The 57,398-nt window shown below is 69.1% G+C and carries 49 protein-coding genes and 2 pseudogenes (2 of these 51 cut by a window edge); 30 read left to right on the top strand and 21 right to left on the bottom strand.

The genetic code is table 11. The features are described from left to right. From M3Q35_RS45700 to M3Q35_RS45710, 3 genes are all read right to left on the bottom strand, one after another. On the bottom strand, nucleotides 1-633 hold the 5' portion of the coding sequence (locus M3Q35_RS45700; protein ID WP_273938858.1) for a DUF3152 domain-containing protein. 180 nt of this gene lie to the left of the window's left edge; the window shows 633 of its 813 coding nt (coding positions 1-633); its start codon is at nucleotides 631-633; its stop codon lies off the left edge, out of view. 165 nt (nucleotides 634-798) lie between these two features. After that, nucleotides 799-2,097, bottom strand: a complete 1,299-nt coding sequence (locus M3Q35_RS45705) for an MFS transporter (RefSeq protein ID WP_273938859.1) — start codon at nucleotides 2,095-2,097, stop codon at nucleotides 799-801. Between the two features lie 72 nt (nucleotides 2,098-2,169). Next, nucleotides 2,170-2,712, bottom strand: a complete 543-nt coding sequence (locus M3Q35_RS45710) for an NADPH-dependent FMN reductase (protein ID WP_273938860.1) — start codon at nucleotides 2,710-2,712, stop codon at nucleotides 2,170-2,172. Between the two features lie 99 nt (nucleotides 2,713-2,811). On the opposite strand from M3Q35_RS45710, the gene M3Q35_RS45715 reads away from it, so the two are divergent. Both M3Q35_RS45715 and M3Q35_RS45720 read left to right on the top strand, forming a co-directional pair. Continuing rightward, nucleotides 2,812-3,168 (top strand): helix-turn-helix domain-containing protein, encoded by a 357-nt coding sequence (locus tag M3Q35_RS45715; protein WP_273944720.1) that lies wholly within the window; start codon nucleotides 2,812-2,814, stop codon nucleotides 3,166-3,168. Between the two features lie 64 nt (nucleotides 3,169-3,232). Then, nucleotides 3,233-3,640 carry a VOC family protein gene (locus M3Q35_RS45720; protein WP_273938861.1) on the top strand — a complete coding sequence of 136 codons (408 nt, stop codon included), beginning with the start codon at nucleotides 3,233-3,235 and terminating at the stop codon, nucleotides 3,638-3,640. Between the two features lie 68 nt (nucleotides 3,641-3,708). Here M3Q35_RS45720 and M3Q35_RS45725 read toward each other — a convergent pair whose 3' ends face one another. Beyond that, a complete protein-coding gene (locus M3Q35_RS45725) occupies nucleotides 3,709-4,974 on the bottom strand; it encodes an alginate lyase family protein (protein ID WP_273938862.1) in 1,266 nt (421 codons plus the stop codon). A gap of 259 nt (nucleotides 4,975-5,233) precedes the next feature. On the opposite strand from M3Q35_RS45725, the gene M3Q35_RS45730 reads away from it, so the two are divergent. The 3 genes from M3Q35_RS45730 to M3Q35_RS45740 all read left to right on the top strand — a co-directional run bounded on the left by M3Q35_RS45730 (nucleotide 5,234) and on the right by M3Q35_RS45740 (nucleotide 9,922). Beyond that, nucleotides 5,234-7,906, top strand: coding sequence for a lectin (locus M3Q35_RS45730; protein ID WP_273938863.1), 2,673 nt, complete (start codon nucleotides 5,234-5,236; stop codon nucleotides 7,904-7,906). A 106-nt stretch (nucleotides 7,907-8,012) separates the two neighbouring features. Beyond that, entirely contained in the window at nucleotides 8,013-8,987 is a 975-nt protein-coding gene (locus M3Q35_RS45735; RefSeq protein ID WP_273938864.1) for a hypothetical protein, read from the top strand. Then, on the top strand, nucleotides 8,984-9,922 hold the full coding sequence (locus tag M3Q35_RS45740; RefSeq protein ID WP_420704737.1) for a serine/threonine-protein kinase: 939 nt from the start codon (nucleotides 8,984-8,986) through the stop codon (nucleotides 9,920-9,922). The genes M3Q35_RS45735 and M3Q35_RS45740 overlap by 4 nt, the downstream gene beginning before the upstream one ends. Nucleotides 9,923-10,457: 535 nt before the next feature. Here the strand turns inward: M3Q35_RS45740 and M3Q35_RS45745 are convergent. The 3 genes from M3Q35_RS45745 to M3Q35_RS45755 form a co-directional block, all read right to left on the bottom strand. Further along, nucleotides 10,458-11,558 carry an HNH endonuclease signature motif containing protein gene (locus M3Q35_RS45745; protein ID WP_273938866.1) on the bottom strand — a complete coding sequence of 367 codons (1,101 nt, stop codon included), beginning with the start codon at nucleotides 11,556-11,558 and terminating at the stop codon, nucleotides 10,458-10,460. Between the two features lie 442 nt (nucleotides 11,559-12,000). Next, nucleotides 12,001-13,800, bottom strand: a complete 1,800-nt coding sequence (locus tag M3Q35_RS45750) for an anthranilate synthase family protein (RefSeq protein ID WP_273938868.1) — start codon at nucleotides 13,798-13,800, stop codon at nucleotides 12,001-12,003. Nucleotides 13,801-13,954: 154 nt separating this feature from the next. Beyond that, nucleotides 13,955-14,926 (bottom strand): magnesium transporter CorA family protein, encoded by a 972-nt coding sequence (locus tag M3Q35_RS45755; protein WP_273938869.1) that lies wholly within the window; start codon nucleotides 14,924-14,926, stop codon nucleotides 13,955-13,957. Nucleotides 14,927-14,994: 68 nt separating this feature from the next. Between M3Q35_RS45755 and M3Q35_RS45760 the strand changes: the two genes are divergently transcribed. Continuing rightward, nucleotides 14,995-16,362, top strand: a complete 1,368-nt coding sequence (locus M3Q35_RS45760) for a serine hydrolase domain-containing protein (protein WP_273944722.1) — start codon at nucleotides 14,995-14,997, stop codon at nucleotides 16,360-16,362. A gap of 25 nt (nucleotides 16,363-16,387) precedes the next feature. Then, the gene (locus M3Q35_RS45765; protein ID WP_273938870.1) at nucleotides 16,388-16,690 is read left to right on the top strand and encodes a zinc-ribbon domain-containing protein; all 303 of its coding nucleotides are present in this window, start codon (nucleotides 16,388-16,390) and stop codon (nucleotides 16,688-16,690) included. Between the two features lie 78 nt (nucleotides 16,691-16,768). Here M3Q35_RS45765 and M3Q35_RS45770 read toward each other — a convergent pair whose 3' ends face one another. The 3 genes from M3Q35_RS45770 to M3Q35_RS45780 are packed head-to-tail and all read right to left on the bottom strand — an operon-like array spanning nucleotide 16,769 to nucleotide 20,414. After that, on the bottom strand, nucleotides 16,769-18,346 hold the full coding sequence (locus M3Q35_RS45770; RefSeq protein ID WP_273938871.1) for a DUF3558 domain-containing protein: 1,578 nt from the start codon (nucleotides 18,344-18,346) through the stop codon (nucleotides 16,769-16,771). A gap of 32 nt (nucleotides 18,347-18,378) precedes the next feature. Further along, nucleotides 18,379-19,914: a PH domain-containing protein gene (locus M3Q35_RS45775; protein WP_273938872.1), complete on the bottom strand. Its 1,536-nt coding sequence runs from the start codon at nucleotides 19,912-19,914 to the stop codon at nucleotides 18,379-18,381. Then, nucleotides 19,911-20,414 carry a PH domain-containing protein gene (locus tag M3Q35_RS45780; protein ID WP_273938873.1) on the bottom strand — a complete coding sequence of 168 codons (504 nt, stop codon included), beginning with the start codon at nucleotides 20,412-20,414 and terminating at the stop codon, nucleotides 19,911-19,913. The genes M3Q35_RS45775 and M3Q35_RS45780 overlap by 4 nt, the downstream gene beginning before the upstream one ends. Before the next feature lie 139 nt (nucleotides 20,415-20,553). On the opposite strand from M3Q35_RS45780, the gene M3Q35_RS45785 reads away from it, so the two are divergent. Then, complete coding sequence (locus M3Q35_RS45785; protein ID WP_273938874.1) at nucleotides 20,554-21,978, top strand: amino acid permease; 1,425 nt, start codon at nucleotides 20,554-20,556, stop codon at nucleotides 21,976-21,978. Between the two features lie 55 nt (nucleotides 21,979-22,033). Here the strand turns inward: M3Q35_RS45785 and nagA are convergent, their stop codons facing one another. The 3 genes from nagA to M3Q35_RS45800 form a co-directional block, all read right to left on the bottom strand. After that, nucleotides 22,034-23,209 (bottom strand): N-acetylglucosamine-6-phosphate deacetylase, encoded by a 1,176-nt coding sequence (gene nagA / locus M3Q35_RS45790; RefSeq protein ID WP_273938875.1) that lies wholly within the window; start codon nucleotides 23,207-23,209, stop codon nucleotides 22,034-22,036. A gap of 116 nt (nucleotides 23,210-23,325) precedes the next feature. Next, nucleotides 23,326-24,177, bottom strand: a complete 852-nt coding sequence (locus tag M3Q35_RS45795; RefSeq protein WP_273938876.1) for a hypothetical protein — start codon at nucleotides 24,175-24,177, stop codon at nucleotides 23,326-23,328. Between the two features lie 154 nt (nucleotides 24,178-24,331). Continuing rightward, nucleotides 24,332-25,066, bottom strand: coding sequence for a GAF and ANTAR domain-containing protein (locus M3Q35_RS45800; protein WP_273938877.1), 735 nt, complete (start codon nucleotides 25,064-25,066; stop codon nucleotides 24,332-24,334). A 261-nt stretch (nucleotides 25,067-25,327) separates the two neighbouring features. On the opposite strand from M3Q35_RS45800, the gene M3Q35_RS45805 reads away from it, so the two are divergent. The 3 genes from M3Q35_RS45805 (at nucleotide 25,328) to M3Q35_RS45815 (ending at nucleotide 28,268) form a co-directional block, all read left to right on the top strand. Continuing rightward, entirely contained in the window at nucleotides 25,328-25,696 is a 369-nt protein-coding gene (locus M3Q35_RS45805; protein WP_052394553.1) for a PadR family transcriptional regulator, read from the top strand. 370 nt (nucleotides 25,697-26,066) lie between these two features. Then, entirely contained in the window at nucleotides 26,067-26,864 is a 798-nt protein-coding gene (locus M3Q35_RS45810) for a hypothetical protein (protein ID WP_273938878.1), read from the top strand. A 48-nt stretch (nucleotides 26,865-26,912) separates the two neighbouring features. After that, nucleotides 26,913-28,268, top strand: coding sequence for an FAD-dependent monooxygenase (locus tag M3Q35_RS45815; protein WP_273938879.1), 1,356 nt, complete (start codon nucleotides 26,913-26,915; stop codon nucleotides 28,266-28,268). Between the two features lie 261 nt (nucleotides 28,269-28,529). Here the strand turns inward: M3Q35_RS45815 and M3Q35_RS45820 are convergent, their stop codons facing one another. Beyond that, the gene (locus M3Q35_RS45820) at nucleotides 28,530-31,202 is read right to left on the bottom strand and encodes an ATP-binding protein (RefSeq protein ID WP_273938880.1); all 2,673 of its coding nucleotides are present in this window, start codon (nucleotides 31,200-31,202) and stop codon (nucleotides 28,530-28,532) included. A gap of 70 nt (nucleotides 31,203-31,272) precedes the next feature. Beyond that, on the bottom strand, nucleotides 31,273-31,887 hold the full coding sequence (locus M3Q35_RS45825) for a TetR/AcrR family transcriptional regulator C-terminal domain-containing protein (protein ID WP_273938881.1): 615 nt from the start codon (nucleotides 31,885-31,887) through the stop codon (nucleotides 31,273-31,275). A 93-nt stretch (nucleotides 31,888-31,980) separates the two neighbouring features. Here M3Q35_RS45825 and M3Q35_RS45830 point away from each other — a divergent pair, with 93 nt between their 5' ends. Together M3Q35_RS45830 and M3Q35_RS45835 are read left to right on the top strand one after the other, a co-directional pair. Further along, on the top strand, nucleotides 31,981-33,108 hold the full coding sequence (locus tag M3Q35_RS45830; RefSeq protein WP_273938882.1) for a nucleotide disphospho-sugar-binding domain-containing protein: 1,128 nt from the start codon (nucleotides 31,981-31,983) through the stop codon (nucleotides 33,106-33,108). A gap of 35 nt (nucleotides 33,109-33,143) precedes the next feature. Continuing rightward, entirely contained in the window at nucleotides 33,144-33,716 is a 573-nt protein-coding gene (locus tag M3Q35_RS45835) for a MarR family winged helix-turn-helix transcriptional regulator (protein ID WP_273938884.1), read from the top strand. 1 nt (nucleotide 33,717) lies between these two features. On the opposite strand, the gene M3Q35_RS45840 is transcribed toward M3Q35_RS45835, so the two are convergent. Then, complete coding sequence (locus M3Q35_RS45840) at nucleotides 33,718-34,563, bottom strand: fumarylacetoacetate hydrolase family protein (RefSeq protein WP_273938885.1); 846 nt, start codon at nucleotides 34,561-34,563, stop codon at nucleotides 33,718-33,720. Further along, nucleotides 34,560-36,860: an aldehyde dehydrogenase family protein gene (locus tag M3Q35_RS45845; protein ID WP_273938886.1), complete on the bottom strand. Its 2,301-nt coding sequence runs from the start codon at nucleotides 36,858-36,860 to the stop codon at nucleotides 34,560-34,562. The genes M3Q35_RS45840 and M3Q35_RS45845 overlap by 4 nt, the downstream gene beginning before the upstream one ends. Before the next feature lie 75 nt (nucleotides 36,861-36,935). Between M3Q35_RS45845 and M3Q35_RS45850 the strand changes: the two genes are divergently transcribed. After that, nucleotides 36,936-38,324, top strand: coding sequence for an aldehyde dehydrogenase family protein (locus M3Q35_RS45850; protein ID WP_273938887.1), 1,389 nt, complete (start codon nucleotides 36,936-36,938; stop codon nucleotides 38,322-38,324). Between the two features lie 4 nt (nucleotides 38,325-38,328). Here M3Q35_RS45850 and M3Q35_RS45855 read toward each other — a convergent pair whose 3' ends face one another. Beyond that, nucleotides 38,329-39,105 (bottom strand): acetoacetate decarboxylase family protein, encoded by a 777-nt coding sequence (locus M3Q35_RS45855; protein ID WP_273938888.1) that lies wholly within the window; start codon nucleotides 39,103-39,105, stop codon nucleotides 38,329-38,331. 102 nt (nucleotides 39,106-39,207) lie between these two features. On the opposite strand from M3Q35_RS45855, the gene M3Q35_RS45860 reads away from it, so the two are divergent. From M3Q35_RS45860 to M3Q35_RS45870, 3 genes and pseudogenes are all read left to right on the top strand, one after another. Next, on the top strand, nucleotides 39,208-40,524 hold the full coding sequence (locus tag M3Q35_RS45860; RefSeq protein WP_273938889.1) for a glutamine synthetase family protein: 1,317 nt from the start codon (nucleotides 39,208-39,210) through the stop codon (nucleotides 40,522-40,524). Continuing rightward, complete coding sequence (locus M3Q35_RS45865) at nucleotides 40,508-41,869, top strand: pyridoxal phosphate-dependent decarboxylase family protein (protein ID WP_273938890.1); 1,362 nt, start codon at nucleotides 40,508-40,510, stop codon at nucleotides 41,867-41,869. The genes M3Q35_RS45860 and M3Q35_RS45865 overlap by 17 nt, the downstream gene beginning before the upstream one ends. A gap of 12 nt (nucleotides 41,870-41,881) precedes the next feature. Next, a pseudogene (locus M3Q35_RS45870) lies at nucleotides 41,882-43,386 on the top strand (phytoene desaturase family protein). Nucleotides 43,387-43,437: 51 nt separating this feature from the next. Here M3Q35_RS45870 and M3Q35_RS45875 read toward each other — a convergent pair. Together M3Q35_RS45875 and M3Q35_RS45880 are read right to left on the bottom strand one after the other, a co-directional pair. Continuing rightward, nucleotides 43,438-44,022 (bottom strand): lytic polysaccharide monooxygenase auxiliary activity family 9 protein, encoded by a 585-nt coding sequence (locus tag M3Q35_RS45875; protein ID WP_273938891.1) that lies wholly within the window; start codon nucleotides 44,020-44,022, stop codon nucleotides 43,438-43,440. Nucleotides 44,023-44,136: 114 nt separating this feature from the next. After that, a complete protein-coding gene (locus tag M3Q35_RS45880) occupies nucleotides 44,137-44,721 on the bottom strand; it encodes a TetR/AcrR family transcriptional regulator (RefSeq protein ID WP_273938892.1) in 585 nt (194 codons plus the stop codon). A 74-nt stretch (nucleotides 44,722-44,795) separates the two neighbouring features. On the opposite strand from M3Q35_RS45880, the gene M3Q35_RS45885 reads away from it, so the two are divergent. Then, on the top strand, nucleotides 44,796-45,962 hold the full coding sequence (locus tag M3Q35_RS45885) for a thiolase family protein (RefSeq protein ID WP_273938893.1): 1,167 nt from the start codon (nucleotides 44,796-44,798) through the stop codon (nucleotides 45,960-45,962). A 1-nt stretch (nucleotide 45,963) separates the two neighbouring features. Further along, nucleotides 45,964-46,803 (top strand): 3-hydroxyacyl-CoA dehydrogenase family protein, encoded by an 840-nt coding sequence (locus tag M3Q35_RS45890; RefSeq protein WP_273938894.1) that lies wholly within the window; start codon nucleotides 45,964-45,966, stop codon nucleotides 46,801-46,803. On the opposite strand, the gene M3Q35_RS45895 is transcribed toward M3Q35_RS45890, so the two are convergent. Beyond that, a complete protein-coding gene (locus M3Q35_RS45895) occupies nucleotides 46,804-47,595 on the bottom strand; it encodes an enoyl-CoA hydratase/isomerase family protein (protein ID WP_273938895.1) in 792 nt (263 codons plus the stop codon). Nucleotides 47,596-47,656: 61 nt separating this feature from the next. On the opposite strand from M3Q35_RS45895, the gene paaZ reads away from it, so the two are divergent. From paaZ to M3Q35_RS45950, 11 genes and pseudogenes are all read left to right on the top strand, one after another. Then, nucleotides 47,657-49,687, top strand: coding sequence for a phenylacetic acid degradation bifunctional protein PaaZ (gene paaZ, locus M3Q35_RS45900; protein ID WP_273938896.1), 2,031 nt, complete (start codon nucleotides 47,657-47,659; stop codon nucleotides 49,685-49,687). Beyond that, complete coding sequence (gene paaA / locus M3Q35_RS45905; protein WP_273938897.1) at nucleotides 49,680-50,615, top strand: 1,2-phenylacetyl-CoA epoxidase subunit PaaA; 936 nt, start codon at nucleotides 49,680-49,682, stop codon at nucleotides 50,613-50,615. Before paaZ ends, paaA begins: the two co-directional genes overlap by 8 nt. Continuing rightward, complete coding sequence (gene paaB / locus M3Q35_RS45910) at nucleotides 50,612-50,899, top strand: 1,2-phenylacetyl-CoA epoxidase subunit PaaB (RefSeq protein WP_211762439.1); 288 nt, start codon at nucleotides 50,612-50,614, stop codon at nucleotides 50,897-50,899. Before paaA ends, paaB begins: the two co-directional genes overlap by 4 nt. A 10-nt stretch (nucleotides 50,900-50,909) precedes the next feature. Then, complete coding sequence (gene paaC, locus M3Q35_RS45915; protein ID WP_273938898.1) at nucleotides 50,910-51,755, top strand: 1,2-phenylacetyl-CoA epoxidase subunit PaaC; 846 nt, start codon at nucleotides 50,910-50,912, stop codon at nucleotides 51,753-51,755. Beyond that, on the top strand, nucleotides 51,749-52,240 hold the full coding sequence (gene paaD, locus M3Q35_RS45920; RefSeq protein ID WP_273938899.1) for a 1,2-phenylacetyl-CoA epoxidase subunit PaaD: 492 nt from the start codon (nucleotides 51,749-51,751) through the stop codon (nucleotides 52,238-52,240). Before paaC ends, paaD begins: the two co-directional genes overlap by 7 nt. Continuing rightward, on the top strand, nucleotides 52,241-53,293 hold the full coding sequence (gene paaE / locus M3Q35_RS45925) for a 1,2-phenylacetyl-CoA epoxidase subunit PaaE (RefSeq protein ID WP_273938900.1): 1,053 nt from the start codon (nucleotides 52,241-52,243) through the stop codon (nucleotides 53,291-53,293). A 109-nt stretch (nucleotides 53,294-53,402) separates the two neighbouring features. Then, nucleotides 53,403-53,975, top strand: a complete 573-nt coding sequence (locus M3Q35_RS45930) for a hypothetical protein (protein WP_273938902.1) — start codon at nucleotides 53,403-53,405, stop codon at nucleotides 53,973-53,975. 18 nt (nucleotides 53,976-53,993) lie between these two features. Then, on the top strand, nucleotides 53,994-55,013 hold the full coding sequence (locus M3Q35_RS45935; protein WP_273938903.1) for a hypothetical protein: 1,020 nt from the start codon (nucleotides 53,994-53,996) through the stop codon (nucleotides 55,011-55,013). Nucleotides 55,014-55,050: 37 nt separating this feature from the next. Further along, a complete protein-coding gene (locus tag M3Q35_RS45940) occupies nucleotides 55,051-55,662 on the top strand; it encodes an ESX secretion-associated protein EspG (RefSeq protein ID WP_273944723.1) in 612 nt (203 codons plus the stop codon). Between the two features lie 9 nt (nucleotides 55,663-55,671). Next, nucleotides 55,672-56,442, top strand: coding sequence for a siderophore-interacting protein (locus M3Q35_RS45945; protein WP_273938905.1), 771 nt, complete (start codon nucleotides 55,672-55,674; stop codon nucleotides 56,440-56,442). Between the two features lie 74 nt (nucleotides 56,443-56,516). Continuing rightward, a pseudogene (locus M3Q35_RS45950) lies at nucleotides 56,517-57,398 on the top strand (ABC transporter ATP-binding protein) (it continues 16 nt past the right edge of the window).

Here is a 57,398-nt window from a genome sequence, read left to right on the forward strand (position 1 = left end):
GTGGTTGCCGCCGAAGAAGTGCCCGACCTCGTGGTTCACCGCGTACTGCTGGTACAGCAGGATGTTGCCCTGGAACGCCACCGCGCCGCGTTCCCAGCGGGCGTCGTTGAGATAGACGTTGTCGCCCAGCCGGCACGACGTGTCGTACGGGATGTCGAAGCCGCAGACCTTGCCGTCACGGGTGGTCTGCTGCGAGGCGAGCCGGATGTGCAGGTCGGCCTGCCCGGAATCGACGCGCTTGAGGGAGATCTGGCCGCCGCCGATCCAGCTCTTGGGGTTGGACAACGTGTTCTGCACGGTCTCGGCGAACAACGCGTCGCCGCCGACCGGCTGGAAACCGTCCTCGACCTCGACGGCGTACGTCGTCAGCCTGCCCTTGCCGACCTGGGCGGACGTCCCCGGCACGACGTGGAACGTCCCCTTGCCGACCGCCGGGATCGGGCCGCCGTCCGGCAGCTGGGCCGAGGCGAGCTGCTGGGCGAACCTGGCGCCGGGCGGGGCCTCGCCGATCGACACCGGCGACGAGGTGCCGGCCACGACCGGCGACGGCGTCGGCTCGGCCGGCGGCTCCTCCTTCACGATCCGGAAGGCGGTGATCGCGGTCAGGGCGATGACCAGCGGAAATGCGTACACCAGCCAACCCGCCCCGGGCTTGCGGCGAGCCGGGCGAGGCGGCTCGGCCGGCGCGGCGAGCGGCCGCACCGTCCGCCGCGCGTGTTGCCGGGCCTGCCGTAGTCGGCCGCCGGCCGAAAGTCGCGCCATACGGACTACTACGCGCGAGTAGGTAGTTCGGTTTGCTCAGATGTTGACCAATTCCAGATCCCGGCCGGTCGTGCGCGGCCCGAACAGACCCACGTCGAAGGCCACGATGATCATCGCGGCGGCGACCACCGCGAACAGCACCGCCGAGTTGGTCGAGTGCAGCAGCGGCACCAGCACGAACGGCATCGCCGCGCTGGACAGCCGGGACAGCGCGTAGGTCGAGCCGGCCGCCGTCGAGCGCAGGCCGGTCGGGAAGATCTCCGCCTGGTAGACGTGGAAGGCGTTGCTGAAGACGTTGCTGACGGCCGTGTAGAGGAAGCCGAAGGTCAGGATCAGGGCCGGCGACGAGGAGAAGCCGAAGGCCAGCCCGCACACCGCCATGCCGAGCCCGGACGCGATCACCAGGTGCTTGCGCTCGACCCGCTCGATGATCGGCAGCGACAGCGCCGCGCCGACCGGGTAGCCGATGAACGTGATCGCGCTGAACACCAGCGACTGCACGATCGGATAGCCCTTGGCCGCCAGCACCTGTGGCACCAGCGTGCCGAAGCCGTAGTAGCCGAACGTCTGGAGCAGGTGGAACACGGCCATCATCAGCGTGCGCCGGCGGTACGGCGGCCGCAGCAGCGCGCCGACCGAGGCCGTCGTGTTCGGCGTCTCCTCGGCCACCGGCTCGGGCAGGTCACTGCCGGCCTCGGCCTCGAACCGGGCCACGATCTTCTCGGCCTCGTCGCGCCGGCCGACCGACTCCAGCCAGCGCGGCGACTCCGGCAGCCCGGTGCGCAGCAGGAACACGATCACCGCGCCCAGCGCGCCGATCACGAACAGCCAGCGCCAGGCGTCCGGGCCCAGCGGCACCAGCCAGCCGGCCAGGAAGCCGACCGCCGGCACGCCGAAGAACGACAGCGTGTACGCGATGCCCGTGTACAGGCCGCGTTTCTTCGGCGGCAGCAGGTCGCCCAGGTACGTGTCGGAGACCGCCGGCTCCGCGCCGATGCCCACACCGGCCAGGAAGCGGCTGGCCATCAGCGTCCACGGGCCGATGCTGAACGCTCCCAGCAGCGAGAACACCGAGTACACGCCCAGGCTGAGCAGGAACGCCCGGCGCCGCCCGACCCGGTCGGCCAGCCGGCCCAGCACGATCGCGCCGACGAACATGCCGACGAACGTCGACGCCAGCACCGCCGGCAGGATGGCCTTGTCCAGGTGGAAGTTGGCCACCAGCACGTTGGCCAGCGTGCCGGCCAGGAAGATCTCGTAGATGTCGAAGAACAGGCCGAGGCCCACGGCCACCGTGGCCATCCGGTGCGTCCTGGTGATGGGCAGCCGGTTCATTCTCGCCGCTATTGACACACCGGCAAGGTAACCGCCGTGATCGTCCAGCGGTAATCGACCGTGTGCGTTCGGTCAGACCTTGGCGGTCACGGCGAGCAGTGCTCGCAGTGAAGTGGCGACGCCGGTGGATTCGAGCTCGGCCGCCAGCTCACCGGTGAGCAGCTCGTGGTCGCCGGTCAGCCGGGCTTCGTTCACGAACACGCCCGGGCCGGGCACGGTCGCGCCGAGCTCGACGAGCACGGGCCGCAGGTGCAGGTCGACGGCCAGGGCGTGCTTGTCGGCCGCGGCGACCATCAGCGGCAGGGCGACGATGCCCTTCAACGCGCCGCCGGGGGCCTGGTCGAGCACGGCCTTGAGCAGGCCGGTGTAGGTCGCCTTGTACGTGGGGGAGGCCACCACCAGCACATTCGTGGCCGTCAGCGCGGTCAGCGCGGCTTTCACGTCGGTCGCGCCCGGGGTGAAGACCTGCTGGGCCAGTTCGGCGGCGTCGACCACCGGGCCTGTCTCGATGCCGCCGACGACGCGCTGCACGGCGTCGCGTAGCGCCAGGGCGGCGTTGAGGGTGCGGGAAGCGGGACGGGGGTTGCCGACGAGCACGCCGCTGGTGATGGACATGCCCCGAGCATCCTCATCCCGCCGGGCCGCCCGCAAGCGTTCCCATCATGTGGTGTGATCAGGCCCGTGAGTCGGGGCGTGGAGGACACCAACCGCCGCATGCTGCGGGCCAGGGACACCATGGACCGGCACTACGCCGAGCCGCTGGACGTGGCCGCGCTGGCCCGTGTCGCACACGTGTCGCCGGCGCACTTCGCCCGCACCTTCCGGGCCACCTTCGGCGAGACCCCGCACCGCTACCTCCAGCGCCGCCGGGTCGAGCGGGCGATGTTCCTGCTGCGGTCCGGCGATCGCAGCGTGACCGACATCTGCGTTGAGGTCGGCTTCACCAGCCTCGGCACGTTCAGCCGCACCTTCCGCGACATCGTCGGCGAGACCCCGTCGGCCTACCGGGCCCGAGGACCGCTCGCTCCCGTGCCGACCTGTTTCGCCATGTCCTGGATGCGCCCGCACTGAGCAGTCCTGGATTGGGCAGTTTTGGATAAGCGAGGGCCCGTTGGTCGCCACTAACGTCTGCGACATGTTCAACGCGCTCACCATTTCCCAGATCTTCGTGCTCGACCAGGACCAGGCGCTCGACTTCTACGTCGGCAAGCTCGGTCTCGAGGTCCACACCGACGCCGACCTCGGCTTCATGCGCTGGCTCACGATCAACGTGCCCGGCCAGCCCGACCGCGAGATCCTGCTGGAGCGCCCGGGCGCGCCCCGGATGGACGACGCGACCGCCGACCAGGTGCGGGAGCTGCTCACCAAGGGCGCGATGGCCGGCACGCTGTTCTTCACCACCGACGACTGCCAGAAGACGTACGAGACCCTGCTGGCCAAGGGCGTCGAGTTCACCGACGAGCCGACCAAGCGCGACTACGGCATCGACTGCGGCCTGCGCGACCCCTTCGGCAACGCCATCCGCTTCTCCCAGCCGCTGTGACCCCATGCAGGGAAGGACGCCTTGCCTGCGTCCAATGCAGGTAAGGCGTCCTTCCCTGCATCACAGGGTCACTTCAGCGGCGGGTCGAGGGAGGTGACGCCGGGGCGGATCGGCCAGAGGTCGCCCAGCGCCGGCACCGGCGTCTTGGCGATGGCCGCGCCGGCCGCCTTGTCGCCGGCCTGCTCGCTCGCGGCGTGGAAGATGTCCACCGCGATCGACTGGTCGAACACGTTGATCTGCTGGTACGGCCAGGCAGTCTGACCCTGCTCGGCGGCCGGGATCAGGAAGTCGACCGCCTTGAGCAGGTTGCCGCCGTTGGGTCCGGTGTAGTGCCACAGGTCGATGCCGAGGTTCTTGCCGATCTCGGCCAGCCGGCCCAGCGCGACCAGGTTGAAGTTGCTGTAGTGCCAAGACATCGTGCGCGACAGCTCGAGCGGCTGGCTGCCGTCCGGCTTGATCTGCTTGTCGATCCGGTTGGTCTTGACCGACTGCACGATGCTCTTGGCCAGTGACGTGTTGCCGATGTAGACGGCCATGGCGGCGTTCTGCTGGTCGATGAAGCTGCCGTGGTTGTTGGTGGCGGCCAGTTCCAGCTTGGCCTGCGGGCTGGTCTGCATCCAGTTCAGGAACTTGCCGAACCACGACTTCAGTCCGCTGGAGTCCTTGCCGCTCCAGCCGGGCGCCCCCGACTCCAGCACGGTGATCGCGTCCAGCACCTGGGTCAGGCTCTGCGACGAGTCGATGATGCCGGTGCCGGAGATCTTGGTGCTGCACGGGATGATCTGCGCGAAGTTCAGGTTCGGGTTCATTGCCGTGGCCGGGTTGAGGAACCACGTGCGGATGTCCAGCTCGGCCCGCGCCGCGTAACGCGCGTCGCCGCTGTAGTACCAGGCCAGCGCCAGGTCGCGGATCGCGTCCCAGGCCACCATCCGGTAGGTGTGGTCGGTGATCGCGTCGGCCTCGGGGTTGCGCTGGCCGTCCTTGTTGACGTACGGGCAGCCCTGCGGGTTGTCCGGCGTCTTGGGACCGGCCCACCAGTACGGGGCCTGGCTCATGTAGTCGTGCTTGTCGCCGCTCGGCGGCGTCTGCGGCTTGTCCATCACCGACCACGGGCCGGCCTTCAGGTCCGCGTCGGCCGCCTTGAGCAGCAGCGTGTACGCGGAGCGGGTCGCCTGGGACGCGGTGCCGTGCATGAGCTGGGTCTTGGTGGCGGCCAGCGCATGGCCGTCGATCACCACGGTGTGCGGGGTTTTCACAGTGGCCGCGTCGGCGCCCAACGGGGCCACGAGCAGGCCCAGCGTTGTCGCCAGCGCCGCACCGAGCTTTCCGATCACCTATCCACGTCCTCACGAGGAGAGGGCCGCACTCGTGCCCGTGAGCAGGCGAGCGCGGCAATGCGGTGGCGAGCGGCAGTGCTTTTGTACGCGGGGAAACCGGTGTGGTCAACGGGTCCGCGGCGTTGTCCGGTTCGTCCATGGGCCGATCGGCCCACAAGATCGCGCACCCATGATCGGCCGGTCGGCGGTGCGGGATGCGTTTTCCGCCGCCGATTCTGCTTTTCGACAACGATGTCATCGCAGAAGGGCGAACTTGATGACGTCTACCCCGAGGCTGGCGTTGGCCGCGCTGGCGACCCTGCTCTTACCCCTGCTCCAGACACCCTACGCGGCAGCGGCGCCGCATGATCTGGTGGCCGACCCCGCATCCGCCGTGAACCCGTTCATCGGCACCACCAACGAGGCTGACGACTTCCCCGGCGCCGACGCGCCGTTCGGCATGGTCCAGTGGAGCCCGGACACGCCCAACCGCCCGGCCGGCGGCGGCTACGAGTACGGCGACAACGAGATCATCGGCTTCAGCCTCAACCACATCTCCGGCCCCGGCTGCGGCGCCATGGGCGACGTGCCCTTCCTGCCCACCACCGGCGCGGTCACCGGCACCACCAACGCCCGCTTCTCGCACGCCAACGAGCAGGCCGACGCCGGGTACTACAAGGTCAAGTTCGACACCGGCATCACCACCGAGCTGACCGCGACGACCCGCTCGGGCATGGGGCGCTTCACCTTTCCGGCGACCACCCAGGCCAACCTGATGCTCAAGCTGAACGGCAGCCAGAACGCCGTCAGCAACACCACGTTCTCCATCGTCAACAACACCGAGGTGGTCGGTTCGGTCACCACCGGCCACTTCTGCGGCGCCAGCCCGACGTACACGATGTACTTCGCGGCCAAGTTCGACCGGCCGTTCACCAGCACCGGCACCTTCCAGCAGAACCTGACGCCGGCGAAGACCAACTCCCGCCCGGGCTCGAAGATCCAGCCCAAGTCGCTCAGCGCGACGCCGAACGTGACCGGGCCGACCGGCGAGTACCTGACCTTCGACACCACGGCCAACCAGGTCGTGCAGGCCAAGGTCGGCATCTCCTACGTGTCGACGGCCAACGCCCAGGGCAATCGGGACACCGAGAACCCGCAGTGGGACTTCGACGGGGTTCACCAGGCCACGCACGCGGCGTGGAACTCGATGCTGGGCAAGATCGCCGTCGGCGGCGGCACCGCCGCCCAGCAGCAGACCTTCTACACCGCGCTCTACCATTCCCTGCTGCACCCGAACGTGTACTCGGATTCGAACGGCCAGTACGTCGGATTCGACAACCAGGTGCACACGATGCCGGCCGGGCACGCCCAGTACGCCAATATCTCCGGCTGGGACATCTATCGTTCGCAGGCCCAGTTATCGGCATTGGTGGCGCCCGACCGGGCCAGTGACATGGCGCAGTCCATGGTGTTCGACTATCAGCAGAGCGGCATGCTGCCGAAGTGGTCGTTGAACAACGGCGAGACGTACGTGATGGTCGGCGATCCCGGCACCGCCATTCTGGCCGACTACTACGCCTTCGGCGCCCGCAATTTCGACACCACCACGGCGTTGAACGCCATGGTCCACGAGGCGTCGACCCAGAACAACATCCGCCCTGGTCAGAACTACCTGACCACGCCGGGTTATCTGCCGGCCAACGGCCTGTGGAACTGCTGCAACCTGTATGGCGCGGTGTCGACGCACCTGGAGTACAACACCGCCGACTTCGCCCTGTCGGCCTTTGCCGGCGCGCTGGGTGACACGGCGAACCAGACGAAGTACGTCAACCGGGCCCAGCAGTGGATCAACCTGTTCAACCCGACGAACCATCTCGTCCAGCCCCGCCAGGTCGACGGCACCTGGACCGCCCCGTTCGATCCGGCCGGGCCGTTGAACATGGTCGAGGGCACCTCGTACCAGTACACCGGCATGGTCCCGTTCAACATTCACGGCCTGGCCTCGGCCTTTGGCGGAAATGCCAATTACGTCGGCTACCTGAACAACGTGCTGTCGACCTTCTCCGGGGCCGGCGGCAAGGCTGATCTCTACAACGAGCCCAGCCTCGCGCTGCCGTGGGAGTACGACTACGTGGGGCAGCCGTACCGGACGCAGCAGGTGGTTCGGCAGGTTCAGGCCGAGCACTTCACGGCGACGCCGGGCGGTCTCGGCCACGGCAACGACGACCTGGGCACCATGAGCGCCTGGTACGTGTGGTCGGCGCTGGGCATGTTCCCGGAGACGCCCGGCACCGCCGACCTGGCGTTGGGCAGCCCGGTGTTCCCGCAGGCCGTGATCACGCTCGGGTCGGGGAACACGCTGACGATCAACGCGCCGCAGGCCGCCGACAACGCGCCGTACGTGCAGTCGTTGTCCCTCAATGGATCCACGTGGAACAACGCATTCCTGCCGCCGTCAATCGTCAACACCGGTGGGACGCTTGACTATGTGCTGGGCACCGCCGCCAACACGTCGTGGGCCGCGTCCTCCCCGCCGCCGTCCTACTCCGGCACGGGCAACCCGTACGTGAAGATCGGGCCCATCAGCTCGGGTTTCGCCGGCAAGTGCGCCGACGACAACGCCAGCAACATCGCCAATTTCAACCCGATCCAGCTGTGGGACTGCAACGGCACCAACGCCCAGCGCTGGGCCGCGCCCGGCGACGGCTCGCTGCAGACCATGGGCAAGTGTCTTGACGTGAACAACTCCGGCCTCGTCAACGGCGTCAAGGTGCAGCTCTACGACTGCAACGGCACCGGCGCGCAGCAGTGGCGGGTGCAGGGGGCGTCGCTGGTCAATCCGGAGTCCGGGCGCTGCCTCGACGACCCCGGTTCCACCCTGACCAACGGCACCCAGCTGCAGATCTGGGAGTGCAACAACACCAACGCCCAGCACTGGGCCCTGCCCTAGCGCCACCCCGGCCGGCCGTTTGCGCAAACGGCCGGCCGGGGTGAGTCCGGGTCTCGGTTCTGCGCTGTTCGGGCTACCACCCGTGCCTCGGCGATACAGTGGCTCCGTGGACGGTGTCGGCGCGCTGGTGATCGGCCTGCTCTCTGGACTGCACAGCGCGTTCGGACTGCGGGTCTGCAATGGTGACTGGCTGCTGACGACCGCGCTGGCCGGTGGCCTGTTCGCGCTGGCCCCGATCGCCGCGGCGATGCTGGTGGCGCTGATTCGCAAGGTCAGCGGCAACAACTACCACCCCGGCATGGTGATCCTGTTCACGGCCATCGGCGTGGTCGGCAACCTCTTGCTGCCTTTCTCCGCCTTCGCCGGCGCCACCGCCGCCCTCCAGCACCCGGCACGGCTGTCCGGCGGCGAGAGCCTCAGGGACAGCTTCTGCTACGTCCTGTCGCAGCAGAACGACCTGCTCGGCGGCTCCCCCGAGGCCGCCAGGGCCATCACCGGCGCCGGCGAGCCCGTCCGCTGGCTGGCCATCGCGTCGTTGATCGTCGTGCCGGCCTTCGTGCTGTTCTGGATCACCCGCCAGGCCAAGAACGCCTTCCGCGGCGGCGCCCGTTGGCCCGCCCGGCTGTACTACGCCCCGTTCGTGATCCTCGTGTTCTCCACCCTGAGCCTGCCGGCCGGCGTCGTCGGTCTCCTGTGGCTCGGCTTCTTGCCGGTGAGCGCCGTCGGCGTACTGGCCGTGAAACTCCTCGGCACCCCCAGCGACGCCGTGCTGCACCCGTCGAAGGCTGACTCCTTGAGCGAGCAGCGCCCCGTGCCCCCTTCGCCGCCTCCGGCCAAGCCGCAGGTCCAGGGGGCTTCGGCGCAGGCCGCCATGCCCCGTCAGAACCCGGCCACGCAGACCGCCATGCCCCGTCAGAACCCCGCTGCTGCCGCCCCTCGGCCCAATCCGCCGACCCAGATGTACAGCCAGGCCCAGCCTTTGGCCCAGCAGCCACCCCTCGCCCTGTGCCGCCGCGGCCTTTGCCGCCCGCCACCCGCGTCCAGCCCGCCGGCCCTTCGCTCGCCGGCGGCCTCGCCATGACCCCCGGCCCTCTCCCTTGGGCCACCCCGCCGGCTCCTGACCCCGACAAGACCGTTTACAACCCGCTCGACGCCCCGACCAAGTTCGACAGCACCGGCGACTCTTTCGGCGGCCGTTTCCGTCGCATCCGCCAGCTCGGCGCCGGCGGCTTCGGCAAGGTGTGGCTGGCGATGGACAGCAACCTCAACCGCCAGGTCGCCATCAAGATCGCCCACACCTCGGACGCCGACACCCAGGAGCGCATGTACCGCGAGGCCCGTGCCCTCGCTGCCGTGCGCCATGAGAACTGTGTCCATGTCTACGACATCCTCGAAGAGGACGACGGCATGGCCATCATCATGGAGTACGTCGAGGGCATGTCTCTGGCCCAGACCATGCAGCGCAACGGTCTCTTGGACGACATCACCGCCGCCCGCCTCTGGTCCACCCTCGCCGGCGCTCTCAGCGCCGCCCATGAGAAGTCCGTGTTGCACCGGGACCTCAAGCCTTCCAACGTCATCATCGATCCCGAGGGCATTCCCCACCTCATCGACTTCGGCTTGGCCCGGCGTCGCGGCGACTCCACCCTCACCGCCACCGGCATGATGATGGGCACCCCCGACTACCTTGCCCCCGAGGTCGCCCGCGGCGAGACCGCCAGCCCCGCTTCCGACGCTTGGCAGCTGGCCGCCACCGTCAGCTACGCCCTCACCGGCCATCCCCCTCGCGGCACCCGCGAGAACCCCATGGCCGCCCTGCTCGCCGGCGCCAACGCCGAGCCCAACACCAAGCTCCCCGAGCGTTCCGTCCACCGCCGCCTCCTCATGGCCTCCCTGGACAAGGACCCCGCCCACCGCCCCACCTTGGGCCGTGTCCAGCAACAGCTGGACGGTTGGCTGGCCAACTCCGGCGTCGCCCAGCGAGGCCCCGTAACCACCGTGACCCGCCGCATCTAGTGGTGTAGTTCGAGGTCGGCACGAGCCCCCCAGACTCGCGCGGCCGCAAGTGCGTTCAAGGGCCGCAGCTGAGATGGGTGCGCGCGTTAGGTGGTGCGACTGTAGGTGTGTTGATGGGTTGCGCTTACTGATGGCTTCGGAGGGCCTGGTTGGCCTGAGGCCTTGGAGCACGGAGGTGCGGCCATAGGCCGCCAGTGAGGTGAGTGGGGCTGTGTGCGTAAGCGGTGGGCCCACGGTGGCGGATGTGGTGTGCCATCAACGGGTCGCTAGGGCGCGAGATGCCAAGGGAAAGCGGTGAGCAAAAACCACCACATGTCGGCCCAAAAACAACACCCCCTCGAAACGCACGCGCCCCAACGAACGCAACCATCGGACTGGACCACAACCTGAGGCGCCCACGGTGCCAAGGGGCAAGGCCGCGACGGCCCCGATGTCTGTCCACCCGTGGTCTAGCCGTCGTGGCCGCGGCAGCGGCGCCGCCAGGCCCGTGGCCTTCGCTGACCGACACCTGGTGCTCGAAAGCTTGGAGAGCTCCCTAGAACGGGGGTTCCTCAACAGGCTCCGGCTTAGTCGTGTAGGTCAGCCCCCACCGCGTCTCCAGCGTCGTCGTGCCATCGTCCGCGATGGTGACCTTCGCCTTGGTCGCGTGCTTGTACCGATGATGCTTTCGATCCAACGGCCCGAGATTCGTCCCGGTCGACTTGCCTTCCGGCCAAGCGACGGCGTGATCGATGTCGCAGGACCGCGAGGGATGCGAGCAGCACGGCATCACACACGTCCTGTGCCGGGTGCGGATGAACCGGTCCACATCGGCCTTCGGTCGGTAGATCTCCGGGCTGTACTCCAGCAGCTGCCCGGCCTTGTCGGTCAGCAGCCGGTGAAACACGGTGCCCGGGTGGGACATCAGCTCCCGAACGACCGGTGCCGGGATCAACTGACCGGCGTCCAACTGGCCCGGCCGCTCATCCACACCGAGCAGAGCGGTGATCGGCACAGTCACCTGAATCAACGGCTTCAAACCAGCAGTCTTCGGGTCCTCAAGGATCAACCCCGCCATCACATCCGCACGAACCTCATCGATCGTGCGCCCGTTTTTGGTTTCCTGTTGGGCGATCCGATCGATCTTGGTGTACATGGCCTGGGCGATCTCGGCGGGTTGTTGGCAGGCCAGGGTGGCCATGCTGTCTTCTTCGTCGTAGATGACGACCTTGCGGTTGCGGCGGGCTTCTTCCCGCTTGAGGAAATGCAGCGCCGGGTCGGCCCGTTGCAGCCGGCCCAGCGACGAGCGGCGGAGTTGTTGCGGCGTGCGGCCGGCGGCGGTCGCCAGGGTGGCGCTCACCACCCGTTGAGCGAGCTCTTCGGGATAGAACCGCGTCGGATCGACGATGGCGTGGGCAGAGCGTTCGCTGATGATGCCGGCGGCCATGGCGTCGATGACGTCGGGGAAGAAGGTCTCGACGCGGGTGGCCCAGTCGACGTAGTCCTCGGCGTTGGAGGGCGAGAGTTGTAAGGCCAGGGCGAGGTCGGTGGCGACGTATTCGTCGGTGGCGATCTCGGCGGTGAGGCGGAGTTGCTCGGCGGCGAGTGCTCGTTTGTGGTGCTCGATCTCGATGATACGAGCGACTTTCCTGTCCATACCAGCAATTCTACGCCCGCCCAAAGATCGACTCGATGTGTGAGTATCGCTCGATAGGGTGAGAAGCTGTTGGGGGGCAATGGCTTTGGGTGACGAAAGCTGTGAGTGTTGTCGGGGAGGGGAGGGGAGGGGAGGGGAGGGGAGGGGAGGGGAAGGGAAGGGAAGGGAAGGGAAGGGAAGGAGAGGCGGGGGAAGGGAAGGCGGGAGGGGAGAGGGAAGGAGAGGGAAGGAGAGGGAAGGAGAGGCGGGGAAGGGAAGGCGGGAGGGGAGAGGGAAGGAGAGGGAAGGAGAGGGAAGGAGAGGCGGGGGAAGGGAAGGCGGGAGGGGAGAGGGAAGGAGAGGTAGGGGAAGGAGGGAAGGGGCAACGGAAAGGAATGTGGGGCAAGGGAAGTGGGCGGGACGTGTCGGTGTGGGCACGTCCCGCCCACCCCCTTCCATTCGGCTACTCCGACGGGTGCAGAAGGTCCCGCAGGAGCTGCTCCAAGATGTCGATGCCGTGCTCGGTCAACACGGACTCGGGATGGAACTGGGTGGAGGCGAAGCCGGGCGCTCGGAGGGCGTGGACCTCCGAGGTCGAAGGGTCGGCGCAGATCTCTGTGCCCGGCACGGTGCCGGTGGCGACGAACGTGGAGTAGAAGCCGACTCGCTGGGGCTGGCCGAAGAAGGTGATCTCGCGCTGAACACCTTGGTACGGAAGGGCTTTGCGGATCAACGGGAAGCCGAGCAGCGACGAGAGGACCTGGTGGCCCAGGCAGATGGCGAGCAGGGGAGTGCCGGACTCCAGAACCTCGAGGATGTGGCGGCGGAGGGCGGCGATCTTGGGGGAAGAGTGTTCACGGGGATCGCCGGGGCCGGGGCCGGCGATGACCAGGTCGTGGCCGGACAACATGCCCACGGAGTCGTGCATGGCGATCGACACGGTGAAGCCCAAGGTCTGCAACAGGTGCGACAGCATGGCGGTGAAGGTGTCCTCGCCATCGATGACCAGCACGCTACGGCCGGCGAACGGGGCGTCAAAGGACGCGTGCTGGTCCAGCCAAAAGCGGGCGAGGCGGTCATTGCGGGCCGCCAAAGCGCTGAGCACCTGGACGTCCTGGGCGAAGGATGGGGTGTCAAGAGTGGCTACGGACTGGCCGTGCAACGCGGACAGGACGCCGGCAGCCTTGGCGTAGGTCTCGGCGATCTCGTTCTCGGGCAAGGAATTCCGCACGAGGGTAGCACCTACGGCTACCTGGAGGGAGCCGGACGGCGAGATCTCGGCGGTACGGATCATGATCGGGGCGTCCAAAGAGGACCCATTCGGACCGATCAAGGCGAGCACCCCGGCGTAGTAACCCCGACCTCGCTGCTCATATCGGGCTATCACGCGGCAGGCGTTCTCAAGGGGACTGCCGGTGACGGTAGGGGCGAACATGGTCTCGCGGAGCACATCCCGAACGTCCACAGTGGTCTGACCGGCCAGCAGGTACTCGGTGTGGGTGAGGCGGGACATCTCCTTGAGGTACGGCCCGAGCACCCGCCCACCCCGGGCGGCGACGCGGGCCATCATCTTCAACTCCTCGTCGACGACCATGTACAGCTCGTCGGTCTCCTTGCTGTCGGCCAGAAACTCCAACAGCTCCGAGCGGTCGGGCTGGCCGGAAGGATGACGGTAGGTGCCGCTGATGGGGTTCATCATGGCGATGCCGTCGCTCACGGACACGTGCCGCTCGGGGGTCGCGCCGACGAACGTGCGATCCCCGGTGTTCACGAGGAACGTCCAGTAGGCGCCGCGCTCGGAGATCAACAACCGCCGGAAGACGGCCAGCGCGGTCGCCGGGGTGTATGAGGGAATCGTTGCGGTATAAGTACGTTTGATGACGAAGTTCGCCCCGGCGCCCTGCCCGATCTCCTCGGCCAGCACCTTGCGCACGATCTCGCCGTAGCTGGCGTCATCGATGTCGAAGCCGGCGTCGACCAGCGAGAAAGGCACATCGGGCACGCGTTCCAACACCTCGTCCAAGCTGACGGTCTCGCGTTCACAAACCCGCAAGACGAGCAACTCGGCCCCGTCGTCCACGCACTCGAAGCCACGCTCGGCGATCTGCCGATAGGGCACGATCGCCAGGACCTCGTTGGAAGACAACGGAATATCAGCCAGTGAAGGCACGGACACCACGTCACCGACGAGCACGTCGACGGTGTCGGGGGAGCGGCGGAGCAGGGCGTAGGCGGAGAAGTCGAAGATCCGGTCGAGTAGCACAGCAGGCTCCTTGACAATAGAGCCGCCACAACCGAAACGGGCAAACAAAAAGGCCGCCTCGGATGAGACGGCCACGGGGTGCGCGTGGGAGTGGGCCGCCTACCAGGCGGGCCACCAGTTCATGTTCTGACGCGCGGACACGACGCACAACCTACTACAGCCACCCGCGTCGCCGGAAGGACCACCACAGTCCGACCGACGCGACCACGATCACCAGCGTCGACACCCAGAAGCCCCACTCGGTGTTGATGCCGGGGTAGGTGATGTTCTGCCCGTAGAAACCGGTGATCAGCGTGGGCACCGCGATGATCGCGGCCCAGCTGGTGACCTTCTTCATGATCACGTTGAGCTGGTTGCTCTGCACGGTGAGCTCGGTCTCGCGCAGCGTGGCGGCCAGGTCACGCAGCGCCTCGATGCGGCCGGCGGTCTTCAGCACGTGGTCCTGGACGTCCCCGAAGTACGGCCGCATGGTGCGGTCGACGAGGTGTGACCCGTGCCGCAACACGCCTTCCAGCACCTCACGCATCGGTCCGGCGACCTTCCGCAGAGCCATCAGGCTGCGCCGCAGGCGATACGACTCGCGCTGTAGGGGCTGAAGATCGACCTGCTCGGCGAACAGGGCCTCCTCGACCTGCTCGATACGCTCGTCGAGGACCTGCACGGCGTCGATGTGGCTGTCCACGATGAAGTCGAGCACCCCGTGCAGCAGGAAGGCCACGCCGCTCTTGGCCAGGTCGGCGTTGGTGTCCCAGCGGGCGACGACCTTGTCGATGTCGAAGTGCGGGTCCTTGCGCACGGTGACCAGCGCGGTCGGCGTGATGAACACGGAGATCTCGCTGGTGCTCAGCCGCATCGTCGTCGGATCGATGGTTGCCAGGTAGGCGGCCAGGAACAGGTGCGACTCGTAGTGGTCGAGCTTGGGCCGCTGGTGCTCGTGCACGGCGTCCTCCACGGCCAGCCGGTGCAGCCCGAGCTCCTCGCTGATGGTGGCCAGATCCGATTCGTCCGGTTCGCACATGTCCAGCCACAGGGTCACGCCCGGTTCGGCCAGGTGGTCGGAGATCTCCGCGGGGTTGAAGTCCCGCGCCTCGAGGACGCCGTTACGGTAGAGCCGGGTGCGAGCCATGGCTGCCAGGCTAACGGCCTCACCTCCGCCGCTGAGCTGCTGTAGACGGAAGGACCCCTGGCGTGCCGATCGAACCCCTGCTGCCCTCCACCGGGCGCGCCCTGCTCCACCGAGTCGCCGCCGAGCAGTCGTCCAAGCGGGCGCCGTCCCTGGCCGCCGCGGTGGTGCGGGACGGCCAGATCGTGTGGAGCGGCGGCCGCGGCCGTGTCGCGGGCGTGGTGCCCGACGCCGACACGCAGTACCGCATCGGCTCCATCACCAAGACGTTCGTCGCCGCGCTGGTGATGCGGCTGCGCGACGAGGGCAAGGTGGAGCTGAACGCCCCGTACGACAAGTACGTGCCGGGCACGGCGTTCGGTGACGTGACCGTGGCTCAGCTGCTGGCCCACGCCAGCGGCATCACGGCCGAGTCGCCGGGCCTGTGGTGGGAGCGCACGCCGGGGGTGGAGTGGCCGGAGATGGCCGAGCGGGTCGGCCAGGCGGAGCTCAAGCACCGCCCGGGCCGCCGGTTCCACTACTCCAACCTGGGTTACGGCGCGCTCGGCGAGCTGGTGTCCCGCCTGCGCGGCGTGAGCTGGCTGGACGCCGTGCGTACGGAGCTGTTGCAGCCGCTGGGCATGACCCGCACCACGCCGATGCCGGAGAAGCCGCACGCCGAGGGCCTGGCCGTGCACCCCTGGGCCGACGTTCTGCTGCCGGAGCCGGCGCACGACGCCGTGTCGATGGCCCCGGCCGGGCAGCTGTGGTCGACGCTGACCGACCTGGCCCGCTGGGCCCGCTTCGTCGGCGGTGACACGGGCGGCGTGCTGCGCCCGGACACCGTGGCCGAGATGCGGGAGCCGGCCGTTGTCGAGGACGGTGAGCAGTGGACCGGCGGCTACGGCCTCGGCTTCCAGCTGGCCCGCAACCGCAACCGCAAGCTGGCCGGGCACACCGGTTCGATGCCGGGCTTCCTGGCCACGGTGTGGACGCACGCCGAGTCCGGCACGGCGGCGATCGCCATGACCAACACGACCACCGGCGTCGACGTGCCGTCGCTGTGCGCCGACCTGATCGACATCCTGGCCACGATGGAGCCGCCGATCCCGGTCGAGTGGACGCCGCTGCCCGAGGCCGATCCGGAGCTGCTGGCCCTGACCGGCACCTGGTACTGGGGTCCGGCGCCGCGGGCGCTGCGGCTGCTGCACGACGGCTGGATCAGCCTCACGCCGATCACCGGCGGGGGCGGTCGGGCGTCGCGGTTCCGGCCGACCGGCAGGGACACGTGGATCGGTTTGGACGGCTACTACGCCGGCGAGACGCTGCACGTGGTGCGTCGTCCCGACGGCGCCGTCAGCCATCTCGACCTGGCCACGTTCATCTTCAGCCGGGAGCCGTACGAGGCGGCGGCCGAGATTCCCGGTGGAGTCGACCCGAACGGGTGGCAGGCGCTGTAATATCCGCCCAAAGTCCGATCAAGGGGTGGAGAAAACCGTGTTCTTCCTGATCTGGGGTACCCGCAGAACCGTGCAGCAGCTGCTGATGACGATGCTGGTGTGCAACAACTGCCACAACCCGGCGGCGCACGCGCTGCGCAAGTTCGTCACGAAGTTCACGCTGTTCTTCGTCCCGCTGTTCCCGATCAACAGCCGCTACCAGCTCCAGTGCACGTACTGCGGCTACGCCAGCGAGCTGTCCAAGGAGCAGGCGCTGGCCCTGCAGTCGCAGCACGAGGTCGCCGCGCAGCAGCAGACCCAGCAGCAGCTGCCGCAGAACCTGGGCTGAAGATCAAGGGATCGAACCTGACGTTGAACGTCAGGAAGGGCCCCTTACTGACGTTCAACGTCAGTAAGGGGCCCTTCCTCACTTCACGTGATCGGCGATGATCTTGGCCATGACCTTGTCCAGGTCGTGCAGCTTGGTCACGTCGGCCACCGCGTCCTCGTTGCTGCCGCGTGGCGGACTGGCCTGGATGAGCCCGGCGATCATGCCCGGCTGGTTGATGTCGTTGTGCGGCGACACATAGATGTCGTACTCGTTGTAGGGAGCCTCACCGGGCTTGCCCGAGTGCACGGTGTTGGTGAACGACTTGGCCTGCTTGCCCGACACCGTGACCGTCTGAACGTTGGAGTACAGGTCCTCGCGGGCCCCGTACTTGGCCGGCGCGTACACCGTGGCCAGGTCGATGGTGATCGTCATGGCGTGCGTCGGCTCCACGAAGAAGCAGTGTTGGCCCCACACCACGGGTTTGTAGGCGTCGCCGAAGACTTCCTTGACCGCGTCGACGGCCAGCGCGCAGCCGATCGCCGGCTGGGTGTCGGTGCTGGGGAACCAGGCGTCGAACGAGGCCGGCAGCGTGAACGGCTGGTACGGCGCGCAGTTGCCGTCGTTCTGGGAGAAGTCGATGCAGGCGCCGACGGCGGCGGTGTCCGGCTCGTCGGGCTTGTACAGCAGCGGCCGCTGCGGCTTGGCGTTGCTCGGGGCCTGGCCGGCCAACGCCTTCTGGATCTTCACGGCCAGCGCGGTCGCCTTGTCGCAGCCCTTCAGCTTCACCTCGACGACGACGGTGTCGTACAGCTTGTCGGCCGAGCCGGACGGACCGAGGCCCCATTCGACGTAGCAGGAGGTGCTCATGTCGGAGACGTTGGCCGTCTTGTCGCCGACCTGCTTGGGCGTGCGGTTGGCCCCGGACAGCGGATCCGAGTCGTACTTGATTTCCACGTCGCCCAGGTCGCTCGACTTGCCGTTGCCGTCGTCCTGCCGGGCCGAGCAGCTGTCGTACGGCGACTGCGCCGAGTAGAAGTCCAGCGTGGTCTTCTTGGGGTCCAGGTCGGGCAGCGCCGCGGTGAGCAGCGAGCAGCCGTCCCAGCCGCCCAGCGGCCGCGAGGCCGGCATGGTGGCCGCGTCGGGGTTGCCCAGCTTGGCGATCACGCCGGCGGCGGCCAGCTTGACCTGGTTGCAGGCGTTGGCATTGGACCCGTACGCGGGCTGGTAGCGGACGGAGACCGACATGACGAAGCTGACCGGGATGTCGACGTCGCAGTCCTGGTGCCCGCCTAGCGACCGGTCGTCCAGGTAGGCCTTGGCGCCGGCGATGGTGACCGGCAGCTCGTGGTACTTGTTGCCGTACTCGGTCTTCTCGCCGACCAGCACGTCGACGGTGGCGTCCAGGATCCGGTCCGCGCTGAACGAGCAGGAGTGCGGCCCGCGGGAGATCGGGTGCGCGTTGCCGGGCAGGCCGGCGGCGGCCATGCCCGGTCCGTCCAGCAGCGCGCACGGGTCCAGCATGCGCAGCGCGTTGAGCACGGCCTCGCCGTCACGGTCCGGCGGGCCCTTGACCTTGCTCTGCGAGCCGAGGATCGGCTCGGCCCGGCCCTCGATCGCGTTGGCACATCCACCCAGTGTCAGTAGCGCCACGGCGGCGGCTACCCCCGAATCCACGACATGGATCGGACCCTAACACCGGACTTGTCCTATGTGGCCGGTTCGAGGAACTGGGCCACCAGATCGGGGACGACCTCGTCGGCGAAGGCCAGCGCCTGGCTCGTGCCGGCGTCGGTCACGTGGTAGCCGCCCCGCCCGGCCGCGGTCGTCGCGACCAGCGTGACCAATCCGGCCCGGCGCTGGAAGTACGAGGCGTGCACCCGCCAGCCGATCACGCCGTCCGACCGCAGCGCGATGGTTTCCCGTACCAGCGAGCCCGATCGGGAGACCAGGTAGCCGTGGGTCAGGGTGTGACCGAGGCTGCGGTACCGGTCATGGCCCAGCCAGGCGGAGAACGGCGTCAGCACGAGGAACACGATCCACACCCAGAACGGCAGGATGTCCAGCTGGTAGCCGATCCACGCGAGCAACGCCAGCGCCAGCACCGACACCACGGCCCGCGTGAGCCGGCGTCGCAAAGCCGCCCGCGGATGCGAAGTCAGGGAAGCCGTCGTGGGATCCACGGGCTCCCGCAACACTTTTGCCGCCACGAGATGCGCCTCAGCCACCGGCGCCGCCGGCAGCAGCAGGCCGCCGCCGCGCTCGTCGCCACGACCGGTGCGCAGGCCGCTGACCACGGCGGTGGCGCGGCCGCCGTGCACGAAACGCAGCGGCAGCGTCTCCTTCACCTCGACGCCGCGCAGCCGTGCCTCCTCGATCGACACGGACCGGGTGTTGAGCAGGCCGTGCCGGATGTGCAGGGTGCCGCTGGGTTCGCGGGCCACGGAGAAGTTCCAGTACGACAGGATGTAGCCCAGCACCGAGGCGATCGTCGCGACCAGCAGCAGCACCACGATCGCCGCCGGGATCAGCACCCACGGCGACTCGGTGCCGACCAGCTCGAGGCCGTCGTGCAGGATCGTGATGTCGTCCGGCCGGATGTGCAGGTCGTTGGCGAAGTGCCAGACCGCGCCGAACGCCGCCGCCACCACGGCGATGCCGGACAGCGTGAACGGGGCGTACCAGGTCCAGCGCCGGTCCACCCGCACCAGCTCGGTCTCCGCTGCCGGCACACTGTCCACAACAGACGGTGCGGTGGATGTCTTGGTGAGCAACACGGTCCGCAGCCGCTCGGCCTCGGTCTTGGTGATGGCGTCCAGGATGAGCTCGTCGTCCTTGCTCTTGTCCTGACGGCCGGTGCCGATCTTCAGCGCGCTCAGCCCGAACAGCCGGTGCTGCCACTCCGAGGTGATGTCCACGGTCCGGATCCGGTCCCGCGGCACCGCCCGCGTCTTGCGGTTGAACAGGCCCGAGCGCAGCTCGACCTGGTCGTCGGTGATGCGGTAGCGGGCGGTGGCCCAGTGCGTGACGCCGCGGGCGATCAGCGCCGCGACGCCGGCCAGGCTCAGCCACTGGCCCCAGCCGTGCACGCCGCCGCCGGCGAAGAACACCGCCACCAGCGGGATCGCCGCCCGCACGATCTCCTTGAGCGGGGTGACGATCACCATCACCCCGTTGAGCCGCAACCACTCCGGCGGCTCGTTGAGCGACGGGGCCGCCGCGAACTCCAGCTGAGGCTCGCTCACGTCGCGTCACCCTCGGACGCCTCGGTGGCCGCGGTGAGCTCGTCGACCAGCCCGCGGGCCACCTCGAGGTCGAGGCCGTGGATGTGCAGCGGGCCGGCCGCCGATGCGGTCGTCACGGTCACCTTGGCCAGCCCGAACAGCTGCTCCCACGGCCCGCGCTCGGTGTCGACGGTCTGGATCCGGCTCAGCGGCGCGACCCGCCATTCCTGGTCGATCCAGCCGGACTGGGTGTAGACGGCGGTCGGCGTGACCTCCCAGCGGTGCACCCGGTAACGCCAGCTCGGCATCACCGCCAGGTGCACCACGGCCAGCACCGCGGTCACGATGATCACGACCAGCAGCCAGGTGCCGGGCGGGTCGGCCGGCAGCACCTTGAACAGGACCTCGCCGACCAGCAGCACCAGCCACCCCGGCAGCGCCCGCACGGTCCAGTACGGGATCGCCTTGCGGCTGATCCGCTCCCGCGGCGCCCGCAGCCGCACCCCCGTCGTCTCACTCACGTCCACGAGCAAACCATGCCCCACCGGCGGTCCGAACGCCCGGGACAGATGTCACGTTCGCCCCGTGACCGGCGGTTCCCCTGCGTGACCGGTTCGTCACTCTGCTACAAACGGGGTAATCCGCGGCCGAAAGGACCCCATGTCGCACACCTCGCAGGCCGTCACGGTGGACGACGGCGACGCCGGCTACCACAAGGGCCTGAAGAGCCGTCAGGTGCAGATGATCGCCATGGGCGGGGCCATCGGCACCGGCCTGTTCCTCGGGGCCGGCGGCCGGCTGGTGACCGCGGGGCCGTCGCTGGCCATCGTCTACGCGATCGCCGGCGTGTTCGCGTTCTTCGTGGTGCGGGCCATGGGCGAGCTGGTCATGCACCGGCCGAGCTCCGGGTCCTTCGTGTCGTACTCGCGGGAGTTCCTCGGCGAGCGGTCGGCGTTCTTCGTCGGCTGGATGTACTTCCTGAACTGGGCGTGCAGCGGCGTCGCCGACGTCACCGCGGCGGCCAAGTACGTGCAGTTCTTCTGGCCGAACGTGCCGCAGTGGATCCCGGCGCTGGGTGCGCTGATCCTCGTGCTCGCGGTGAACATGGTGTCGGTGACCCTGTTCGGCGAGCTGGAGTTCTGGTTCGCCGCGATCAAGGTGCTGGCGCTGGTGGTGTTCATGGTGATCGCCATCGCGGTGCTGGTCAGTCGCACGCCGGTGGACGGCAACGTCACCGGGCCGCAGCTGATCGCCGAGCAGGGCGGCTTCTTCCCGCACGGCCTGCTGCCGGCCGTGCTGATCCTTCAGGGCGTGGTGTTCGCGTACGCGGCGATCGAGATGGTCGGCGTGGCCGCCGGCGAGACCGCCGAGCCGCGCAAGGTGATCCCCAAGGCGGTGAACTCGGTCGGCTGGCGCATCGCGATCTTCTACGTCGGCTCGGTGCTGCTGCTGGTGATGCTCATGCCGTCCAGCTCGTACAACAAGGACGTCAGCCCGTTCGTCACGTTCCTGTCCTCGCTGGGCGTGCCCGGGGCCGCCGGCATCATGGACATCGTCGTGCTGACCGCGGCGCTGTCCAGCGTGAACTCGGGGCTGTACTCGACCGGCCGGATCCTGCGGTCGCTGTCCTCGGCCGGCTCCGCGCCGAAGTTCCTCGGCGTGATGAGCCGGGGCGGCGTGCCGTACGGGGGAGTGCTGTTGACCGCCTGCGTGTACGTGCTGGGCGTGGTGCTCAACCTGTTCGTGCCGGGGGAGTCGTTCGAGATCGCCCTGAACTTCTCCGCGCTGGGCATCCTGAGCATGTGGTCGATGATCATGGTCTGCAACCTGGCGTTGCAGCGCAAGGCCCGGCGCGGCGAGCTCGAGCGGCCGGCCTACCGGCTGCCGTGGGCCCCGTACACCAACTACCTGACGCTGGGCTTCCTGGTGCTGGTGCTGGCCCTGAGCTACTGGGACGTGCCGGCCGGCCGGATCATGATCTACAGCATTCCCGGCGTGGTGCTGCTGCTGGTGCTGGGCTGGTTCGCCGTGCGCAAGCGGGTCCGCGCCCAGGCCGCCGCCACCCCGCCCGGCCACCTGCCCTGATGCCGTGAAGGGGCCTTCCTCCACTCGGAGTGCAGGAAGGCCCCTTCCAAGCGAGTTACTGGGCGTCGGCGTTGACCAGCGGGGCGGGGATCTCGGTGACCCAGCGGCCGCGGGACATCACGCCGGCCACGGTGAGCCGGTCGTCCAGCACGACGAGGTCGGCCCGCTTGCCGACGTCCAGCGAGCCGACGAGGTCGTCGATGCCCAGCACCCGGGCCGGCGTGCCGGAGGCGGCGACCGAGGCCCGCTCCAGCGGGATCTGGTTGACCAGCACGGCCCGGCGGAAAGCGCTGTCCATGGTCAGCGTGGAGCCGGCGATGGAGCCGTTGTCGGCCAGCCGGGCCACGCCGTCGACCACGTTCACGGCCAGCGCGCCAAGCTCGTAGCTGCCGTCGCCGGCCCCGGCGGCGCTCATCGCGTCGGTGATGAGGGAGACGCGGGAGTGGCCGGCGGCCTGGAAAGCCAGCTCCACGGCGGCGTCGTGCAGGTGGTGGCCGTCGTTGACCAGCTCGACCGCGACCGTCTCCGACTCCAGCATCGCGGCGATCGGGCCGGGCTCGCGGTGGTGCAGGCCGCGCATGGCGTTGAACAGGTGCGTGGCCACGGTGACGCCGGCGTCGATGGCCTCGCGGGCCTGCTCGTAGCTGGAATCGGTGTGCCCCAGGGCGGCGATGACGCCGTTGTCGGTCAGCTGCCGCACGGCCCGCAGGCCGCCGTTGAGCTCGGTCGCCAGCGTCACCATCTTCACGGCGCCGTGCCCGCGCTCCAACAGCTTGGCCACGACGTGCTCGTCGGGTTCGCGCAGCAGCGCCGGATCGTGCGCGCCGCAGCGGGCCTTGCTGATGAACGGGCCCTCCAGGTGGATGCCGGCGAGCAGGCCGTCCTGCACCAGACCGGACAGCGCCTCGACGGCCCGTTCCAGTTCGGGTAGCGCCATCGTGACGGTGCTGCCGATGGTCGTCGTGGTGCCGTGGGCGCGGTGGAACTCCACGACCTTGCGCGACTGCTCGAGGTCTTCGCCGAACGAGCCGCCCCCGCCGCCGTGGACGTGCATGTCCACGAAACCGGGCACCACCACGTATCCGGTGAGGTCGACGACCTCGGTGCCGGCATGCGGGCCGCCGTTGGCGCCGGTGCCCAGCTCGGTGATCCATTCGCCGTCGACGGCGAGGCGGCCGTCGTCGACCACTCCTCCCGGCAACACGAGCCGGGCGTGGCGCAGCAGGTACACGGGTGCCTCCTGGACTAGGCGTCATGGTCCGACTGCCGCCACGGCAGCTTGGCGGTATTGGTATAGACCTTATCGGAAGCTGTGCCGTGCACACGACCGCCGGGCCGATCAGCCCGTCATCCGGGACCGACCAGCCGCAGCGTCGCCTCCCGGTGGCCGATCAAGGCCGTGGATCTTGTGCGTTCCAACGGCACCGCCCCGGCCAGGCCGATCTCCGGGCCGGTCAGGGCCGAGCACAGGCCGGTCACCGTGGCCCGGTCCCGGCAGACCAGCTGCCAGTGCCGGCCCCGCCCCCACAACGACCGTAGCGGCGAAGCGGTGCCCCGCTGGTGGGCCCGGGCCAAGGTCGCCCCGACGTGCCAACGGCCGTCCGGTTCGTCCGACCCCAAACGGACCAGCACCGCGGCCAGCAGCTGCTCGGCGTCCACGTGCATCGGCGGCACCGAGCGCAGCGCCACGTCCTCTTCGGGCAGGATCTCCCAGCTGCGGCTGGCGATTTCCCACGCGATCGGCACTTGCGGATGCACGACCGTGCCCTCGGATTCGACTGCTTCGATACGCAACAAGGTGCGCGTCGGCACGTGCCGCATACGGAACCACAGGCCGTCGGGATGGGCGTTCAACGGCCGCAGCCCGGGCAAACCCTGACGCCGCACCGGATCCGGATGCACCAGCGCGGCCGACGCCAGCAGGTGCGGAATCGGCGTCAGCACCACGAGAGCGTGTTGCTCCGGCGAGTAGATGATCCGGCCGGCCACCGACCAGTCGAGTTGCCAACGCGTCAACTGGTTCTCGGCCCCGTCGGAATTGCACGCGAGCAGCGCCAGCAGGGCGCGGAACCGGCGCTGGCCGGCCGAGCAGAAGTCGAGTCCGTGCCCGGCCAGATCACCCACCGCGGTGCTGGCCCGGCCCAACGGCTCACCGGTGTACGCGGACCGCCGGGCCGAGACGGACACCCACCCGGACACGGCACACCTCCCTGACTTCTCACGTGAAGTGGTGATCCGCCAGGGTCCGGAGCGGGGTGATGGGCGAGTGCCGGCGACAATGCGCGGTGAATTCGGCCATTCAGGGTCAACGATGCACCCCGTGAATTAACGTCGCAACCCATCAGGACGAAGATCACTTCGTTGCCGGCGGCAGCGGCGGCACCTGCTCCGATCCGGCCACCACCGCGTTCGCGAGGTCGGTCAGGCGCAGGTTGCGCCGCCTGGCGTACTCGCGAAGAGCGCCGAATGCGCCGTCCACCGAGCTGCCGTGCCGTTCGGCCAGGACGCCTTTGGCTTGTTCGATCACTATTCGGCTGCTGAACGCGGTCTGGAGCTGCGCGGCGAGCGTTTGCGCCTGCGTCAGCTCCCCAAGTCTGTGCACACCGGCGGCGGCGGTCAGCGCCATCGCCTCGACGATTCGGCTGTCCTGATCCGAGAGCGTTCCCCGCTCGGCCCGCAGCACTGTCAAGGCTCCGATCGTGGTTTCCCGCACACGTAACGGGACCGCGGTCAGCGAGCCGAAGCCGGCCGTCCTCGCTTCCGCGAGAAAACGGTTCCATCGGTTGTTTCGCTGGTCGGTGTCCGGCACCACGATCGCAGTTCCGGTGCGGTGGCACTCCATGCTCGGGCCGTCCCCGCGCAGCAGCGGCCACAATGGTGAAGCGGCCAGCCGATCGGGTGCGGAGTGTCCGATGTGGGGTTGTCCGCGATGATCGACGAGAACCGCGCCCACCGCGGGCACGAGCAGCGTTTCCCGCGTGCGGGCGGCCAGAAATCGAGCGAACTCGACATGGTCCAGGTCGTCGACGAGCGTATCGGCGATGCGGGCGAACGTTTCCGCCAGCCGCGCCGGGGACATCGCGGTCATCGTTGAACCGTACCGGTGCCGTCGGCGCGGGCCGCAGGTTATCAGGCCAAATGGGTTCCGGTTGTTCCGGTCGGACCAGAGCACACTCTACCTTTCGGCGGCTGCATCCTTCATTTTCCCGGTGAACGGGGCTCGTGCGGTACCCGATTGGACGCGGCGGTGTCCCTGTCCGCCGCCGCCATTCGGTTTTATCCTTGGTCGGGGTCACGGGCGAGAATTCGACGTGGAGGCCGTCATGAATTCAGCAGGAGGGGACGCCTGATGCGCGACGGGGAACCGCGCAACTTCGTCCAACCGTGCCTGCTGCTGTTGCTCGACGAGCGGCCGGACCACGGCTACGAGCTCATCGAGCGGCTGCGACTGCTGTGCGGCGTGGACAACGACGCCAGCGGTATCTATCGGGCGCTGCGCAACCTGGAACGGGCCGGGCTGGTCTGTTCCAGCTGGACCACTGCCACACCGGGACCGGCGCGGCGGATGTACCACCTGACCGCCAACGGGGCGGCGGTGCTGGCCGAGTCGGCCGCGGCGCTCACCCGCACCCGCGCGTCCATCGACGCGTTCCTGCACCGGTACGCGCGGCGGGCCGAGAACTCCCGTGGCGCCGCCGTCTATCGGTTCCAGCGATGACGCCGATTGGCTTAGCCCGTACGGCGGGGGCTGGCTGAAGCCCGCCGCCGCAACGTGATCTTCTTCTACACAACGGGAACGCGCGCTCGGTCCATTGTGGAGTCGAGCCCGGCGGCCGGTGATCGGTGCGCTCCGTCGATCGAAGACCACTGTACGTGGTGATCTTCTTGTGGCAGGCAAGGACTTTTCCACATCGTTACGTGACCGACCACACTAGACAGATCCGGTGACCTGGCCTTTTTCCAAGATCCGCTGGTCGGCCGCAGTGGTTCGCCCAATGTGACGACAGGTGCACCCATTCGGGGCGGATACGATTTTCGGACGTTGTCTTGTTCGTGCCACCGGGGAGCCGTTCGTGTACGCCCGAAGTGTGACCGCAGACACCGTCGCGCCTGTCGCGCCGGTCGCTGTTCCGCGCGCCCATCGCGTCGCGGAGCGGCCGCTCGGTCGCACCGTGGCCGAGCTCGACCACCTGCATGTGGCCGACCGCCTTGACTTTCTCCGTGACGTGCAGTCGGAGTACGTCAGCCGGCTGGACATCGACCCATGTCGATGGCGGAACATCGAAGGTGTGCTCGAATTCTTTCGCGACAACGACCTGGCCCGGCCGGGCAGTTGGATGTCCATTGTGGACGCGTCCATTCTGGAGGGTCTCGAGCGCGGAACGGCCATCGCGCTCGGCCTGTCCGAGGACACGTTCGGCAATCCCGGTTCGACCGAATGGGCTACGTACTTACGTCGGCTCAGTGACGGCGAGCTGGACCGGCGCAGCGTGCACGACGCCGCCTGGAGCCGGGCCGAGCAGGCCGCCACCGAGCACGGAGTGGCCCTGGCCCGCGCCATCGGCGTGCCGCCGACCGCCGCCGAGTGGCGGTTCTTCCAGTTCTCCCAGGTGTACCGCTGGGCCATGCGCAACGAGCCGACCGCGCTGCTGGCGTTGGGCGGGCCGTTGGTCAATTCGCGCATCCGCGAGCTGCGGATGCCGTTCCTGAGCTGGTTCACCGATGTCAGCACACCCGTGCCGGCATATCGCGGCTGCGCCTTCGCGTGGGCGCTGTCCCGGCTCAACCCGGTCGGCGGGGCCTTCTCCGCCGTGGGGCTGTTGGTGGCCTACCTGCCCAACCTGTTCGACGATTTCCTCGTCGACACCGGCAGGCGCACGCACTGACAGCGTTCTGTCGGTGGTCTGACAGCGGGTCTCGGCACGGTGTCGGCCATGGACACCGAGATTCTCATCATCGGAGCCGGTCCGACCGGACTCACCCTGGCCGTCGACCTTGCCCGGCGGGGCGTGGCGCACCGCATCGTCGACCGTGACACCGAGTTCGCCGGCTCTCGCGGCAAGGGCATCCAGCCGCGGACGCTCGAGGTGTTCGCCGACCTCGGCGTGATCGACGCTGCGCAGGAGCACGGCGGTCCTTATCCGCCCATGCGGGGCTATCAGGACGGGCAGGTCGCTTGGGAGCGCGACATGGCCCCTACCGTCTCCGCTCGGCCCGACGTCCCGTACCCGAACCCGTTGATGCTGCCGCAGTGGCGCACCGCCGCCATCCTCCGTGCTCGCCTCGAGGAGCTCGGCGGCCGCGTCGAGTCCGGGATCGAGTTCCAGGGCTTCACCCAGGACCCTTCCGGCGTCACTGCTGTGTTGGACGGGCAGCCCGTTCGCGCCCGCTACCTCGTCGGCGCCGACGGCGGCCGCAGCGCCGTCCGCAAGGCCACCGGCGTGTCGTTCGCCGGTGAAACCTTGGAGCAGCATCGCCTCCAGATCGCCGATGTCCGTGTCTCCGGGCTGGACCGCGACCATTGGCACATCTGGAGCAACGCCGAGGGGCCCGTGTTGGCGTTGTGCCCCATGGCCGGCACCGACACCTTCCAGCTCACCACGCCCCGTTTCGACTGCGACGACCTGGCCGGCCTGGTGAAGTCGGTGAGCGGCTTCACCCTCACCGATGTCGGCTGGTCCAGCCAGTGGCGGGCAAACGTTCGCATGGTCGACCGCTACCGCATCGGCCGCGTCTTTCTCGCCGGCGACGCCGCCCACGTCCACACCCCCGCCGGCGGTCAGGGCCTCAACACCGGTGTGCAGGACGCTTACAACCTCGGTTGGAAGCTCGCTTCCGGCTCCTCGGAGCTCCTCGACTCCTACGAGGCCGAGCGCTTGCCCATCGCCGCCGACGTCCTCGGCATCAGTCAGCAGCTCTTCAACCGTGGTCTCGGCCGGGCCGCCGCCATGGACCGTTCCGACCCCGTTCTCCGTCAGCTGGGACTCCACTACCGGGATTCCAAGCTCTCCGTCGACACCCGCGTCTCTCCCGGCTCCCTCCGCGCCGGCGACCGTGCCCCCGACGGCTTCGCCGGCCCGCTCCGCATCCACGACGCCCTCCGCGGCCCCCAGTTCACCGTCCTGACTTTCGGCGTCTCCTACCCCGGCGCCATCCCCGTCACCGACGCCCCCGCCTACGACCTCTCCGACGCCTTCGTCGTCGTCCGCCCCGACGGCTACATCGGCCTCATCACCACCGAGGCCTCCGACGTCCCCCAGTACCTCAGCCGTTGGCAGCCCCCGTTTTGAGCCGCCCCCGAACCCATCCAACCAGATCAACCTGGCAACCCCGATCGGCCAAGCTCCACCAAGATCGCAAAAAAACCGGTTCCCAGCGTCAAGGACTAGGCTCGATTCGGGGGCTGCTCAGCACCCCGCCGCCACAAGGCAGCCCCCGAACCCCATCGAACCAGATCAACCTGGCAACCCCGGTCGGCCAAGCTCGGCCAAGATCGCGCCGACTCCCGTTCCCAGCTTCGCGGTCTAGGCTGGATTCGGGGGCTGCTCAAATCAGCCGCGCAGTTCGGCGGCTCGGGCCCGGAGTGTGGCGGCCTGTTCCCGCTCCCCGCCCTCCTCGAACCACGCGGCCTGGGCCTCCAAGATCACGGCGCGGGCGGGGGCGTCCCTGGTCTGCATGACCAACTCGACGGCGAGGCAGTGCTGGCGGCCGGCGTCGTCGCGGTGGCCGAGGGCGGTGAGGGTGAGGGCGTAGTTCATCCGCAGCATGGCCAAAAACTGCATGGGGGCGGTGGGGGAGTCGAGGGCCAACGCCAAGCGGTGCCAAGAGAGGGCCTGGGACAGCTGCCCGTCGAGACGGGCGAGTTCGGCGAGGGCGTTGCGAATCCGGGACAAGGAAACGGGATCGTCGGCGGGGGTGCTGCGCTCGGCCCGTTCGAGTACCTGCCGCGCACCGGCGACGTCGCCGGTGCGGGCCTGGAGCTGCGCGGACTGGACATGCAAAAGCGTCGGCACGTGCGCGCCGATGGACAAGGCCTCGCTGACGGCGGCGAGGGCGGCATCGTTGGCGCCGCGGCTGGCCTGAGCGATGGACAGGAACGTCAAGGCATAGGTGAGGCCGATCTGATCACCGAGATCGCGGAAAGCCGTTGCGGCCTGGGCGAAATGCCGCTCGGCCTGGGCCACGCGACCGTCGCTGATCTCGGACGCGACATAGCCGTGCAGGAGCTCGCCGGCGGCTCGCCGCCACGGGTCGTCGGAACCGCTGAGCCGAGCGGCGATACTGCCGAGCCTGGTGGAATTCGCGCCGCTACCGAGGACGACGAGCGCCAACGTCGCGGGCCTGTCCTCGAGCGCGAGCCGGTCGAGCAGCTCCTCGGTTGGCGCGCGGAGCAGACGGGCCTCGTCGGTGTCGAAGGTTTCGGCCCAGCGCAAGGGATCCTGCAACTGGGCCAGCAAAAGCCACAGCCAGAGCCGAGCGGTGAACATACGCGGCGACATCGCCAGATCGAGGTTGGCCCGTTCGGCGGTCAGTCGCGCCAGCCACCCAACCTGCTCGGGGCCGCGCAGCAATGGCTCGGTCCGCTCGACCAACTCCGTGTAGTACAAAGCATGCCGCCGTCGAGTGTCATCACCATCCAATTTGGACGCTGCGTACTCGCGGATCGTCTCCAGTAGCCGGTATCGATCATCAGAAACAACCACCAGCGATTTGTCCACAAGGGACGCAACCTGGTCAAGAGTGCCCTCGGTCACTTCCTCGATCGCCGCCAGCGTTGCCCCGCCGGCGAACACCGACAGCCGACTCAACAGGGTGCGCTCGTCGACGTCGAGGAGGTCCCAGCTCCAGTCGATCACGGCCCGGAGTGTGCGATGTCGCTGCGGAGCGGCCCGAGTTCCCTTGTTCAGCAGGCCGATACGGTCACCGAGCCGCGAAACGAGCTGTGACGGCGTCAGCGACCGCAGTCGGGCCGCGGCCAGCTCGATTGCCAGTGGCAATCCGTCCAACGCCTTGCAAATGTCCACAATGGAGTCAGAAGGGCGGAATTCGGGGCTTACCGCCCGAGCTCGGTCGGTGAACAGAACCACGGCGTGGCTGTCGTCCAACGGGACCAACGGGCACAGCGTCTCGCCGGTGATGTTCAGCGGCTCACGGCTCGTGGCCAAGATCGTCAGACGTGGGCACCGCGCCAGCAGATCGGCGGCGAAGTCGGCCGCGGCGTCGATCACGTGCTCGCAATTGTCCAACACCAGCAGGGAATTCCGGGGAGCCAGGTAGTCGCGCGGATGGTCGGCCGTGCGCAGCGCCTCCCGCGTCGCAGCCACAATGTCCACAGTGGACGTGAGATCGACAAGCCAGACACCGTCGGGGAAATCGGTCAGCAGTCGCTCCGCCGCCTCGACTGCCAGCCGCGTCTTGCCCGCGCCGCCGGTACCGGTCAAGGTCACCAGCCGCGCGCCGGCCAACGCCCGCGTCACCTGCTGCAACTCCAGGTCACGGCCGACAAAACTGGTCATCCGGGCTGGCAGGTTCGACCGAGCCGACGTCGTACGCAACGCCTGGCGATGCGCCTCCTGGAGCTCCGGCCCCGGATCCACGCCGAGCTGATCGGCCAGCAGTGTGCGTACGCGGTCGTACACCGAGAGCGCGTCGGCCTGCCGACCCTTCGCTGTCAGGGCCCGCATCAACCGCGCCTGCAAGCCCTCGCGCAACGGTTGTGCCGCCGCCAACTCCTCGACCTCGGCGATCACGTCCTGCTGCGCGGCGATGTCGGCATCGATCTGCGCCTCGATCGCCGTCGCCCGCAGCTCCTCCAGCCGGGCGATCGGGGCACGGGCGAACTCCGCGTCGCCGACGTCGGCGAGTGGGCTGCCCCGCCACAACTCCAGCGCCTCACGCGGCCGGCCCTCGACCAGAGCCTGCTCGAACTGCCGCGTGTCGACCTCGGCGTTCAGCCGATAGCCGGTGGGCTGCGAATCGATCGCCGCCCGCCCGATCGCCCGCCGCAGCCGGGCCACCAGCGACTGCAACGCCGCCCCCGGCTCGGCCGGCGCCGACTCCGGCCACAGGTCGGCGATCAGCCGGTCCGTCGTGACGATCCGCCCCGCGTCCACGGCCAGCCGCACCAGCAGCGTGCGGAGCATCGCCCCGCCGACCTCCACCAGCTCGCCGTCCGCGCCACGGACTTCGAGCTCCCCCAACACCCCGACCCACACCCCACCCATTCAACCCCCCGTGAGTCCCGCCCACAGTCACACCGAACGCGTGAAACTGATTCGTGCTTTCGCCCTGACGCTAAGCGGGACTCGCGGGGGTCAGCGTCTCGGCTTCGGCGCGCATGCCGAGCACGATCGTCCTCACCGAGGCGGCGAAGGTCTCGGCGCTGCTGGGATGCCCGTCGGTGAAGAAGTCCCGCATCTCCGGCGCGGCCCTGCTGACGTCGACCGGCACCGGTGCGGGGCTGCTCTGCTCCTGTAACACGTAGCCCGTTACGTAGCTGGCCATGATGTCGCCCCAGCGCGCCGCCACCGGCAGCGGAATGCCCTGGCGGATGTACCGGGCCAGGGCGTTCTCCAGCAGCTCGACCCCGGACCTGCTCATGGTCACGTTGGCGGCGACGAGCCGGGCGCCGTCGCGGTGGGCCAGCATGGCGGCCCGCAGCCGGTGGGCGAATTCCACCAGGTCGTCGGCCCAGTCGCCACTGTCGTCGCCGGTGTCGGCGAACACCGGCGCCACCACCAGCTCGGTGACCGCGGCCAACAGCTCCTGCTTGCTCTTGACGTGCCAGTACAGGGCGCCCCGCTGCACGCCGAGCCGGTCGGTCAGCGCACGCGTGGTGAAGGCGTCCAGCCCCACCTCGTCCAGCAGCTCCAGCGCGGCCTCGACCACCTGGTCCCGTCGTAGCGGCATCCGCGCCCTCCTCTTGACGAGATCAGTCTAGCGGCACTAGCTTGAGCAGCGCTCAATTGAGCGCTGCTCAAGACGATCAAGGGGGAGTAGGCGATGAGGGTTGTCTGCACGGCCGTGCCCGGATCCGGGCTTTTCCTGCCGACGGTGCCGCTGGCCTGGGCTTTTCGGGCCGCCGGGCATGAGGTGCTGCTGCTCAACAACGGGGACGGGGCCCGCGCGGCGGCCGGCGCCGGCCTGCCGGTGGTGGATCCGCTGCCGGACCGCGACCTGTGGGCGGAGTTCATGGCCGCCGTCGCCGGGATGCTCAAGGGCGGCGGTCGGCAGCCGGATCGGGGCGGTTTCGGCTGGTTCGGCGAGCAGATGATCGACGGCATGCTGCCGGTGGCCCGGGCGTTCCGGCCGGACGTCGTGGTCAGCACGCTGGAACAGGGGGCCGGTCGGCTGATCGCCGGCGCGCTGGGCGTGCCGCTGGTCGAGCAGGGCATCCGGCTGGGCTGGGCCGGCCTGGACGAGCACGCGGTCGGCGCACGCCAGGACATCGCCGACTACCTGGAGCTGACCCGTGAGCGGCTCGGCCTGCCGGATGCCCCGGTCATCCCGATGGCCACTGTCGACGTGCGGCCGCCGAGCATGGGCGGCGTCGCCACCGATACACAATTCCTCATGCGGTATGTCGCATACAACGAGTCGCGTGTGATCCCGGGCTGGGTGACGCTGCCGCCGACCCGGCCCCGCGTCTGCGTGACCATCGGCAGCGTCCTGCCGGCACTCGGCGGAATTGGCGCGTTGCGTGGGATGCTGGCCTCGTTGTCCACAATGGACGTCGAGATTCTGTTGGCAGCGGGCGACATCGACCTCTCGGAGCTGGGGGAGCTGCCGTCGAACGTGCGGCCGCTTGGCTGGATGCCGCTCAACGCCCTGATGCCCACGTGTGCCGCGATCGTGCACCACGGCGGATCGGCCACGGTCATGACGCCGCTGGCCTACGGCGTGCCGCAGGTGGCGCTGCCCAAGTTCGCCGACCAGCCGCTCAACGCCGGCGCCATGGCCAAGCGCGGCGTCGGCGTCACCGTGAACGAGCCCGAGGAGGTCGGCGCGGCGCTGGCCCAGGTCCTGGACGACCCGAGTTTCGCCAAGGCCGCCGCCGAGGTGCGCGACGAGATGGCCGAGCAGCCCAGCCCGGCCGCGGTCGTGGCCCGGATCCAGCAGCTCGCCGGCTGATCCATCCTGCCCCGGCGCGGGCTACGCTGGCCGCCGTGACCGGCTACTACACGCTGCGCGAGACCGAGAAGGCCGTCGGCGAGCGTCTCAACGGCCTGCCGATCGACGTCGAGTCGATGATGGCGCTGTCCAACCTGCACCGGACGGCCCTGGTGGTGCGCAACCACTTCGAGCAGTCCGTGCTGCGGGACGTCGACCTCTCGTGGACCGGTTTCGTGGTGCTGTGGGTGGTGTGGATCTGGGGTGACATCGAGACCCGCCATGTGGCCGAGGAGAGCGGCATCTCCAAGGGCACGCTCACCGGCGTCGCGCGGACCCTGTCCAACCGGGGACTGCTCAATCGCACGACACCGGCCGATGATCGGCGGCTGAGCGTGCTGTCGCTGACCGATCGCGGCAAGGCGCTGATGTGCGAGCTGTTCCCGCGCTTCAACGCCGAGGAGGTGTACAGCCTCGAGGGGCTGTCGCCGCGGCGGATCGCCGAGCTGACCCGGGTGCTGCGGCACATGCTCAACCACTTCGAGCAGACCTCGGCCGGCCGGCAGGCCGAGGTGCGCGAGCAGGTCCAGGCCAGCCCGCTGCCCAAGCTCGCCGCCGGGGACGCCTGAGCTAGCGCCGGGGTGGGCGGATGCCGCGGAACTCCCAGTCGCCGCCCAGCGCGGTCGAGCGGACCTCTTCGGACTCGGTGGGCTGCGCGCCCACATCCGTGCGGACCGCCGTCGGTCCGTTGACGATGTGGTTGCGCAGCACGCCGAGTCCGTCCACCTCCACCTCGACGACGTCGCCGGGCTGCACAGGGCGGGAGTTGGCCGGAGTGCCCGACAGGAGGACGTCGCCGGGATACAACGTGATCGTCCGGGCGATGTCGGCGACGAGGTAGTGCATGTCCCACTGCATCTCGTCGGTGCTGCCGTGCTGGCGGACCTCGCCGTTGACCCGGGTGATCAGCGTGCGGCCGTGGAAGTCCCAGTCGGTCACGAGGCCGGGACCCAAGGGGCACAACGTGTCCGAGCCCTTCACCCGCAGCATGGAGCCGGCGTCGGTGTCGCGGAAGTCGTGCAGGCCGTAGTCGTTGGCGATGGTGTAGCCGCGGATGTGGTCCTTCGCGTCGGCCGGCGCGATGTTGCGGCAGGTTCGGCCGATCACGATGGCGACCTCGCCCTCGTAGTTCAGCCACTTGCAGCCCTCTGGCCGCACGACCGCGCCGTTGTGCGCGTTCAGGGACGAGGTGGGCTTGTGGAAGTAGGTCGGGGCCGGCGGGAGCGTGGCCTGGAACTCGTCGACCCGGCTGCGGTGGTTCAGGTGCACCGCGATGATCTTCGACGGCTCGACCGGCGGCAGATGAACTGCGCTCTCCAGTTCAACTGCGCGGCCGTCGGCCGCGCGCAGCTGGTCGCCATCGCGGACAACCTCGACCACGGCGCCGTCCAGCAGGATCCTGCGGTATTCCGTCACGTCCATCCCTCGGCCGGGCGGTCGAACCAGATGTGCACCTGTCCGGTACCGACCGCGTTCTCGTACTCGCTGAACAGCCGTCCCGGCGCCCGCCAGGCCCGCTCGCCGAGCGCGCCGGCCATCATCAGGTAGTGGCCGAAACCCGCCTCCGGCTTGAACTTCGCGAACTCCGGCATGGTGTCGAGCACCCGTGCGTGATCGCCTCGGCGGAACCAGTCGATGCGTTGCAGGTCGGCCTGCGCCGCTTCGGGCGTGCGGATGTGCTCGATGCCGCCGGCCTCGTGCTGGCGCAGCTCGCGCAGCGGCCAGAAGGTGTGGCTGAGTGCGCCGGACGCCACCAACAGCACCTTTCGTTCACTGTCGGCGATGCCGGCGGCCAGCGCCCGGCCGAGCCGCAGGTTGTCCTCCAGGTCGGCGGTCTGGCAGACGCCGATCGACACCCAGCGCTTGCCCTCGATCCCCAGATACCGCCACAGATTCACGGTGGCGTAGTAGATCGGCAGGTACTGGTCGTCGATCGGGGTGATCCACGTGCCCTGCTTCTCGCCGTGCGCGGCGATCGCCCGGGCCAGCTCCGGATCGCCCTCGAAGTCGTACGGGATGCGGCACATGCCGCGCGGCAGCTCCTCCGACGTGAACAGCCCGGCCCGCCGGTTGTGTGCCGTGACAACGAACTCCACGGTGGTGGCCCAGTGCGAGTCCAGCACCACGACCGTGTCGTAGTCCAGCTGCTGGAACACTTCGGCCCTGAGCCGTTCCAGGCCGGCCACCAGCGTGAAGTCCCGGCCGCCGTTGAGCTCCCGGCGTTCGGCCGCGGGCAGCATGATCGTCGGCACGTGGGAGAGCAGACCCGCGCCGACGATCTCACCCATGCCGCCACCCTGTTCCGCCGAGACCGTGTTCTTGATGTCGCAATAGAAATCGAAGCTCCAGTTGCCGCCCTCGCGGCCGACGCCGGACTCGCGGCTGCCGCCGAACGGGGCCCGCAGGTCCCGTACGAAGAAGCAGTTCACCCACACCGTGCCGGCGACGAGCTGCCCGGTGACCCGCCGCGCGCGCTCACGGTCGCCGGTGACCAGGGTCGCCGCCAGGCCGAAGCGGGTGTCGTTGGCCATCGTGACGGCTTCCTCCTCGCGGCGGAAGGTCTGGACCGTCAGCACCGGGCCGAACACCTCCTCGGTGAGGATTTCGCTGCCCGGCGGGACATCCGTGAGCAGAGTGGGACGGTAGTACAGGCCGCCCAGCTCGGCGTTGGGGCCGCCGCCGAGCAGCACGCGCGCCCCGTCGGCCTTGGCCCGCTGCACGAACGTGTCCACCCGCTCGAACTGGCGGCGATGCACCAGCGGGCCGATGTCGGTGGCCGCGTCACGCGGATCGCCCTGCTTGAGGGCGTCCGCCCTGGTCAGGAAGCCGGCCATGAACTCGGCGGCGACCGACTCCTCGACCAGCAGCCGGACGCCGGCCAGGCACACCTGCCCGGCGTTGTCGTACTGCTCGACGGCCAACTGAACCGCCAAGTCCAGATCGGCGTCGGCGAACACGATCAACGGCGACTTGCCGCCGAGCTCGAGCGAGGCCGGCACCAGGTTGGCCGCGGCCGCCTTGGCGATGGCACGGCCGGTCGGAACCGAGCCGGTGAAGCTGATCCGGCGCAGCTTCGGGTGGTTGACCAGGTGCTGGCCGGTTTCCACGCCGTAGCCGTTGACCACGTTGAACACGCCCGGCGGCAGCTCCGCCTCGGCGGTGATGTCCGCAAGCAACGACGCCGTTAGTGGCGACCACTCGGCCGGCTTGAGCACCACGGTGTTGCCGGCGGCCAGCGCCGGCGCGATCTTCCAGCTGGCCAGCATCAGCGGGGCGTTCCATGGCGTGATCAGCGCGCACACGCCGGCCGGGTCCCAACTGACCTGGTTGGTGTGGCCGCGGGTGTCGAAGTCCGGATGGCTGACCTCGTCGACCAGCCAGTCGGCGAAGAAGCGGAAGTTGTGCACCACTCGGGGCATCACGCCGCGCAGGTGCGACCGCAGCAGCGCGCCGTTGTCGGCCGTCTCGGTCGCGGCGAGCTCGTCGATGCGCTTCTCCACGCCGTCGGCGATCTTGTGCAGGTACTCGGCGCGCCGTTCGCGGGTGGTGCGCCGCCAGTGCGTGAATGCCTCTTCGGCCGCGTCGACGGCCAGGTCGACCTCGTCGGGGCAGGCCCGGGAGACGTGGGCCAGCACGCTGCCGTCGATGGGGGAGATGTCGTCGAAGCGGACCGTCGAGGTGACCCGCCTGCCCCCGATCCAGTGGTCGACCATGGCCTCTCCCGTAGTATCGTTTGCATCCAAACGTACGTGGCTCGGTCAGGTCGGTCAAGACGTTCGGAGGTCGCCGTGCAGGTGCTTTCACCCCGTGACGGCAAGGTCATCGTATCCGTCGACGAGGCCGGTCCTGACGATGTCGACCGGGCCGTGCGGGCCGCCCGGGCGGCCTTCGACGCGGGGCCGTGGCCGCGCATGTCGCCTCGGGAGCGGGCGTCCGTGTTGTTCCGGCTGGCCGATCTCGTCGAGGGTTCGGCGTTGGAGTTGGCGCGGACCATTTCGTTGGAGATGGGCAAACCGCTGCATGACTCGCTCGGCATCGAGGTGCCCGCGGTGGCCAAGACCTTCCGCTGGTACGCCGAGCTGGCCGACAAGGTCTCGGGCGAGGTCACCCAGAGCTCGGCTTCGGCGTTGGCCCTGGTCACGCGGGAGCCGGCCGGCGTGGTCGCGGCCGTCGTGCCGTGGAACTTCCCGTTGACCATGGCCGCGTGGAAGCTCGCGCCCGCTTTGATCAGCGGCTGCACGGTCGTCTTGAAGCCGGCCGAGCAGTCGCCACTATCGGCCGTTCTGCTGGCCTCGCTGGCCAGCAACGCGGGGTTGCCCGAGGACGTGTTGACCGTCGTGAACGGTCCCGGGCCCATCACCGGTCGCGCCCTCGGGCTGCATCCCGGCGTCGATGTCCTCACCTTCACCGGTTCCACCGCCGTCGGCCGGGAATTCCTTCGCTACTCGGCCGATTCCAACCTCAAGCGGGTGTGGCTGGAGCTCGGCGGCAAGTCGCCCAACATCGTCTTCCCCGATGCCTACGACCTCGACGCCGCCGCCGACATGGCCGCTTGGGGCATTTTCTTCAACTCCGGCGAGATGTGTACTGCCGCGTCCAGGTTGCTGGTGCACCGCGACATCGCCGACGACTTCGTGGCCCGGGTCGTTTCCCGTGCCGCCGCGTACTTTCCCGGCGATCCCTTGGATCCGGACACTCGCATGGGCCCTCTCGTCAGCGCTCCCCATCTCACGTCCGTGCTCGCTCACATCAGTCGTGCGGTGTCCGGCGGCGCCCGCTTGCTCACCGGCGGCCGCCCTTGCCTGTCCGACACCGGCGGTTACTTCTTGGAGCCCACCGTCCTCGACCGCGTCGACCCCGCCATGCCCATCGCCCAGGACGAGGTCTTCGGCCCCGTTCTCTCCGTGCTGACCTTCTCTTCCGTCGCCGAGGCCCTGTCCTTGGCCGGCGACACCGCCTATGGCCTCGCCGCCGGCGTCTGGACCAGCGACCTCCGCACCGCCCATGAAATCGCCCGCTCTGTGAAGGCCGGCACCGTGTGGGTCAACTGCTACGAGGAAGGCGACCTCACCGTTCCCTTCGGCGGCACCAAGCTCTCCGGCCACGGCCGTGACAAGTCCGTGCACGCCTTGGACAAGTTCACCGACCTCAAGACCACGTGGCTGGCGTTCCCCTGACCGCTCAGGCCAGCACCTTCCCGCCGTTCCACGTCACGCCGACCTGCCGGTAGTAGGCCCCGATGTACTCGTCCACGGTCAGGTCGGCCAGTTCCTCGGTGGGCGACTCGAACAGCCGGAGGTCGGCCCGCGCGGCCCAGGGCCGGCCGCCGTCGAAGGACGCGGCGCCCGACTCGACGAGCTCCGTGTAACTGTCCGGCTTGCCGAGCTCGATGCTGGGCTGGGTGCGGTGGTGGGCCATCGGGTGCGCGTTGACGAAACCGTTGTGTGGACTGGGTTCCGTCAGCTCGATGACGGCCTCGGCCAGTCGCCGGTCGCCGGCGGCGAGGGTGGCGCCGAAGCGGGCGCCGGCCTCGATGCGGGGCGCGGGACCGTAAGGATGGGGCCGGGTCTGGTGGATGGAGCCGAACTTCTTGGGATAGCCCTGGTGCAGCCCGCGGGCGAGGGAGAAGTCCTTGTCCACCCAGATGAACACGCAGCGCGAGTAGGTCCGGCCGGCGAACTGGCAGCGCACGACGACAAAGCATTCCCGGTACTGCGAGCGCACGGGGTCGAGCAGCTCGGCGCCGCCGTCGGTGCACGCCTGCCAGTCGGCCCAGATCAGGGCGACGGCGCCGGGGTCGTCGGCGGCCGGCATCAGGGGCGCGGGCAGCAGGGCGGCGATTCGCGCCGGATCGGTGCGGTACTCGATGGTGATCAGATCGCCGGCGTAGTGCCACGGCGGCGGAGCCGTCACGGACGCCCGCCCGGTGGGTGTGCGCGGATGCAGAAAGCCCGTCATGTGCCGCCTCCCCGATGTTCGTTTGGGTACGTACGATATCGCTCTTGTTGCGGGCTTGTCACGGCGCTATGGTTCGGAATCAAACGACGGAGGGTGGGGAGGATGGCAGCGCAGGCCGACCGCGTGGTGGCCGAACTGACCGCCAGGGGAGTCGACGTGGTCCGCGTCGCCTTCCCCGACCTGATGGGCACCGAGCGCTCCAAGGAACTGCTCGTCGAACAACTCCCCGCCGCCGTCGAACGGGGCGTGGCGTTCTGCCGGGCCGTCTACCACACCAGCCCGCGCGGCGACACGGTCGCGGTGCCGGGCGGCCTGGACGCGGGCCTGCCGGACGTGGAGATCATCCCCGATCTGGACACGCTCGCGGTGGTGCCGTGGGAACCGGGCGTGGCGACCTGCATCGGCGATCAGCGTGACGGCGGCGAGTCGCCCCGGGCGGTGCTCGGCCGCGTTGTCGCCGGCCTCGCCGAGTCGGGTCTGCGCCCGCTGGTCGGCCCCGAGTTGGAGTACTACCTGTGCGTGCCGGACGGTGCCGGTTTCGCGCCGTACTCCCCGGAACCGGGCAACGTCTACGTCAGCGGCACCCGCGGCGACCCCGACCTGCACCTCATCCGGACCATTCGGCACCTCCGCGACCTCGGGCTGGGCGTGCTCGGCGGCAACCACGAATACTGCCCGGGCCAGTTCGAGATCAACCTCGCGCACTCCGAGGCGCTCGACTCGGCCGACCGCGCCTTCCGGTTCAAGGCCGCGGTCAAGGACCTGGCTCGCCGTGAGGGCAAGCTCGCCACGTTCATGGCCAAGCCGTTCAATGACCACGGGGCTTCTGGCTTCCACGTACACGTGTCCTTTGTGGACGAAGCCGGCGAGAACATTGGCGCTGACGAGTCGGCCGACTACGGCATGAGCCCGCTGCTGCGGCACGCCCTGGCTGGTGTGCTCCGGCACGCGCCCGCGCTGACTGCGCTGACCAACCCGACCATCAACTCCTACAAGCGTTTCGGCCCCGACACGCTCGCACCCTGGCTGATCGACTGGGGACTGGACAACCGCAGCGCGATGGTCCGCGTGCCGCCCGAGCGTGGTGCCGGCACGCGGGTCGAGGTCCGGCTGCCGGATGCGTCGGCGAACCCGTACCTGGTTCACGCGGGCGTGCTGGCGGCGATGCGGCTCGGTATCGAGGAGGGGCTCGAACCACCTGCGCCGCTTGAGGGTTACGGCTACAACGCCGACCGCACCGCCGTGCTGCCCATGTCCCTACCGGCCGCGTTGGACGCGTTCGACGACGATTCGGCGCTGCAAGCCGTGCTGGGCAAGGACTTCGTGAGCTCGTTCAGCGTGCTCAAGCGGGCCGAGGTCGCCCGGTTCGAGCAGTGGGTGACCGATTGGGAGTTCCGCGAGTATGCCTACCACATCTGAGCAGTTGCGCCCCTGGCTGGACCGCGTGCTGGCCAACCATGAGACCTGGGCGGCCGAGTTCGGCCCGTACTCGCGGCACGAATCGTTGGCGCTCAAGGACAGTGAGGTCTCGGCGGCGCTCGACGAGCTGGCCGACCGGCTGCGCGACAACTACCCGTTCTTCCATCCCCGCTACGCCGGCCAGATGCTCAAGCCGCCGCACCCGGTGGCCATCGCCGGCTACGCCGCGGCCATGCTGATCAACCCCAACAACCACGCCCTTGACGGCGGTCCTGCCACGGCCAAGATGGAGCGCGAGGTCGTCCGCCAGCTGGCCGAGATGTTCGGCTACGGCGAACACCTGGGGCACCTGACCTCCAGCGGCACCATCGCCAACCTCGAAGCCCTCTACGTGGCAAGAGAAATCCATCCGCGACTCGGCATCGCGTACAGTGTGGACAGTCACTACACGCATTCACGGATGTGTAAGCTGATCGGCGTCGAGGGCCACGCCGTGCCTGTCGACGGCGCCGGCAAGATGGACCTGGACGCGCTGGAATCACTGCTGCGCAGCGGAAAGGTCGGCACGGTCGTCGTCACCGCCGGCACCACCGGCCTCGGTGTCGTCGATCCCGTGCACGAGGTCGTGGCGCTGCGAGAACGCCACGACTTCCGGATCCATGTCGACGCCGCGTACGGTGGTTTCTTCAGCCTGATCGCCGGCACCGAGGGCATCGATCCCGCGCCGTGGCAGGCGATTCGCCGTTGTGACTCCATTGTGGTCGATCCACACAAACACGGTCTCCAGCCTTATGGTTGCGGCGCGGTGCTTTTCGCCGATCCAGCTGTCGGTCGCTTCTACGTGCACGACTCCCCGTACACCTACTTCACCTCCGACGAGCTGCACCTCGGTGAGATCAGCCTCGAATGCTCCCGGCCGGGCGCGGCTGCCGCGGCGCTGTGGCTGACGCTCAAGTTGTTGCCGCTCAAGGCCGACGGCCTCGGTGCCGTGCTCGCCGCCGGCCGCCGTGCCGCCGTTCGGTGGCACGAGCTGATCGACCAGTCCGATCGACTCGTCCCGTATCAGCGGCCCGAGCTCGACATCGTCACCTACTTCCCGGCCGAGTCGACCTTGTCGGCGATCGACGCCGCGTCCGAACGGATGATGCGGGAAGGCATGTCCGACCGGGATGATCCGGTCTTCCTCAGCACGCTGCGGGCCGGTGCCGCCGCGTTCGGCCAGCGGGGCATCGCCGCCGTGGCCGATGTCGACGGCGCCCGGGTGCTGCGCAGTGTGCTGATGAAGCCCGAGTCCGAGGACTATCTGGGTAGGCTGCACGAGAGGGTTGTCGCGCTGGCCGGGTAGGAGTTGCCCAGATTGAGTGATCTCGTGGATGTCGTCATTGTCGGTGGTGGGCACAACGGCCTGGTGGCCGCGGCCTATCTGGCCCGGGCCGGGAAGTCCGTGCAGGTGCTGGAACGGCTCGATTCGGTCGGTGGCGCCGCCGTGTCGTTCCAAGCCTTCCCCGGTGTCGACGTCCGGCTGTCGCGCTACTCGTACCTGGTGAGCTTGTTGCCGCGCAAGGTGATCGCCGATCTCGACCTGCCGATCACCTTGCTCCGCCGTCGGATGTCGTCGTACACCCCCGTCGGCGACCACGGCCTGCTCATCGACACCGAAGACCCGTCCCGCACCTCACAGTCCTTTGTGGATCAGGCTGACTTCGCCGCTTGGCAACGTTTCTACGCCATGACCGCCCGTGTCGCCGAACGCGTGTTCCCCACGCTGACCGAGCCCTTGCCCAGCAAGGCTTCCCTGCGTGCCCGTATCGACGATGACGAAGCTTGGCAGGCGTTGTTCGAGGAACCCCTCAGTCACGTCATCGAGCGCACCTTCCGTGACGACACCGTCCGCGGCGTCGTGCTCACCGACGCCCTCATCGGCACCTTCGCCGCCGCCGATGACCCTTTGCTGCGCCAGAACCGCTGTTTCCTTTATCACGTCATCGGAAACGGCACCGGTGACTGGGATGTGCCCGTCGGCGGCATGGGTTCCGTCACCGCCGCCCTGGAGCACGCCGCCCGCTCCGCCGGCGCCCAGATCCGCACCGGCGCGACCGTCACCTCCATCACCCCCGACGGCGAAGTCCATTACACTGCCGGCGATTCCGCCCACATCGTCCAGGGCGACCATGTCCTCGTCAACGCCTCGCCCGCCGAACTCGCCCGCCTGCTCGGCGACGTCCCCGAGCCCGCCGAAGGCGCCCAGCTCAAGGTCAACATGATCCTCCGCCGCCTACCCAGGCTTCGCGACTCCTCCGTCGACCCGCGCGACGCCTTCGGCGGCACCTTCCACGTCAACGAGTCGTATTCCCAGCTCTCCCAGGCCTTTTCCGAGGCCGCCGCTGGCCGCATCCCGTCGCTTCCCCCGTGCGAGATCTACTGCCATTCCCTCACCGACCCCTCCATCGTCGGCGAGCCCGGCGCCCACACCCTCACCCTCTTCGGGCTGCACATGCCCGCCCGCCTCTTCGTCGCCGACAACTCCGCCGCGCGTGACCAGGCCCTTTCCGCCACTTTGGCTTCCTCAACCACGTCCTCGCCGAGCCCATCGAGGATTGCCTCTACCTCGACCCTTCCGGCCGTCCGTGTATCGAGGCCAAGACCCCGCTCGACCTCCAGGACTCCCTGGGTCTGCCCGGCGGCCACATCTTCCACCGTGACCTGACTTGGCCGTACAGCGACGATTCCCCCGGCTCGTGGGGCGTCGAAACCGCCCACCCCCGCATCCTCCTCTGCGGCGCCGGCGCCCAGCGCGGCGGCGGCGTCTCCGGCATCCCCGGTCACAACGCCGCCATGAAGATCCTCAACGGCCCGAAGTAAGAGTGGCTCCTGCTCGACGGCAGGGGTGTCGGGCAGGAGCCACTACCGGCGTCAGAAGGTGACGTCGGCGCAGGAGTAGAACGCGTTGCCGGTGTCGGCGATGTCCCAGACGCCGAGGATGAGGTGGCGGCCGGTCTTGTGCGCCGGCAGCGTGCCCTTGATGGAGACGTCACCGGAAGGGCGCTGGCCGCCCCAGTTGGAGACGAGGAAAGGCGTCAGGTTGAGCTGGGCCCGGGTGAGGGGCTTGATGGGGTCCCAGTTGTCGTTGGTGATGAAGTAGCGGAAATCGGTGGTGGCGTGGATGGCGGTGAAGTGCCAGGTGAACGTGTAGGAGGCGCCGGAGGTGAGCGGGGTGGCGGGCCAGGTGCCGCCACGGGGGTCGTCGAGCTGGGCGAAGCGGGAGATGCCGCCGGCGCAGATCTTGCCGTCGGCCGGACCGGCGGCGGGGAAGTTCTTGGGGCCCTCGACGGACTGGGGCTCGTACTGGATGTCGCCGCAGTTCTTGACTTTCCCCTGAGCGCACAACGAAGAGCGGCTCACGGGGTTGGTGGTGTAGCCGTGCGCCGAGGCGACGCCGGCCAACAGTACGGGCAGGGCGACGACCAGTGCGGCGAGCAAGGCGAACCTGGTGCGCATGAAGCAACCCCCAAGGGTCGGCAGGGAATCAGGCGCGGCGGCCGAAGTGGTATAGACCACTTGCCGAGGTTCAGTATGGTGGCGCGGCGAAAAGGGCCGCAACGTCCGATTGGGCTACCGGGTTCGCAACCCGTCGAAGGCGATTGTGCACACAGCGTCAGCGATCGAGGCGCCGGAGCGGGGGCGGTACCACTCGATCAGCGAGTTGACCATGCCGAACAGCAGCCGGGCGGTCACGGCGGGGTCAACATCGGGCCGAACGTCACCCTCGGCCTCGGCCTGCTTGACGAGGTCGGTGACGAGCCGGTCGAACTCCTTGCGCCGGGCGACGGCGGCGCGCTCGATGCGGGTGTTGCCCCGGGCCCGCAGCAGCAGGGTGACGAACGGCAGCCGGTCGAGCAGCACGCCGACGCTGCCCCGCACAAGATGCTCCAGCCGGTCGATGGCCCGCCCGTCCATCGAGTGAGCCTCGTCGGCAACTGCGAACAAGCCGTCCAGCGCACGGTCCATGGCCAGCCGCAGCAGCTCTTCCTTGCTGCTGACGTGGTGGTAGATGGCGGACTTGGTGATGCCGAGCTTGCGCGACAGCTCCTCCATCGAGGTGGCCTCGTACCCGCGCTCGTTGAACACCTTCACCGCGACGGCCAGCAGCGACTCCTGGTCGTAGCCGGGCCGACCCCGGCGTGGCGCTGCCTCCACGGTGCCTCCCACCCTTGCGAACTGACCGAATGGCCGGTTAATAATAGCGTGCTGACGCCCGAAGGAGAGCCGCCATGCCGGAAGTGTTCCTGGTCGACGGAGTGCGCACCGCGCAGGGCCGTTACGGCGGCGCGCTGGCCAAGGTGCGCCCGGACGACCTGGCCGCGCTGACCGTGGCCGAGGCGGTGCGACGGGCGGACATCGCGCCGGACGTGATCGACGAAGTGATCCTCGGCGCGGCCAACCAGGCCGGCGAGGACAACCGCAACGTGGCCCGGATGGCGGTCCTGCTGGCCGGACTGCCGGAGCACGTGCCCGGCTACACGGTGAATCGCCTGTGTGCCAGTGGTTTGACGGCGATCGCCTCAGCGGCGCAGGCGATCCGCGCCGGTGAGGCGGATGTGGTCGTGGCCGGCGGTGTGGAGTCGATGACCCGCGCGCCGTGGGTGATGGCCAAGCCGGGCACGCCGTGGGCCCGCCCGGGCGAGGTGAGCGACACGTCGCTGGGCTGGCGGTTCACCAATCCCCGCTACGACAAGCAGACCACGCTGTCGATGGGGGAGACGGCCGAGGAGGTCGCGGCCCTGGACGGCGTCAGCCGCGAGGACAGCGACGCTTTTGCCCTGCGCAGCCACCAAAAGGCCGTACAAGCCATCGAAAAAGGCCACTTCACCAAGGAGATCGTGCCGGTCGGCGACTTCGCCACCGACGAAGGCCCGCGCCCGTCGACCACAATGGACAAACTGGCCGCGCTGAAGACGGTGTTCCGCAAGGACGGCGTGGTCACGGCCGGCTCGTCGTCGCCGCTGTCCGACGGCGCGGCGGCGTTGGTGCTGGCCAGCGAGGCAGCGGTCAAGGCCCATAGCCTCACCCCGCGAGCCCGGGTGATCGCCAGCGCCTCGGCCGGCGTCGCCCCGCCCGTGATGGGCCTCGGACCGGTCCCGGCGACGGAGAAACTGTTGTCCCGCACCGGACTCCGCATCGACGACCTGGACGCGGTCGAGCTGAACGAAGCGTTCGCGGTGCAGAGCCTGGCGGTCATGCGTCGGCTCAAGCTGGACGAGGAGAAGGTCAACGCCGACGGCGGCGCCATCGCGCTCGGCCATCCGCTGGGCTGTTCGGGTGCACGCCTGGTCGTCACCCTGTTGGGACGGCTGGAACGCGAGCGCGGCCGGCGTGGCCTGGCTACGTTGTGCGTCGGGGTCGGTCAGGGCGTGGCGATGCTCGTGGAAAGGGTCTGACGTGCAGATCGGTGTGGTGGGCGGCGGCCGGATGGGGTCCGGCATCGCCCAGGTGTTCGCGGCGGTCGGCGCCGACGTGACGGTGGTGGAGAGCGACGCGATCGCCGCCAAGGCCGCGTTGACGAGGGTGGAGACGGGTCTGCGGCGCGCCGCCGAACGCGGCAAGCTGGACGGCACGCCGAGCCAGGTGCTCTCGCGCGTCGAGTTCGTCACGGACATCCCGTCGCTGCCGATGAACGCGGACCTCGTCGTCGAGGCGGTTCCGGAGGCCCCGGAGCTGAAGGTCCGTGTCCTCACGGCGGTCGAGTTGGCCGTTTCCACGAACACCGTGGTGGCCACGAACACCAGCTCGCTGTCGATCGGCGAGCTGGGCGCCGTGCTGGTGCATCCGGGCCGGTTCGTGGGCATGCACTTCTTCAACCCGGTACCGGTGTCCAAGCTGGTGGAGATCGTGCTGGGCCCCAACACCCGTGACGACGTGCGGGACAAGGCCCTGGAGTGGGTGCGGCTGCTGGGCAAGGCGGACGTGGTCGTGCGCGACTCGCCGGGCTTCGCCACCAGCCGGCTGGGCGTGATGCTCGGCCTTGAGGCGATCCGGATGCTGGAGGAGGGCGTCACCGACGCCGAGTCCATCGACCGGGCGATGGAGCTGGGCTACGGCCACCCGATGGGCCCGCTGCGCTCGACCGACCTGGTCGGCCTCGACGTGCGGCTGGCCATCGCCGAGTACCTGGAGCGCACGCTGGGCGACCGGTTCGCCCCGCCGAAGCTGTTGCGGGACAAGGTGGAGCGGGGCGAACTGGGCCGCAAGTCGGGGCAGGGCTTCTACCCCTGGAACTGACTACCGGCCGTGGAAGACGACCGGCTGCTTGGCCAGGAACGACTCCACGGCGCCCTGGTGGTCGGCGGTCAGGCCGAGCGCGGTCTGGGCCGCCGCCTCCGCGGCCAGCACGTCGGCCAGCGGCGGCTGGAAGCTCGCCAGCAACGCCGCTTTCGCTGCCGCAAACGCCACGGTTGGCCCATTCGCGAGCTTCGTGGCCAACGCGCGAACCTCGTCGGTGAAGGATTCGTCCGACACGACCCGCCCGACCACGCCCCACTCCAGCGCCTGAGCGGCGGTGAACGGCTGCCCGAGCAGCACGAGCTCGCTGGCCCGGGCGGCGCCGACGGCCCGCGCGAGCGTTGCCGACAGGCCGGAGTCGCAGGTCAGGCCGATGCCGGTGAAGGCGGTGGCGAACTTGGCCGATGCGGCGGCGATCCGCAGGTCGCAGGCCAGGGCCAGGCCCAACCCGGCGCCGACGCAGGTGCCGTTCACGGCGGCGAGCACCGGCTTGGCCATGCCGGTCAGTGCCAGCACGAGCGGGTTGTAGTGGTCACCGACGGTGTCCAGCGCGGTCGCGGGGTCGGCCCGCAGCGCCGCGGCGTGCTCGGCCAGGTCCTGACCTGCGCAGAAGGCCCGTCCTGAACCGGTGAGTACAACTGCGCGGACCGAGTCGTCGGCGGCGACCCGCCGCACGGCGGCCAGCAGCGCTTCCTTCATCGACACGGTGAGTGCGTTGCGGGTGGCCTGCGCGTCCAGGGTGATGGTCGCGACTGCTCCGTCGACGTCGAGCGACACGGTTTCCCCATCCATGCACGCACGCTAGCATGTTAACGAACGGACGGTCAGTAATTCGGTCGCGAGAGGTGCTGAGATGGCTCTGCTGCGCAGCTATGTCAACGGCCGGTGGCACACGCCGACGGTCGACGGCCAGCCGCTGCACGACGCGGTGACCGGTGAGGAGGTCGCCACGATCTCCTCGGCGGGTGTCGACTTCGCCGCCGCGCTTGAGCACGGCCGCCGGGTGGGCGGCCCGGCGCTGCGCGAGCTGACGTTCCACCAGCGCGCCGCCCTGCTCAAGGCCACGGCCTCCCTGCTTCGCGAGCACCGCGAGGAGCTGTACGCGCTGTCCGCGCGCACCGGCGCCACCAAGACCGACTCGATGGTCGACATCGACGGCGGCATCGGCGTGCTGTTCAGCTACTCCAGCAAGGGCCGCCGCGAGCTGCCCAACGCCAAGGTCCACGTCGACGGCGACCTCGAGCCGCTCGGCAAGACCGGCACCTTCCTCGGCCAGCACATCCACACGCCGCTGCGCGGCGTGGCCGTGCAGATCAACGCGTTCAACTTCCCGATGTGGGGCCCGCTGGAGAAGTTCGCGCCGGCCTTCGTCGCCGGTGTGCCGTCGCTGATCAAGCCGGCCAGCCAGACCGCCTACCTGACCGCCCGCATGGTCGAGCTGATCATCGAGTCCGGGCTGCTGCCCGAGGGCTCGCTGCAGTTCGTCGCGGGCAGCGCCGGCGACCTGCTCGACCACCTGACCGAGCAGGACCTGGTCGGCTTCACCGGCTCCGCGTCGACGGCCCAGCGGCTCCGGACGCACCCGGTCGTGGTGAACCGGTCGGTACGGTTCAACGCCGAGGCCGACTCGCTGAACTGCTCGATCCTCGGCCCGGACGCCACGCCCGGCACCACCGAGTTCGACCTGTACGTGAAGCAGCTGGTCAGCGAGATGACCGTGAAGGCAGGCCAGAAGTGCACGGCCATCCGCCGCGCCTTCGTGCCGGCCGAGCTGATCGACGCGGTGGCCGAGGCGGCGTCCGAGCGGCTGGCCAAGGTCAAGATCGGCAACCCGCTGGCCGAGGGCGTGCGGATGGGCGCGCTGGCCAGCCTCGAGCAGCGCGAGGAGGTCCGGCGCTCGCTGAAGGGCCTGCTGGAGGCCGGCCGCGTGGTGTTCGGCGACGTCGACAACGTGGAGTTGGTGGACGCCGACGCCACCAAGGGCGCTTTCATGTCACCCGTCCTGCTCCGCGCCGACGACGCCGACCTGCCCCAGCCGCACGAGGTCGAGGCGTTCGGCCCGGTCAGCACGCTGATGCCGTACACCTCGACCGAGCAGGTCGTCGAGCTGGCGGCGCGCGGCCAGGGCAGCCTGGTCGGCTCGATCGTCACCGGCGACGCCGAGTTCGCGCGGGACGTGGTGCTGGGCGTCGCCCCGTGGCACGGTCGCCTGCTCGTGCTGGACGCCGACGACGCCAAGGAGTCCACCGGCCACGGCTCGCCGCTGCCGATGCTCGTGCACGGCGGCCCCGGCCGGGCCGGCGGCGGCGAGGAGATGGGCGGCATCCGCGGCGTGCTGCACCACATGCAGCGCACCGCGATCCAGGCCAGCCCGAAGGTGCTCAGCGCGATCACCGGCCGGTGGGTGCCCGGCGCCGATCGCAACGTCGACGGCGTGCACCCGTTCCGGAAGTCGTTGGCGGAGCTGAGGATCGGCGACACCGTGGTGGCCGGGCCGCGGCCGGTGACGCTGGCCGACATCGAGCACTTCGCCGAGTTCACCGGCGACACCTTCTACGCCCACATGGACGAGGAAGCGGCCAGGGCCAACCCGTTCTTCGAGGGCCGGGTGGCCCACGGCTACCTGATCGTCTCGTTCGCGGCCGGCCTGTTCGTGTCGCCCGAGCCCGGCCCGGTGCTGGCCAACTACGGCCTGGAGAACCTGCGCTTCCTGACCCCGGTCAACCCGGACGACGAGCTGACCGTGACCTTGACGGCCAAGCAGATCACCCCGCGCGAGGCCAACGACTACGGCGAGGTCCGCTGGGACGCGGACGTGACCAACCAGAACGGCGACTCGGTCGCCAAGTACGACGTGCTGACCCTGGTGGCGAAAAATGTCTGACCTGGAACACCATTTCGAGGCGACCATCGCGGCCGACCACCGGATCGAGCCGCGGGACTGGGTGCCCGACGGCTACCGCAAGACGATGATCCGGCAGATCGCGCAGCACGCGCACTCCGAGATCATCGGCATGCAGCCGGAGGGCAACTGGATCACCCGCGCGCCTTCCTTGCGGCGCAAGGCGATTCTGCTGGCCAAGGTGCAGGACGAGGCCGGGCACGGGCTGTACCTGTACTCGGCGGCCGAGACACTGGGCGCGGACCGCGGCGAGCTTACCGAGATGCTGATCTCCGGCCGGCAGAAGTACTCGTCGATCTTCAACTACCCCACGCTGACCTTCGCCGACGTCGGCGTGATCGGCTGGCTGGTCGACGGCGCGGCGATCTGCAACCAGGTTCCGCTGTGCCGCAGCAGTTACGGGCCGTATGCACGGGCGATGATCCGTATCTGCAAGGAGGAGTCGTTCCACCAGCGGCAGGGCTACGAGCTGCTGCTCACGCTGATGCGCGGCACCGAGGCCCAACGGGACATGGTGCAGGACGCGGTGAACCGGTGGTGGTGGCCGTCGCTGATGATGTTCGGCCCGCCGGACGACGCCTCGCCCAACACCGCGCAGTCGATGGCGTGGAAGATCAAGCGGCACACCAATGACGAGCTGCGCCAACGTTTCGTCGACATGAGCGTCCCTCAGGCCGAGAAGCTCGGCGTCACGTTCCCCGACCCTGACCTGAAGTGGAACGCGGAGCGGGGACACTACGACTTCGGGGCGATCGACTGGAGCGAACTCAAGCGCGTGATCTCCGGCGACGGGCCGTGCAACGCCGAGCGCATCGAGAACCGGCGACGCGCGCACGAGGACGGCGACTGGGTCCGTGAGGCCGCGATCGCCCACGCGGCAAAGCACTCGAGTAAGGCGGCGGTGGCATGAGCAGGAACAGTTGGCCGCTGTACGAGGTTTTCGTGCGCGGCAAGCGCGGTCTGAACCACGTGCACGTCGGCTCGCTGCACGCGGCCGACGACGAGATGGCGGTGCACCACGCCCGGGACCTGTACACCCGGCGCAACGAGGGCGTCAGCATCTGGGTCGTGAAGGCCGCGGACATCACCGCGTCCAGCCCGGACGAGAAGGACCCGTTCTTCGAGCCCAGCGGCGACAAGGTGTACCGGCACCCGACGTTCTACGAGATCCCCGACGACGTCCCCCACATGTGAGCAGGCGGCCATGTTCGACAACGCCTACGAGGCACTGAGTTCCGATGGCGACGCCCGGTGGGCTTTCGGCACCGGGTTCGCCGACCCACTGTCCGGTGTGGACACCACGGTTCCGTCCGATGTGGACGCCGAGCGGCTGGCGGCGTACTGCCTGATGCTGGCCGACGACGCACTGGTGATGTCACACCGGTTGCAGGAGTGGTGCACGCGGGCGCCGGAGCTGGAGGACGAGGTCGCCCTGGCCAACATCGGCCTTGACCTGTTGGGGCAGGCCCGGTTGCTGCTGACCAGGGCCGGCAAGGCCGACGGCACCGAGCGGTCCGACGACGACTTCGCGTTCCTGCGCGACGCGCCGGAGTTCCGCAACGTGCGGCTGGTGGAGCTGGCCAACGGCGACTTCGCGTTCTCCATGGCCCGGCTGTTGGTGTTCAGCACATGGCGGCTGGCTTTGTTGCAGCGTCTGGTGATGGCGGCCGATCCGGTGCTGGCGGCGATCGCGGCCAAGGGCGTCAAGGAAGTCGCGTATCACCGTGACTACTCGGCGCAGTGGGTCGTGCGGCTGGGCGACGGCACCCCGCTGTCCCATGAGCGCATGCAGGACGGGTTGGACGCCGTGTGGCCGTATGTCGGCGAATTGTTCGCAGAGCATCCGTCCGACCTGGTCGATCCGGCTTCGGTTCGGGACGAGTTCGACGCCGTGATCGCCCAGGTGTTGGACGCCTCTGGGCTGCGCCTTCCGGAATCTGTTGGTGTTGAAGAGGTTCTGGGTCGCGACGGCGTGCACACCGAGGCGTTGGCGGCGATGCTGGCCGAGATGCAGAGTGTGGCGCGGGCCCATCCGGGTGCGACATGGTGACCGCGCTGGCCGTCGCCGAGACCGTGACGGATCCCGAGCTGCCGATGGTGACGCTGGCCGAGCTCGGCGTGCTGCGGTCGGTGGAGGACAACGGGGATCGGGTCGTCGTGGCCATCACGCCGACCTACACCGGTTGTCCGGCAATGGATGCCATGCGGGACGACCTCGATCACCGGCTGCACGAGGCCGGCTATCGGGACGTGGAGATCAAGGTCGTGCTGGAGCCGGCGTGGACGACCGACTGGATCAGCGAGTCCGGCCGGCGCAAGCTCGCCGAGGCCGGCATCGCCCCGCCCGGCCCCGCGCCGCGTAAGAACAGTGGCCCGATTCCGTTGACGCTCGGGCCTTCCGTGCGGGTGGTCGCCTGCCCACAGTGCGGAAGTTCCGACACCGTCGAGATTTCCGGCTTCAGCGCGACCGCGTGCAAGGCGCTGCGGCGATGCCGTTCCTGCGCCGAACCGTTCGAGCACGTCAAGGAGATCTGAGTGGCCACCACGTTTCATGCGCTCACGGTGTCCGATGTGGAGCGACTGTGCGACGACGCCGTCGCCGTCACCTTCGACGTGCCCGATGAGCTGACCGAGCTGTACACGTTCCGGCCCGGGCAGTCCCTGACGCTGCGCCGGGAGATCGACGGCATCGAGGCGCGTCGGTCCTATTCGATCTGTGCCCCGGCCGGGTCGAAGCCGCGGATCGGCGTGCGTGAGGTTCCCGGCGGCGCCTTCTCGCCGTGGCTGGTGCACGAGGTCCGGCCCGGTGACCGGATCGAGGTGCTGCCGCCGACCGGTTCGTTCAGCCCCGAGCTTGACGTGCCCGGTCATCACGTGCTGATCGCCGCCGGCAGTGGCATCACACCGATCTTGTCCATCGCATCTTCCTTGTTGGGCAAGGCCTCGGCGACGCTGCTGTACGGGAACCGTCGCACCGACACCGTCATGTTCGCCGACGAGCTCGCCGACCTGAAGGACGCCAACCGCGAGCACCTTGATCTCGTGCATGTGCTGTCGCGCGAGCCGCGGGAGGCCGAGCTGTTCAGCGGCCGGCTCGACGCCGAGAAGCTTCGGGCCTTGTTGCCCGCGCTGCTCGACGTCGCCGCGGTTGATCACTGGTGGCTGTGCGGGCCGTTCGGCATGGTCACCGATGCGCAGGCCGTGCTGGCCGAGCTCGGCGTGCCGCGGTCGCGGGTGCACCAGGAGCTGTTCTTCGTCGACGACCTGCCGCCCGAGCCCGTGCGGCACACCGAGCCCGGCGTCGAGGGGCCCAGCTCCGCGGTCAGTGTCCAGCTCGACGGCCGGACCACCGATGTCGTGTTGCCGCGCGACGTCACCATTCTCGAGGGCGCGCAGCGGGTTCGGCCGGATCTGCCGTTCGCGTGCAAGGGCGGGGTGTGCGGCACGTGCCGGGCCAAGGTGCTGTGTGGCGACGTCGACATGCGGCGCAACTTCGCCCTCGAGCCCGCGGAGGTCGCGGCCGGCTTCGTGCTGACCTGCCAGTCGTTCCCCGCCTCGGACCGCGTGGAGATCGACTTCGACGCCTGACCACCCCGGTGAGTCACGCCCACAGTCACACCGAATGTATGAAACAGATTCACACATTCGGTGTGACGCTAAGCGTGACTCGCGGGGGTTGTGAGTCGATCATGGTGGGGTGAGGCTCGCCAAGGCGGTCAGTGACGTGCTGGACCCGAAGAACGTGGTGGTCGCGGGGTTGGTGCTGATCGGCTGGCGCACCGGCGGACCGGCCGGCCTGGCCTGGGCGCTGCTGGCGGTGGTCTTCGCGGGAGTCGTGCCGGGCGTGGTGATCCGCCTGGGCATGGCCCGCGGAAGCTGGCCGGACCCGCATGTCCGCACGAGACAGGCCCGCCTGGTGGTGATCCCGCTGGTGATGGTGTCGGTCGGCGGCTGCATCGTGCTGTTCGCGCTGCTGGGCGCCCCGCCGATCCTGGTGGGCGCGCTGATCGCGATGATGACGGTGCTGGTGCCACTCTTCCTGGTGACGCTGGCCTGGAAGGTGAGCGTCCACGCGGCGGTGGGCAGCGGCGCGGTCACGGCGTTCATGGCGCTGCTGAGCCCGTGGTGGGGCCTGGGTTTCACGGCGGTGGCGGCGGTGGGCTGGTCGCGAGTGGTGCTGCGCGAGCACACGGTGGCGCAAACAGTGGTGGGCGCGCTGATCGGCGTGGTGTCGACGACTTCTGCGATCCTCCTGCTTGGACAGTGGTGAGGCGTTACAGTCCCAGCCGTGGGGACAAAAACCGTGATCACCGCCCTGGTCTGTGTCGCGCTGACCGTGACCGGCTGCGCCACCCAGATCGCCGGCGTGGCCCAACCGCTCGGAGCGAGCCAGGACCAGTCGACCGGTGGCGGGGCCACGGCGACGACGTCGGAGCTGGGTGACCCGCGCACGGTGGACGTGTGCCAGTTCGCGCCGCAGGACGCGTTCAAGGCGATGGCGCCGAAGTTCAAACTGGACACCAGCCTGAGCGACTACGGTTCCTGCTACTACTCCCTGATCCTGGCCGACACGGCCACCCCGCCCAAGGTCACCGGCGGTTTCCTGCTGTCGGTGCAGACCGAGACGAGCATGGCCTCGCCCGACGATTACCTGAAGAGGTTTCAGGTTACGGTGACGGCCAAGCAGCAGGACGGCCGCACGGTCTTCGCCGGCAAGGGCCAGAAGGACACCGGCTGCCTGCGCGGCATCACACTGTCCGGCGGCCAGGCCATCGTGCTCGAGGCCAAGAACTCGTCGTCCTTTCCGGACGCCGACCCGTGCCCGACGGCCGACGCCATGGCCGCGGGCGCCCTCGCCGTGCTGAAATCGGGCAACCTCAAGCACAATCCGTTCCCGGCCGGCTCGGCCGGCGACGTCGACATCTGCCCCACGCTGTCCGCGGCGGCGACCAAGGCCCTCGGCGGCACGGTCACGGCCACCCCGGCCGGCTTCTACGGCTGCAACTTCGTCAGCGGCACGCACAACTTCGTCAGCGTCCTGCTGTCCTCGGACGACTGGCCGCCGCAGTTCAAGATCGGCACGCCGACGGCGTTCCAGGTGGGCAGCCGGCCGGCGCAGGTCTCCGGCGTCAGCAACGAGAAGCTGGCCAGCAGCTACGTGCAGGTGCAGTACACGAAGTCGCCGTTCACCAACGACGAGTTCGAAGTGGTCACGGTGAACATGACCGTCACCGGAAAGGCCGACGTCACGCCGCAGGCCAAGCAGTTCGCCACGGACGTGATTTCCGTGTTGGACGGGCACCACTGAAAGAGTCACGCCTGCGCTCGACCGTCCATGTGTGACGATGGCGGCCGTGGCACTGGAGTGCACCTTCACCGAGCTCGACGCCGTGGGGGAGGCGCTGGGCCTCACGCTCCGTCGCTTCCCGTTCACGTTTCCGTATTACGGCAACGGAATCGACCGGACGGCGCTGCGGACGCAGGTCGGCGCCAGCCTCGCCGCGCGAGGCCTGTTGTGTGACAACAGGTTCGCGCCCGAGCTGCGCGACACGCTGACGCTGTTCGCCACCGGCGAGCCGGCGATCGGCCTGTTCGGCACGGCCGCCGACGCGCAGCTGACCGCGCTCGGCGTGCTCGGCTGCGAGCACGGCCTGGTCGCGACCGCGCATGATGAGGGCATCCGGTTTGTTTTCATGCCGCACGGCGAGGTCGTGCCCACGCTGGTGGCGCTGCTGCCGCCGATGCCCGGCGCGCCCGACGGGGCGCCGCCCGCATCGCGATTGGGCGGCGGCTCGTTCGTCGTGGACGGTCGGCCGATCGGCTGGGTGGATGCCGAGCAGGGCCGCTACCTGGCGATCACCACGCGCGGCAGCGACGGCCGGCCCCGCATCCACTACTCGCCCGGTGATCGGGAAACGGTGGAGTGCCAGCTGCGGGCTGCCATTAGCTTAGGCTAACCTAAGCTAATGCTGAAGCAGTACAAGCTGGTCACGGTCACGCGCGTGCGCCAGGTCTCGCCGCGCACGCGGCGGCTCACCTTCGGCGGCCCCGAGCTCGCCGACTTCGCGTCCGTCGCGCCGGACCAGCAGGTCAAGCTGTTCTTCGGGCGCAACGGCGAGCCGCGGCCGTGGGTGCCGCAGCCGCCGTCGGACGGCGACGCGATGCGCTGGTACCGCTCGTACCTGGCGATGCCGGAGGAGCGTCGGCCGTGGATGCGGGCCTATTCGGTGCGGGCCCACCGGGCCGAGGCGGCCGAGATCGACATCGACTTCCTGCTGCACGACGTGGACGGCCCGGCGACGCGCTGGGCGGCCACCGCCGAGCCTGGCGACGTGGTCGGCCTGCTCGGGCCGTCGGAGAGTCAGCTGGCCCAGCCCGGTCCGTACGACTGGACGCTGTTCGCCGGTGACCAGAGCGCGCTGCCGGCCATCGCCGCCTCGCTCGCGGCGCTGCCGGCCGGCGCGAAAGCATTGGCGTACATCGATGTTCGTGACTCTGACGAGATCCAGGAGCTGACCTGTCCCGGCGACGCCGAGGTGCGTTGGGTCCACAATGGACTGGTAGACGCGGTGCGCGCCGCCGAGTTCCCGCCCGGTCCGGTGTATGCCTGGCTGGCCGGCGAGGCGTCGCTCGTGCGCGACCTGCGGCGGCACCTGGTCGGCGACCGCGGCGTGCCCAAGAACATGATCGCCTTCAGCGGCTACTGGCGGGTCGACGCCACCCACGAGGAGCTCTGAACCTGTCGTACTCCTTCCTCGGTATGTAGTAGGTCTGCTACATTTCGTCCCAGACGTTGAACGGGGAGGGGTTCATGAACGTGCTCGACGTTCGTGACCTGCGGATGCGCTACGGCTCGACCGATGTGCTGACCGGGGTCACGTTCCAGGCCAACCGGGGAGGTGCTCGCCCTGCTCGGACCGAACGGGGCGGGCAAGACCACGACGATCGAGATCCTGGAGGGGTTCAGGATGCGCTCGGCCGGCGAGGTCAGCGTACTGGGCGTGGACCCGGCGCGCGGCGATGAGGCGTGGCGCGCCGGGCTGGGCATCGTGCTCCAGTCCTGGCGCGACCACGGCCGCTGGCGGGTGCGGGAGCTGCTCGCGCACCTGGCCACGTACTACGTGCCGTATCGGACGCCGTGGCCGGTGGACGAGCTGATGGCGCGGGTCGGTCTCACCGCGCACGCCGACCAGCGGGTCAGCCGGCTCTCCGGCGGGCAGCGGCGTCGGCTGGACGTCGCCGTGGGCATCGTCGGCCGGCCCGGGCTGCTGTTCCTGGACGAGCCGACCGTCGGCTTCGATCCCGAGGCCCGGCGCGACTTCCACGACCTGGTGCACCAGCTCGCCGACTTCGAGGACACCACGATCCTGCTCACCACCCATGACCTGGACGAGGCCGAGAAGCTGGCCGACCGGATCCTGGTGCTGGCCGGCGGGCGGGTGATCGCCGACGGTTCCGCCGACGCCCTGTCCCGGCGGATGAACACCGCCGCCGAGGTGCGGTGGAGCCGTGGCGGCGAGCGGTTCGTGCATGCCAGCACCGAGGCCACCGACTTCGTGCGGCAGCTTTTCGTCCAGCACGGCGACGAGATCGCCGACCTGGAGGTGCGGCGGGCCAGCCTCGAGGACACCTACATGGCCCTGGTGCGCGGCGTCGAGTCCGGTTCCACCGCCGACGCCGTGCGTGAGTTCGA

Origin of the sequence: Kutzneria chonburiensis, from assembly GCF_028622115.1 — a bacterium.
Lineage (GTDB): Bacteria > Actinomycetota > Actinomycetes > Mycobacteriales > Pseudonocardiaceae > Kutzneria > Kutzneria chonburiensis.

Bases quoted from the DNA above. Each gene is read 5' to 3' on its own strand.
- M3Q35_RS45705 (WP_273938859.1), bottom strand. From the start codon at position 2,097: ATGAACCGGCTGCCCATCACCAGGACGCACCGGATGGCCACGGTGGCC.
- M3Q35_RS45710 (WP_273938860.1), bottom strand. From the start codon at position 2,712: ATGTCCATCACCAGCGGCGTGCTCGTCGGCAACCCCCGTCCCGCTTCC.
- M3Q35_RS45715 (WP_273944720.1), top strand. From the start codon at position 2,812: ATGCTGCGGGCCAGGGACACCATGGACCGGCACTACGCCGAGCCGCTG.
- M3Q35_RS45720 (WP_273938861.1), top strand. From the start codon at position 3,233: ATGTTCAACGCGCTCACCATTTCCCAGATCTTCGTGCTCGACCAGGAC.
- M3Q35_RS45730 (WP_273938863.1), top strand. From the start codon at position 5,234: ATGACGTCTACCCCGAGGCTGGCGTTGGCCGCGCTGGCGACCCTGCTC.
- M3Q35_RS45740 (WP_420704737.1), top strand. From the start codon at position 8,984: ATGACCCCCGGCCCTCTCCCTTGGGCCACCCCGCCGGCTCCTGACCCC.
- M3Q35_RS45745 (WP_273938866.1), bottom strand. From the start codon at position 11,558: ATGGACAGGAAAGTCGCTCGTATCATCGAGATCGAGCACCACAAACGA.
- M3Q35_RS45755 (WP_273938869.1), bottom strand. From the start codon at position 14,926: ATGGCTCGCACCCGGCTCTACCGTAACGGCGTCCTCGAGGCGCGGGAC.
- M3Q35_RS45785 (WP_273938874.1), top strand. From the start codon at position 20,554: ATGTCGCACACCTCGCAGGCCGTCACGGTGGACGACGGCGACGCCGGC.
- M3Q35_RS45800 (WP_273938877.1), bottom strand. From the start codon at position 25,066: ATGACCGCGATGTCCCCGGCGCGGCTGGCGGAAACGTTCGCCCGCATC.
- M3Q35_RS45805 (WP_052394553.1), top strand. From the start codon at position 25,328: ATGCGCGACGGGGAACCGCGCAACTTCGTCCAACCGTGCCTGCTGCTG.
- M3Q35_RS45815 (WP_273938879.1), top strand. From the start codon at position 26,913: ATGGACACCGAGATTCTCATCATCGGAGCCGGTCCGACCGGACTCACC.
- M3Q35_RS45820 (WP_273938880.1), bottom strand. From the start codon at position 31,202: ATGGGTGGGGTGTGGGTCGGGGTGTTGGGGGAGCTCGAAGTCCGTGGC.
- M3Q35_RS45825 (WP_273938881.1), bottom strand. From the start codon at position 31,887: ATGCCGCTACGACGGGACCAGGTGGTCGAGGCCGCGCTGGAGCTGCTG.
- M3Q35_RS45830 (WP_273938882.1), top strand. From the start codon at position 31,981: ATGAGGGTTGTCTGCACGGCCGTGCCCGGATCCGGGCTTTTCCTGCCG.
- M3Q35_RS45845 (WP_273938886.1), bottom strand. From the start codon at position 36,860: ATGGTCGACCACTGGATCGGGGGCAGGCGGGTCACCTCGACGGTCCGC.
- M3Q35_RS45855 (WP_273938888.1), bottom strand. From the start codon at position 39,105: ATGACGGGCTTTCTGCATCCGCGCACACCCACCGGGCGGGCGTCCGTG.
- M3Q35_RS45860 (WP_273938889.1), top strand. From the start codon at position 39,208: ATGGCAGCGCAGGCCGACCGCGTGGTGGCCGAACTGACCGCCAGGGGA.
- M3Q35_RS45865 (WP_273938890.1), top strand. From the start codon at position 40,508: ATGCCTACCACATCTGAGCAGTTGCGCCCCTGGCTGGACCGCGTGCTG.
- M3Q35_RS45875 (WP_273938891.1), bottom strand. From the start codon at position 44,022: ATGCGCACCAGGTTCGCCTTGCTCGCCGCACTGGTCGTCGCCCTGCCC.
- M3Q35_RS45885 (WP_273938893.1), top strand. From the start codon at position 44,796: ATGCCGGAAGTGTTCCTGGTCGACGGAGTGCGCACCGCGCAGGGCCGT.
- M3Q35_RS45895 (WP_273938895.1), bottom strand. From the start codon at position 47,595: ATGGATGGGGAAACCGTGTCGCTCGACGTCGACGGAGCAGTCGCGACC.
- paaZ (WP_273938896.1), top strand. From the start codon at position 47,657: ATGGCTCTGCTGCGCAGCTATGTCAACGGCCGGTGGCACACGCCGACG.
- paaA (WP_273938897.1), top strand. From the start codon at position 49,680: ATGTCTGACCTGGAACACCATTTCGAGGCGACCATCGCGGCCGACCAC.
- paaB (WP_211762439.1), top strand. From the start codon at position 50,612: ATGAGCAGGAACAGTTGGCCGCTGTACGAGGTTTTCGTGCGCGGCAAG.
- paaC (WP_273938898.1), top strand. From the start codon at position 50,910: ATGTTCGACAACGCCTACGAGGCACTGAGTTCCGATGGCGACGCCCGG.
- paaD (WP_273938899.1), top strand. From the start codon at position 51,749: ATGGTGACCGCGCTGGCCGTCGCCGAGACCGTGACGGATCCCGAGCTG.
- M3Q35_RS45940 (WP_273944723.1), top strand. From the start codon at position 55,051: ATGGCGGCCGTGGCACTGGAGTGCACCTTCACCGAGCTCGACGCCGTG.
- M3Q35_RS45945 (WP_273938905.1), top strand. From the start codon at position 55,672: ATGCTGAAGCAGTACAAGCTGGTCACGGTCACGCGCGTGCGCCAGGTC.